At 49.6% G+C, this 57,671-nt stretch carries 51 protein-coding genes (1 of these 51 running past the window's edge); 38 read left to right on the plus strand and 13 right to left on the minus strand.

The features are described 5' to 3' along the window. Nucleotides 1-146 precede the first annotated feature (146 nt). A complete protein-coding gene (locus IC617_RS11300) occupies nt 147-3,620 on the minus strand; it encodes a TonB-dependent receptor (RefSeq protein ID WP_191145105.1) in 3,474 nt (1,157 codons plus the stop codon). Between the two features lie 545 nt (nt 3,621-4,165). Then, complete coding sequence (locus IC617_RS11305) at nt 4,166-7,648, minus strand: TonB-dependent receptor (RefSeq protein WP_224745957.1); 3,483 nt, start codon at nt 7,646-7,648, stop codon at nt 4,166-4,168. Nucleotides 7,649-8,045: 397 nt separating this feature from the next. On the opposite strand from IC617_RS11305, the gene IC617_RS11310 reads away from it, so the two are divergent. Then, nucleotides 8,046-9,179, plus strand: coding sequence for a mandelate racemase/muconate lactonizing enzyme family protein (locus IC617_RS11310; RefSeq protein WP_191145107.1), 1,134 nt, complete (start codon nt 8,046-8,048; stop codon nt 9,177-9,179). A 732-nt stretch (nt 9,180-9,911) separates the two neighbouring features. Here IC617_RS11310 and IC617_RS11315 read toward each other — a convergent pair. The 3 genes from IC617_RS11315 to IC617_RS11325 all read right to left on the minus strand — a co-directional run bounded on the left by IC617_RS11315 (nt 9,912) and on the right by IC617_RS11325 (nt 16,282). Continuing rightward, complete coding sequence (locus IC617_RS11315; RefSeq protein WP_191145108.1) at nt 9,912-11,369, minus strand: sulfatase-like hydrolase/transferase; 1,458 nt, start codon at nt 11,367-11,369, stop codon at nt 9,912-9,914. Between the two features lie 73 nt (nt 11,370-11,442). After that, complete coding sequence (locus IC617_RS11320) at nt 11,443-13,770, minus strand: beta-galactosidase (RefSeq protein ID WP_191145109.1); 2,328 nt, start codon at nt 13,768-13,770, stop codon at nt 11,443-11,445. A gap of 190 nt (nt 13,771-13,960) precedes the next feature. After that, complete coding sequence (locus tag IC617_RS11325) at nt 13,961-16,282, minus strand: beta-galactosidase (protein ID WP_191145110.1); 2,322 nt, start codon at nt 16,280-16,282, stop codon at nt 13,961-13,963. 271 nt (nt 16,283-16,553) lie between these two features. Here IC617_RS11325 and IC617_RS11330 point away from each other — a divergent pair, with 271 nt between their 5' ends. After that, complete coding sequence (locus IC617_RS11330) at nt 16,554-17,159, plus strand: GntR family transcriptional regulator (protein WP_191145111.1); 606 nt, start codon at nt 16,554-16,556, stop codon at nt 17,157-17,159. Between the two features lie 78 nt (nt 17,160-17,237). Here IC617_RS11330 and queG read toward each other — a convergent pair whose 3' ends face one another. Next, complete coding sequence (queG, locus tag IC617_RS11335; RefSeq protein WP_191145112.1) at nt 17,238-18,389, minus strand: tRNA epoxyqueuosine(34) reductase QueG; 1,152 nt, start codon at nt 18,387-18,389, stop codon at nt 17,238-17,240. Nucleotides 18,390-18,395: 6 nt separating this feature from the next. On the opposite strand from queG, the gene IC617_RS11340 reads away from it, so the two are divergent. The 9 genes from IC617_RS11340 (at nt 18,396) to hflC (ending at nt 28,201) form a co-directional block, all read left to right on the plus strand. Then, nucleotides 18,396-19,907 carry an NAD(P)H-hydrate dehydratase gene (locus IC617_RS11340; protein ID WP_191145113.1) on the plus strand — a complete coding sequence of 504 codons (1,512 nt, stop codon included), beginning with the start codon at nt 18,396-18,398 and terminating at the stop codon, nt 19,905-19,907. Then, entirely contained in the window at nt 19,900-20,364 is a 465-nt protein-coding gene (gene tsaE, locus IC617_RS11345; RefSeq protein WP_191145114.1) for a tRNA (adenosine(37)-N6)-threonylcarbamoyltransferase complex ATPase subunit type 1 TsaE, read from the plus strand. The genes IC617_RS11340 and tsaE overlap by 8 nt, the downstream gene beginning before the upstream one ends. Before the next feature lie 20 nt (nt 20,365-20,384). Beyond that, nucleotides 20,385-21,713, plus strand: coding sequence for an N-acetylmuramoyl-L-alanine amidase (locus IC617_RS11350; RefSeq protein ID WP_191145115.1), 1,329 nt, complete (start codon nt 20,385-20,387; stop codon nt 21,711-21,713). After that, nucleotides 21,710-23,482, plus strand: coding sequence for a DNA mismatch repair endonuclease MutL (gene mutL / locus IC617_RS11355; RefSeq protein WP_191145116.1), 1,773 nt, complete (start codon nt 21,710-21,712; stop codon nt 23,480-23,482). The genes IC617_RS11350 and mutL overlap by 4 nt, the downstream gene beginning before the upstream one ends. Before the next feature lie 49 nt (nt 23,483-23,531). Further along, entirely contained in the window at nt 23,532-24,437 is a 906-nt protein-coding gene (gene miaA, locus IC617_RS11360; RefSeq protein WP_191145197.1) for a tRNA (adenosine(37)-N6)-dimethylallyltransferase MiaA, read from the plus strand. 80 nt (nt 24,438-24,517) lie between these two features. Next, entirely contained in the window at nt 24,518-24,784 is a 267-nt protein-coding gene (hfq, locus tag IC617_RS11365; RefSeq protein ID WP_191145117.1) for an RNA chaperone Hfq, read from the plus strand. Nucleotides 24,785-24,810: 26 nt separating this feature from the next. Continuing rightward, nucleotides 24,811-26,100: a ribosome rescue GTPase HflX gene (gene hflX, locus IC617_RS11370; RefSeq protein WP_191145118.1), complete on the plus strand. Its 1,290-nt coding sequence runs from the start codon at nt 24,811-24,813 to the stop codon at nt 26,098-26,100. Nucleotides 26,101-26,155: 55 nt separating this feature from the next. Beyond that, nucleotides 26,156-27,319, plus strand: a complete 1,164-nt coding sequence (gene hflK / locus IC617_RS11375; protein WP_191145198.1) for an FtsH protease activity modulator HflK — start codon at nt 26,156-26,158, stop codon at nt 27,317-27,319. Then, nucleotides 27,320-28,201: a protease modulator HflC gene (gene hflC / locus IC617_RS11380; protein WP_191145119.1), complete on the plus strand. Its 882-nt coding sequence runs from the start codon at nt 27,320-27,322 to the stop codon at nt 28,199-28,201. It abuts the gene before it with no gap. Between the two features lie 63 nt (nt 28,202-28,264). On the opposite strand, the gene IC617_RS11385 is transcribed toward hflC, so the two are convergent. Continuing rightward, nucleotides 28,265-28,522: a GrxA family glutaredoxin gene (locus IC617_RS11385; RefSeq protein WP_191145120.1), complete on the minus strand. Its 258-nt coding sequence runs from the start codon at nt 28,520-28,522 to the stop codon at nt 28,265-28,267. 295 nt (nt 28,523-28,817) lie between these two features. On the opposite strand from IC617_RS11385, the gene IC617_RS11390 reads away from it, so the two are divergent. From IC617_RS11390 to rplQ, 22 genes are all read left to right on the plus strand, one after another. Continuing rightward, nucleotides 28,818-30,116 (plus strand): adenylosuccinate synthase, encoded by a 1,299-nt coding sequence (locus IC617_RS11390; protein ID WP_191145121.1) that lies wholly within the window; start codon nt 28,818-28,820, stop codon nt 30,114-30,116. Nucleotides 30,117-30,388: 272 nt separating this feature from the next. After that, nucleotides 30,389-31,648 (plus strand): beta-barrel domain-containing protein, encoded by a 1,260-nt coding sequence (locus tag IC617_RS11395; RefSeq protein WP_191145122.1) that lies wholly within the window; start codon nt 30,389-30,391, stop codon nt 31,646-31,648. Continuing rightward, nucleotides 31,645-33,795: a peptidase domain-containing ABC transporter gene (locus IC617_RS11400; RefSeq protein WP_191145123.1), complete on the plus strand. Its 2,151-nt coding sequence runs from the start codon at nt 31,645-31,647 to the stop codon at nt 33,793-33,795. The genes IC617_RS11395 and IC617_RS11400 overlap by 4 nt, the downstream gene beginning before the upstream one ends. A 50-nt stretch (nt 33,796-33,845) precedes the next feature. Continuing rightward, a complete protein-coding gene (locus IC617_RS11405; protein ID WP_191145124.1) occupies nt 33,846-34,100 on the plus strand; it encodes a hypothetical protein in 255 nt (84 codons plus the stop codon). A gap of 175 nt (nt 34,101-34,275) precedes the next feature. Beyond that, nucleotides 34,276-34,416 carry a hypothetical protein gene (locus tag IC617_RS11410; RefSeq protein WP_191145125.1) on the plus strand — a complete coding sequence of 47 codons (141 nt, stop codon included), beginning with the start codon at nt 34,276-34,278 and terminating at the stop codon, nt 34,414-34,416. Nucleotides 34,417-34,655: 239 nt separating this feature from the next. Then, the gene (rplN, locus tag IC617_RS11415) at nt 34,656-35,024 is read left to right on the plus strand and encodes a 50S ribosomal protein L14 (protein WP_087507578.1); all 369 of its coding nucleotides are present in this window, start codon (nt 34,656-34,658) and stop codon (nt 35,022-35,024) included. Between the two features lie 12 nt (nt 35,025-35,036). Then, the gene (gene rplX, locus IC617_RS11420) at nt 35,037-35,354 is read left to right on the plus strand and encodes a 50S ribosomal protein L24 (RefSeq protein ID WP_087507577.1); all 318 of its coding nucleotides are present in this window, start codon (nt 35,037-35,039) and stop codon (nt 35,352-35,354) included. Nucleotides 35,355-35,368: 14 nt separating this feature from the next. Beyond that, nucleotides 35,369-35,908: a 50S ribosomal protein L5 gene (gene rplE / locus IC617_RS11425; protein WP_191145126.1), complete on the plus strand. Its 540-nt coding sequence runs from the start codon at nt 35,369-35,371 to the stop codon at nt 35,906-35,908. Nucleotides 35,909-35,918: 10 nt separating this feature from the next. After that, the gene (gene rpsN, locus IC617_RS11430; protein ID WP_191145127.1) at nt 35,919-36,224 is read left to right on the plus strand and encodes a 30S ribosomal protein S14; all 306 of its coding nucleotides are present in this window, start codon (nt 35,919-35,921) and stop codon (nt 36,222-36,224) included. 26 nt (nt 36,225-36,250) lie between these two features. Next, nucleotides 36,251-36,643 carry a 30S ribosomal protein S8 gene (rpsH, locus tag IC617_RS11435; protein WP_191145128.1) on the plus strand — a complete coding sequence of 131 codons (393 nt, stop codon included), beginning with the start codon at nt 36,251-36,253 and terminating at the stop codon, nt 36,641-36,643. Between the two features lie 14 nt (nt 36,644-36,657). After that, nucleotides 36,658-37,191, plus strand: a complete 534-nt coding sequence (gene rplF / locus IC617_RS11440) for a 50S ribosomal protein L6 (RefSeq protein ID WP_191145129.1) — start codon at nt 36,658-36,660, stop codon at nt 37,189-37,191. A gap of 9 nt (nt 37,192-37,200) precedes the next feature. After that, a complete protein-coding gene (gene rplR / locus IC617_RS11445; RefSeq protein ID WP_087507572.1) occupies nt 37,201-37,554 on the plus strand; it encodes a 50S ribosomal protein L18 in 354 nt (117 codons plus the stop codon). Nucleotides 37,555-37,564: 10 nt separating this feature from the next. After that, on the plus strand, nt 37,565-38,065 hold the full coding sequence (gene rpsE, locus IC617_RS11450) for a 30S ribosomal protein S5 (protein WP_087507571.1): 501 nt from the start codon (nt 37,565-37,567) through the stop codon (nt 38,063-38,065). A gap of 6 nt (nt 38,066-38,071) precedes the next feature. After that, the gene (gene rpmD / locus IC617_RS11455) at nt 38,072-38,257 is read left to right on the plus strand and encodes a 50S ribosomal protein L30 (RefSeq protein ID WP_087507570.1); all 186 of its coding nucleotides are present in this window, start codon (nt 38,072-38,074) and stop codon (nt 38,255-38,257) included. Continuing rightward, complete coding sequence (rplO, locus tag IC617_RS11460; protein ID WP_087507569.1) at nt 38,257-38,691, plus strand: 50S ribosomal protein L15; 435 nt, start codon at nt 38,257-38,259, stop codon at nt 38,689-38,691. The genes rpmD and rplO overlap by 1 nt, the downstream gene beginning before the upstream one ends. 6 nt (nt 38,692-38,697) lie before the next feature. Next, complete coding sequence (secY, locus tag IC617_RS11465; RefSeq protein WP_191145130.1) at nt 38,698-40,026, plus strand: preprotein translocase subunit SecY; 1,329 nt, start codon at nt 38,698-38,700, stop codon at nt 40,024-40,026. Between the two features lie 31 nt (nt 40,027-40,057). Continuing rightward, complete coding sequence (gene rpmJ / locus IC617_RS11470) at nt 40,058-40,171, plus strand: 50S ribosomal protein L36 (protein ID WP_087507567.1); 114 nt, start codon at nt 40,058-40,060, stop codon at nt 40,169-40,171. Between the two features lie 117 nt (nt 40,172-40,288). After that, on the plus strand, nt 40,289-40,645 hold the full coding sequence (gene rpsM / locus IC617_RS11475; RefSeq protein WP_087507566.1) for a 30S ribosomal protein S13: 357 nt from the start codon (nt 40,289-40,291) through the stop codon (nt 40,643-40,645). Nucleotides 40,646-40,663: 18 nt separating this feature from the next. Further along, on the plus strand, nt 40,664-41,053 hold the full coding sequence (gene rpsK / locus IC617_RS11480) for a 30S ribosomal protein S11 (RefSeq protein ID WP_087507565.1): 390 nt from the start codon (nt 40,664-40,666) through the stop codon (nt 41,051-41,053). 30 nt (nt 41,054-41,083) lie between these two features. Then, entirely contained in the window at nt 41,084-41,704 is a 621-nt protein-coding gene (gene rpsD / locus IC617_RS11485) for a 30S ribosomal protein S4 (protein WP_087507564.1), read from the plus strand. A 33-nt stretch (nt 41,705-41,737) separates the two neighbouring features. Next, nucleotides 41,738-42,727, plus strand: coding sequence for a DNA-directed RNA polymerase subunit alpha (locus tag IC617_RS11490; RefSeq protein ID WP_087507563.1), 990 nt, complete (start codon nt 41,738-41,740; stop codon nt 42,725-42,727). Nucleotides 42,728-42,765: 38 nt separating this feature from the next. Continuing rightward, entirely contained in the window at nt 42,766-43,167 is a 402-nt protein-coding gene (gene rplQ / locus IC617_RS11495; protein WP_087507562.1) for a 50S ribosomal protein L17, read from the plus strand. Between the two features lie 62 nt (nt 43,168-43,229). On the opposite strand, the gene IC617_RS11500 is transcribed toward rplQ, so the two are convergent. Further along, a complete protein-coding gene (locus tag IC617_RS11500; protein ID WP_191145131.1) occupies nt 43,230-43,991 on the minus strand; it encodes a TIGR04219 family outer membrane beta-barrel protein in 762 nt (253 codons plus the stop codon). Nucleotides 43,992-44,098: 107 nt separating this feature from the next. Further along, nucleotides 44,099-45,238 (minus strand): pectate lyase, encoded by a 1,140-nt coding sequence (pelA, locus tag IC617_RS11505; protein WP_191145132.1) that lies wholly within the window; start codon nt 45,236-45,238, stop codon nt 44,099-44,101. A gap of 278 nt (nt 45,239-45,516) precedes the next feature. Here pelA and IC617_RS11510 point away from each other — a divergent pair, with 278 nt between their 5' ends. Both IC617_RS11510 and chrA read left to right on the plus strand, forming a co-directional pair. After that, nucleotides 45,517-46,176 (plus strand): YitT family protein, encoded by a 660-nt coding sequence (locus IC617_RS11510; RefSeq protein ID WP_191145133.1) that lies wholly within the window; start codon nt 45,517-45,519, stop codon nt 46,174-46,176. A 94-nt stretch (nt 46,177-46,270) separates the two neighbouring features. Further along, nucleotides 46,271-47,416 carry a chromate efflux transporter gene (gene chrA, locus IC617_RS11515; RefSeq protein WP_191145134.1) on the plus strand — a complete coding sequence of 382 codons (1,146 nt, stop codon included), beginning with the start codon at nt 46,271-46,273 and terminating at the stop codon, nt 47,414-47,416. Nucleotides 47,417-47,430: 14 nt separating this feature from the next. Here the strand turns inward: chrA and IC617_RS11520 are convergent, their stop codons facing one another. The 3 genes from IC617_RS11520 to IC617_RS11530 form a co-directional block, all read right to left on the minus strand. Further along, on the minus strand, nt 47,431-49,311 hold the full coding sequence (locus IC617_RS11520) for a GGDEF domain-containing protein (RefSeq protein WP_191145135.1): 1,881 nt from the start codon (nt 49,309-49,311) through the stop codon (nt 47,431-47,433). Between the two features lie 42 nt (nt 49,312-49,353). After that, complete coding sequence (locus IC617_RS11525) at nt 49,354-50,637, minus strand: GGDEF domain-containing protein (protein ID WP_191145136.1); 1,284 nt, start codon at nt 50,635-50,637, stop codon at nt 49,354-49,356. Between the two features lie 152 nt (nt 50,638-50,789). Beyond that, nucleotides 50,790-53,252: a S9 family peptidase gene (locus tag IC617_RS11530; RefSeq protein ID WP_191145137.1), complete on the minus strand. Its 2,463-nt coding sequence runs from the start codon at nt 53,250-53,252 to the stop codon at nt 50,790-50,792. Nucleotides 53,253-53,620: 368 nt separating this feature from the next. Between IC617_RS11530 and IC617_RS11535 the strand changes: the two genes are divergently transcribed. Continuing rightward, complete coding sequence (locus IC617_RS11535) at nt 53,621-55,645, plus strand: hypothetical protein (RefSeq protein WP_191145138.1); 2,025 nt, start codon at nt 53,621-53,623, stop codon at nt 55,643-55,645. 64 nt (nt 55,646-55,709) lie between these two features. On the opposite strand, the gene IC617_RS11540 is transcribed toward IC617_RS11535, so the two are convergent. Then, nucleotides 55,710-55,943: a DUF3624 domain-containing protein gene (locus IC617_RS11540; RefSeq protein WP_191145139.1), complete on the minus strand. Its 234-nt coding sequence runs from the start codon at nt 55,941-55,943 to the stop codon at nt 55,710-55,712. A gap of 172 nt (nt 55,944-56,115) precedes the next feature. Here IC617_RS11540 and dnaB point away from each other — a divergent pair, with 172 nt between their 5' ends. Both dnaB and alr read left to right on the plus strand, forming a co-directional pair. Further along, nucleotides 56,116-57,513: a replicative DNA helicase gene (dnaB, locus tag IC617_RS11545; protein WP_191145140.1), complete on the plus strand. Its 1,398-nt coding sequence runs from the start codon at nt 56,116-56,118 to the stop codon at nt 57,511-57,513. Nucleotides 57,514-57,516: 3 nt separating this feature from the next. Next, nucleotides 57,517-57,671, plus strand: the 5' portion of a protein-coding gene (gene alr / locus IC617_RS11550) for an alanine racemase (RefSeq protein WP_191145141.1). It continues 943 nt past the right edge of the window; the window shows 155 of its 1,098 coding nt (coding positions 1-155); the start codon lies at nt 57,517-57,519; its stop codon lies off the right edge, out of view.

The following is a 57,671-nucleotide window of genomic DNA, read 5'->3' on the forward strand; positions in this document are numbered from 1 at the left end:
AGTGCTGTGGCAAGGATGGCTCAAATTACAAGCCATCCTTGAAGGGTACGAATTAGCCAAGTCTCTTGAACTCTAAGATGTGATCAAGAGACAGGCCCCGAGGGACTGGCTAAACGTTTCACACACAAATGTCGGTTGAGGACTTATTAGAAGAAGTTCACCCGAATACCGGCACGGTAAGTGGTACCTGTGTGGTACTTACGAACGGTACGTGTTGACGGGCCGCTGTCGCCTTCATCCAATACTGTGCCACCCAAGTCGAGGAAGCGGCTGGTAAAGTATTGGCGAACTGGCTCATCAGTCAGGTTCACCGCCTGCAAGGTAAACAGGATGTGTTCGTTAAACTGATAAGAGGCTGAGAAGTCGAGTGTATTGCGGCCGTCTTCCCACAGTGTGCCTTGTTCCCAAGAACGCTGCACCAGCTGGTCATCAGTACCTTGGTAAGCTAAACGCACCTGATGGCCATTCATTTCCCAGAAACCAGTGAAGTTGTATGAGTTCTCTGGGGTATAAGCCACTGGTAGCTCTGGCAAGGTGACGCTGTCATCAATTGACGACACTTCCTGATCATAAGAACTATCCTGATAGGTGTAGTTGGCTTGCACACCTAAACCTGCCATCCAGCCAGGCAGCTCATCAAAGGTCTGCATGTATTGCAGTTCTAAACCTTTAATGTCAGCACCTTTACCATTGCGGATACGGGTTGTTTTGAAGACTGCACAAGTGTCTTCCAAGTTATCGGAATACCACCAGTCTTCATACAGCTCGTTGGCCATCTGGGCACGCTTCGGCATACAGCCTTCAAGGCTGTCGACACCGGCTACTTTAACCAGATCGTTGACATCATAAGCTGGCGCATCTGGGTCTAGACCCACGCCACGCAAGTCATCCATGTAGGTATTGACGGTTTCTGACTCTTCGAAGTTGGACATGTCTTTGTAGAACACGGTCGCAGTAACCATACCCGCTTCGTTGAAGTACCATTCGAAGGACAAGTCGAGGTTGTTCGACTCGAGTGGATCCAACTTGGTATTGGTCAGGGTGATGGTGTTGTTACGGTCATTACCACCCCAAACTGTCTCAACCACTTTGAAGCCTGGACGCAGTGAGTCAATTTGCGGACGCGACATGGTCTTCGATGCGGCGAAACGGGCAATCATTTCATCATTAATGATGTAGTTGAGGTTCAAGCTTGGCAGCCAGATGTCGTAGTCGTGCTCATCTTCTACGCCAAATGAACGCTTGCTGCGGTCTTCGGTCGGCAGCAGGTTGCCATTGTCATCGTAACGACGCTCATCACCGTAGACATAGTAGGCTTCGGTTGAGACATCAGAGTGACGCCATAGCCACCAGGTGCCGCCTTCTGGCGAATCACGTTCGGCACGGGCGTCATAACAGGCGCCGGCATCTGGGATCTTGACGTCATCACGCTTGTCATTGGTGCCAAGGGTGTCGTAACCCAGACCGTCGACGCGAGACCAGCGGGTTTCTTCGTTCCAGTTGGTGCCGTAGAAAATAATGTCAGGACATGCTGGGTTGGCAGAATTACGCACTTCGGCCATGTGGTGCGGATCGAATACTCGGCCCAAGTTACCTGGGTCAGAGTGGAATGTCACACCTGAGTAGCCTTTGGTATCAACATCGGTTTTCACATAGCGCACACCAACATCACCGGTAAGTTGACCGTCGAGCAGCTCAAAGTCGGTTTTGAAGTAAGCCGCGATGGTATCGAGCTCAGCCCAGCGAGTGGCTGAGTCGTCAATTTTCATTTCAACTTCGGCACTACCAAGGGCAACTTCAAAAGCTTTTTCTGGATCGAAGTGATTCCAACCACGGGTAAACATATCGCGCTTGTAGCCTAGGCCCGACATGAATCCGCTGGCAGGGAATTTACCGTCGGCAGCGTACATATCGCCGGTCAAATCTTTCAAACCAACCTGGAAGGTCACCGGCTCACCGGTATCAGGGTTGGTGACAACCACACCTTCACCAACAGATGAGAAGTTAGACACCTGATCATCGACATATTTGTCGCGGTTAGACCATTTAGCACCCACTTCAATTTTAGTGAGCGGGCCAAATTCAACGTCCCAATCGACGTCAAAGTGAACGTTTTTCTGCTCATCTTCTACCGCGCGCAAGGTCCGAGCTAGGTAGCCCAAGTGCTGTGCTTCCAGTTCTTGTGGGTTAAAGCCCGTGGTTGAACGGTTATCCCAAACGGCATTTGGATCGCCAAAGTCGTTGTTTTCACCGTAATCGATGTAGCCTTCACCACCGACCAGAGAACATTTTTTACCGCTCTTGTTACATTGGTAACCCACAGGCTCCAAATCTTCTGGCAAGGTGTGGAACAAGGTCCACGAGTTCATGTTGGCGAAGTTCTGGGTGTTGGTGTAAATCGCGTTACCTGGATCTTGCTCTGCTTTGGAATAGCCCGCACCAAATTGAATGTTGACCGTTTCGGTTAACTGATGATCAACCTTGAATGAGGCTACTTTGTTGATGTTTTCCAGATCATTTGAGGCCGCTTCCAAATCACCTAAACCGAAACGGTTTAACCATTTCGTCCACATCATGGTGTCAGTATTCAGGGTGTGCCAGTCGGCTTCTGGGTCAGTGTATTCCGGCACCATATTGGGATCGAAATCAGTTGGTTGGCCTGCAACCAAGTTGCCCCAGTTGGAGCCTCGGGCAATGACTGCCTGCATGTCGCTGGTCAATTCTTGCTTGGAGTAGTTGAGGTTGACATCAATGTTGGTGTCTTCATCTGGTTGCCATTGCAAGCTCAAATCAACACCCATACGGTCACGATCTTCCTCGTAGTACTGGTATTTTGAGCGGAATGGCGTGATGCCCCAAACGTCTTCTAATAGGTTGCCGTCTTGATCGCGGGCAACAGGAGAGTGCTGTGCTTGCCAGTCTGTTGCTTCAAATTGATCGCGGCGGAACGTATTGGTTTCTTTGTACGCGGTGATCAGAAATGCGAACGTCTCATCAAAAAATTTCTCAGAGAATGAGCCAGAGATTTTGTAATCATGCTCTTCGGACAAGTCGTTGTAACGGCTTTGGCCGGTCAGAGTGCGAACCTTATAGTTCAGATCCAATGGCTTGGCTGAGGTCAGGTTAATGTTAGCACCGAGCGAGCCTTCATCGTGGTCAGCACTTGGTGTTTTAACAACTTCAATTTTTGACAGGATGTCAGATGAAAATTGAGATAAGTCAACGCCTTGGCTGAAATCGGTACTACCCAAGGTCACACCGTTGAGGCTAATGTTGTTTTGTTGCGAGTTGGTACCACGCACGGAGATCTGAGTACCTTCACCACCTTCGGTGCGGACAGATACACCGGTCACGCGGCCTAACGCCTCGGCGATGTTTTGGTCAGTTGACTTACCAATGTCTTCAGCATTGATAGAGTCAACGATTTGTTGCGCAAAGCGCTTGTCGTTAATTGACTTTTTGATACTGCCACGTAAGCCGGTGACTTCAATTACTTCAACTTCTTCGGCACTGGCTTCTGCCGTTTCTTCTGCTTCCGCTGCGAAGACACTGGCGCTCATCACAGAAGCAACTGCCAAACAGACAGCGCTCAAGCGAAAGGGTGTGTGTTTTGTGTTCATGTTTCCTCCCCCGAGGTACTTATAGTTCGATTCTAACGGTTGTCGCTGGTGGAAATCGATCCAATCAGTTAACCATTAGTTGCGAACCTAACACTGCCGTAACATTCTGATCAATGTGAATTGTTAACAATTGTCGTGTGTTTGTTGACCGATTTTCAAAAGTGTGACTGCCTTCTTAATTGTTGATGCGGGTAAATTTATTTTTTCAATCAAATAAATTTGGTTGATTGTTAACCATGGTTTTGCTGGTTTTTATGCGTTTATGGTTTTTGTGAAAACGATTAATGTCACAAAAATTAAGGTTTTTAAGTGGGTTTGGTTTAGTCTTGAATGAATCCGGCTGCGTTAGGTTGTTGGCGGTTTTTTAACTGGATTGATTGCTCATAAGGTGAGGGCTGGCGGCTAGCGAAACCGCACTTTTGTTGGTTACCAGTGGTTATATTGGTTGACCTTTGTCGTTATTTAGAGCCGTTTTACTTTGCGCAAGGCATAAAAAAACCAGCTCGGAAGAGCTGGTTTTATTGGCGTTTTAGGCTGCTAATCTATTAGAAGAAGTTAACCCGAACACCTAAGCGGTAGTTGGTACCAGTGCGGTAGTCGCGAACGGTACGTGACTTAGTAGCACCATCGTCCATTGGACTACCTTCGTCTAGGACTTCACCGTTCAGCTCTAAGAAACGGCTGGTGTAGTATTGACGCACACCTTCATCGGTCAGGTTAACCGCCTGGAAGGTAAAGGCAACGTGCTCATTGAGCTGATAGGTTGCCGATAAATCCAAGGTGCGGCGACCTTCTTCCCACAGTGAACCGTTTTCCCAAGAGCGTTGTGCCAATTGATCGGTGGTGCCCTGATACGACAAGCGTACCTGATGGCCATCCATTTCCCAGAAACCGGTGGCGTTGTAGCTGTGCTCAGGGGTGTAAGTCACTGGCAGTGATGGCAGCATGACGCTTTCATCAATTGAAGACACTTCCTGATCGTACTCACTATCTTGGTAGGTATAGTTGGCCTGTAAACCTAAACCGGCTAACCAACCTGGCAGATCATCAAAGGTTTGCATGTATTGCAGTTCCACACCTTTGATGCTGGCGCCTTTACCATTCTTAATGCGCGTGGTTTTGAACTGAGCGCACATTTGCTCCAGCTCGCCAGAGTGAACCCAATCCGACTCAAAGTCGCTATCGAGCATGAAGCGTTTCGGCATGCATTGCTCAAGGCTATCGACACCGGCGATTAGTACCAAATCGTTGACGTCATATTGCGGCGCATCTGGGTCAAGACCGATATCACGCAGATCATCCATGTAGGTGACAATGGTTTCAGACTCTTCAAAGTTAGTCATGTCTTTGTAGAACAGACCCATGGCCAACATGCCTGATTCATTGAAGTACCACTCATACGATAGATCCAAGTTATTTGATTCAAGTGGATCAAGCTTGGTATTGGTCAGGGTGATGGTGTTGTTGCGATTATCGCCGCCCCAAATGGTTTCAGTGACTTTAAAGCCCGGACGTAACGAGTCGATTTGTGGCCGAGACATGGTTTTAGAAACCGCGAAACGAGCAATCATGTCGTCGTTAATGACGTAGTTCAGGTTCAGGCTCGGCAAGAACAAGTCGTAGTCGTGAGTGTCTTTAACGGCGAAGGAGCGCTTGGAGCGATCTTCGGTCGCCACTAAGTTGCCGTTGTCATCAAACTGGCGCTCACCATACACATAGTGTTTCTCAGTCGAGATATCCGAATGACGCCACAGCCACCACCAGGTATTTTCGCCACTGCCCAGCAGAGTGCGCGGATCGTGACACGCGCCAGCATCGGCCAAGCGAGTGTCATCGCGGAAGTCACTGGTGCCTTTGGTATCGTAGCCGAGGCCATCCACGCGAGACCAACGCGACTCCGCGCTCCAGTCATTGCCGTACCAAGAGATTTCTGGGCATAGCGGGTTGCTGGTGTTGCGCAACTGTTGCAGCTTGAATGGGTCTTGCACACGACCCATGTTCGCTGGATCGTAGAAGAAGTTGACGCCCGAGTAGCCATTGGCAGTGACATCGGTTGAGACATAACGGACACCAACATCACCGGTGAGTTGACCGTCTAACAAATCAAACTTGGTTTTTAAATAGACTGCAAAGTTATCCAGCTCGGTTTCACGAGTGTTGGTTTTATCGGGAATGATGCCGATTTTTGGATCGCCTTGAACCGCTTCAAAAGCTTTCTCCGCTGAGAAGGTGGTCCAGCCGTCGGTAATGTTATCGCGGCCATAACCCAAGCTGCCCATGAAGTCACTGACTGGGAACGGCTCGTTGGTGGCAAACAGCGCCGTGTCGATGTCTTTCAAGCCTGGTGTGATCACAGCAGGCTGGCCCGTGTCTGGGTTGGTCACCACCACACCTTCGCCAATGGAGTTATAGCTGGTGGTTTGGGCGTCAACGAACTTATTACGATTGGAGAATTTGGCACCAAACTCAATTTGAGTGAGCGGCCCTAGCTCCACATCCCAGTCCACATCGATGTAAGCCGATTTTTGCTCGTCTTCAACGTTGTTCATGGTACGACCCATGTATGACAAGTGCTGGGCATCTAAGTCATCGGGGTTGAAGCCGGTGGTGGTGCGGTTGTCCCACACAGCCGTTGGATCGCCCCAGGTGTTGTTTTCGCCGTAGTCGATAACACCAGTACCTGAAGACAACACGCAGCGGCCACCCTTAGTGCAGTCGTAACCTACCGGCTCAATGTCTTCTGGTGAAGTGTGAGTCAATACGGTTGGATTGACATTGCCCCAGTTTTGCAGAACCACATATAGGTTGTTGTCTGGCACTTGCTCTGCCTTCGAGTAACCTAAACCGGTGCGGACATTGATGTCGTCAGTCAATTGGTGCTCGATGTTAAACGAAGCAATTTTGTTGATGTTGTCGAACTTGCCAATTGACTGAACCAGATCGCCCAGACCGAAGCGATTTTCCCACTTAGTAAAAGTATTGGTCTTGGTGTTGATGGTGTGCCAGTCAGCAGTTGGGTCCGTGTAGTCGCCAATAATATCTGGGTTGAAATCAGTCGCTTCACCTTCAACCATGTTGGCATAGTCTGAGCCGCGCGTCCGAATGCCGTGCATGGTTGAGTCCAGCTCTTGCTTTGAGTAGTTGAAGCTGAAATCCATGCTAGTGTCTTCCGTTGGCGCCCACTGCATGACAAGGTCAACACCATAACGATCGCGATCTTGGAGGTGTGCTTGATACTCATTGTTGTAGCTCGACAAGCCATAAGCATCTTCAACTAAATTGCCGTTTTGATCGGTCGCCAGTGGTGAATGGCGCACACGCCAGTCATTGGCAAAGAACTCGTCGCGGCGCACTGTGTTGGTCTCGGTGTACGCCGTGATTAAGACACCAAAGGTTTCATCAAGAAACTTGTGAGAGTAACCGCCCGACAGTTTGTAATCGTACTCTTCTGCAAGATCGTTATAGCGAGCCTGATAGGTCAGGTTGCGCACTAAATAGTTCATATCCAGCGGTTTGGCTGAACTTAAGCTGATGTTGGCACCCAGTGAGCCTTCTTCATGGTCGGCACTTGGCGTTTTCACCACTTCAATTTTTGACAGGATATCGGCGGAGAATTGCGACAGGTCAACGCCCTGACTGAAGTCGGTACTACCGAGTTGAACACCGTTTAAGCTGATGTTGTTTTGCTGTGAGTTGGCACCACGAACGGTAATGTTGGCACCTTCGCCACCTTCACTACGAACCGATACACCAGTGACGCGAGACAGCGCGTCGGCAATGTTCTGGTCGGTGGTTTTACCGATATCTTCAGAGTTGATGGAGTCAGAAATAGTCTCAGCAAAGCGTTTGTCGTTGATACTTTTCTTCAGGCTGGCTTTGAGGCCGGTAACCTGAATGACTTCAACACCCTCATTTGGGTCTTTCTGATCTTGTTCTGGGCCAGTGGCATCCTGCGCGTGAACGCTGGTGCTGAGTACTGCAAGCACTGCCATACAGACATTGCTGAGGCGAAAAGCAGAAGGTTTCATCGCCATAGTTTCCCCCAAGGAAAGTTGTTATGAATCGAAAAAATAAATGAAGTGGCTAACGCAAGTTTGTTACTGGCGTGTTTCCTTGCCTGAAAATTGATGTGAAAAATACCACCGCAAGAGGCTGTCGATCAATGAATATTGTTAACAATAAACCATTAACCGTAATCAATATTATAAAAGTGTGAAGCGGATCTTCATTTTCATTTGAAACTGCTGAGGCTTGATACTACGCGGCTTTGAGAGAATGGCTTTGTTTGATTATGGACTGATTGTTTGACGAGTAGATCACAGAATAGCAATGCTAGATCAAGAAAATATTGAGTTTATGTTTAATGTATATCGTTAACAATATATAGTTTGGTTAATGAAATTTTAGCTAGGGAAGTCGAACTCAATGACAGCTATCAGTCGACTCGAAACAGCGGCCTTGCACACTGCAATTGAATCCGTTGGCGTAGAGTACTATCAGATCCCATTGGCCGAAGTGCTATCTGACGCCAAACATGGTGACCACTACCACTTCGAATTAGTGGTATGCCGCATTCGCACCGCCGACGGTTTTGAAGGTTGCGGTTATACCTACACCGGCGGCAAGGGCGGCCGAGCGATTTACTCGCTGCTGAATGATGAATTGAAACCTTGGTTACAAGGGCTCGATTCAGCTCGCATCGAGCATCTTTGGGAAGGCATGCAATATCATTTGCATTATGTTGGCCGCGGCGGTTTGCTGAGCTTTGCTATCTCAGCTGTTGATATCGCTTTGTGGGATATCAAATGTAAACGTTTGAACTTGCCGCTTTGGAAAGTTGCCGGTGGCGCCAGCAATAAGACGCCTTGTTACGCTGGTGGCATTGACTTGAACTTCTCCCAAGACAAGCTGCTGGATAATATTCAGGGCTACCTCAATAACGGTTTTAAAGCGGTCAAAATTAAAGTCGGTAAAGCAGACTACCGAGAAGATGTGGCTCGGGTAAAAGCGGTTCGGGAGCTGATTGGCCCGGATCTGGAGTTTATGGTTGATGCCAACTATTCGTTGACGGTTGAAAAGGCGATCCGTTTTGGTCGCGCCATTGACCAGTACAATATTGGCTGGTTTGAAGAGCCAACAATTCCTGATGATTATCAAGGCTATGCACGCATTGCTGAGGCAATCAACATTCCGCTAGCAATGGGCGAAAATCTCCACACCATTTATGAATTCAACTATGCGGCGCAGCAAGCCAAAGTAGGCTTCTTGCAGCCGGATGCATCCAACATTGGTGGTGTTACCGGTTGGCTGAAAGCCGCGCAACTTGCTTATGCTTACAACTTGCCGGTGTGCAGCCATGGCATGCAAGAGTTGCATGTGTCGCTGATGTCGTCACAAGCAAACTGCGGCATGATGGAAGTGCACTCTTTCCCTATTGATCAATACACCAAGCGTCCGCTGGTGATTGATGAGAAAGGCTTAGCAGTGGCGCCAGACACTCCGGGTACTGGTGTTGAGTTTGATCTGCAACTTCTGCGCCCCCACCAGAAGATGCTGTAACTGATTCGCTGATTTTTGAGTTGGTACTCAAGTCCACCGTGTGGCCGGTGGCAACACTTTCGCCCTCACATTGTTGAGGGCTTTTTTGTACTTTGCAAAGCTGTGGCGGTAACGGTACTTGGGAAGAGGGGCGAAAGTTCCTGCAGCAAGCTTCTGCCGCAAGGAAGCGGCAGTAGAGCCATCAAGGGACAAATTAATTAATTTGTCGCGAAGGCAGGAGGCCGAAGAGGGACTTTGCCAAGGGCAGGAGCCCGGCAGCAAAGATTTTACGGCGTCTTGCTAAAGGAATTTTCGTTCCTCTGACAATCGCAGAGGGGGTAGCTTTCGAATCACTTCGTGCAAGCCCTTTACAAAGTTATTGCCAGCGAGGAGCGAAAGTAATCAGCAACTAAGTAGTGACGCTCAAGTCCATCCATGGAGCGCTCTACAACAAGCTTCCTTGCTTGTTGAAGCACGACTTAGTTACTGCTCACTATCGCTTTGACGTTCTGTGGACTTTTTGTTTTAGCGTCTTGCTAAAGGAATTTTCGTTCCTCTGACAATCGCAAAGGCAGAAGCTTTTGCAAGCCCTTACGGAGACATTGCCAGCGAGGAGCGTCACTACTTAGCTGCTGGTTGCCGTCACTACTCGCTAATGGGAGCTGCCATAGATCAAGCCCTGATTTGGCCTCCTGCAGCATCTCTTCGGCAAAAGCTTGCGAGGTTCAAGTCCTTTCGTCAGTTTGGCAAAGGTTACTTCACCACGTAGTTTTGCCGCTCTTGAGCCTGCTTCACTCGTTGTTGATAGTGCTGATCATAAAACTCAGTGATGCTCTTTTTGTAAGGCCCAGCTTGCTCCAATACATTTTGCTGGTTTTTACTGTTCCACTGATTCCACAACTCCGCTAACTGAGCTTGCTGCTCTGGGCGCTGGCCGTAAAGGTTGTTTTGCTCGGCTGGGTCAACGGCCATATCAAAGAAACCTGGGCCATCGACGCCCTTAAACAACTGACGCATGTATTTGGCATTTTCCGTCCGAACCGCCCAGATGTGATCGGCTTCTTCCAAGCGCCAAAACAACGCATGGTGGGGCGAGCCTGTTTTGCGGCCATCAAGATATGGGATCAGGTTTTTACCGTCCAACTCAAGTCCGCTCGTATCCGCGCCTGCAAGAGCCAGTGATGTAGCGGCAATATCGAGTGACGACACCAAGCCGGTGAATGCCTGACCTTTGCCGATTTTGGCCGGCCAGTGGGCAATGAATGGCACGTGAATGCCACCTTCAAACAACGACACCTTACCGCGGCGGAACGGCGAGTTATCCGACCAATCAAAGTTCGGCTGCCAGTACTCTGGGTAGACGCCGCCGTTGTCTGATAGGAAGAAAATCAAGGTGTTGTCGAAGGTATTGGTCTGCTTCAGCGTGTCGACTAACAGGCCAATGCCTTGATCCATGGAATCAATCATGGCGGCATAAATGGCCCGATTGGGATTATCCAGGTGCTGGTATTTAGCAATCAGTTCAGCAGGGGCCTCCAGCGGTGTGTGCGGTGCGTTGTAGGACACATACAGCATGAATGGCTGTTCGGCATTGCGCTCAATAAACTGGGCAGCGTCTTTGCTCAGGGCCGTGGTCATGTATTCATCAAACTCGGCTGGCTTACCGTTGCGCACCATCGGCATCCAATATTCGTCGGTATGACCAACGGCAACGTCGTCAGGGTGGTAGTTATGGCCGCCACCTAAAAAGCCATAGAAGTAATCAAAGCCACGGTTTTGAGGTTGGAAGTGCAACGCCCCGCCCAAATGCCACTTACCCACCATGCCTGTCTTGTAGCCCGCTTGTTGCAGTCGCTTGGGGAACATGGTTTGGTCGAGTGGCAGCCCCATATGGCGATCATAAGGCGCGTATGTGACATTGTTTTCCATGCCAAAACGCGCTTGATAGCGTCCTGTTAGCAGTGCTGCGCGGGATGGACCACAGTAAGGGTGAGTAACGTATGCATTGTCGAAGCGAACGCCATCTGCGGCTAATTGGTCAAGATTGGGCGTCTGAATCGGTGTATCACCGGTAAAACCGACGTCGTTGTAACCCAAATCATCGGCCAGAATAATGACGATGTTGGGACGTTGTTGTGCCGCCTGTAACTGAGTAATGAGCAGCAGCGGCAGGGCTAACGCGGCTAGTATTTTTCGGCAGTGATTGATCATTTCCAATACCTGAGTGTTGTCTTCAGAAAGTCAAAAGCCACTCCGGAGAGTGGCTTGAGTCAGTTGATTTGAACTAGTTGCTGTTAAAGCGATTTGGATACATTTGGCTGTGTAATGCCCGAGCAGCCTCAACCATCGGACGATACGGCGTGTCGGTGACATTGACGAAACCAACGTTGTAGTTCTCGCCATCATAGGCTCGGCCGGTAATTGGCGAGTCCATGTATTGGAACCAGTGAGCACCAACAAAGTACGGATTTTCAATCACCGACTCCATGTACTCGGTGTACATGTCGGCGCGATCATGTTGATCTGCCGCGTGAATCAAACCCGGGTGGAACAAGCCGTTGTCGTTGGCGCCGACATGGAATTCACCGATGATGCTTGGCATATCAATGTCAGCTAAGAAGCCCCACGTTTCTGGGTGCAAGCCTTCTTTGTAGATGTTGTAGCTCACTACATCGACGTGCTTAGCAGCGGCTTTGACAATCTCAATTGGCATACCCCAGTCAGGGAAGCGAGAGCCCAAGTACATGTGATTTGGCAGATATTTCTTAATTGCCGCGCTGACAATCGAGAAGTATTTGTCACCGTAGGCATGAAGCAGATCAGCGTAATCTTTCAGTTGAGTCTCATTGGTAAGCGACGAATCGATGCCTTTATCAAAGGCCTGCCATGACGCAATGTTTTTATCCCAAGCTTTGTTCAAGGCTTCGATGGTGCCGTACTTGGCTTTCATCAAGCGAGTGAACTCGGCTTTGGTGGGCACATCAGCGCCGTCGCGGCCTAACGTGTTAATTACAATACCGTAGTGCAGGTCATTGTTTTCACCGCGGCCGAAGCTCTTCTCGTTGTCGATAAACACGCCCATACACCAAGGCGAGTCATTGACTTCGGCTGCCACTTTTTTCACGGTTTTGATCGCCGCTTGTTCGAACACAGGGTCAAATACATCTGGCATTGGTGCCCAGAAGTCAAAGTTGCTGGAGACGGTTTTGTAATCGCCATTGATCCAACCATTGGCGACATAAGGAATTTTGCCGTTGTCGTAGAAGATTGGATCGGCCCAGTTGCCCAGTGAAGTAAAGCCCCAACTCAGCATCCGATTGATCGAGACTTCTTTCCAAGCGCCGAGCGGATCGGCATCGCCATATTTGCGTTGCAAGTTAGCACCGTAGAAGCTGAAGCTTTCGCCTTTCTTCAATGCGCCAGAGTGGGCGTAAGGGCGATAGCCATACCAGCGGCCCAATTTGTCTTCAAAGCGAGGTAGCCAGCGGTACATCCGTGCGCGGGTGTCGGAAGCCACATAGCGTGAACGCTGAGCGCGTTTATTGATGCGCTGATCGGCAGTGCGGTGCTCTGGGCTGATACCGTTACGCTCTTCTGGTTTCATTTTCGCCTGATCGTAATCGAAGCCGGTCATGGTGGCGGTATTGTTCAACCGGACAATATCCAAACCAGTGGAAAAATAGAGGTAGCCTTCAGGATCGACCAACGACCATTTGCCGTTGTATTTTGCGGTGCGGAAAAAGCCAGTAGCTTCGAGTTTCGGGCCATCAGCCCAACCGCCAAACTTGCTGTAGCCAGGCATGACTTGGCCAGTCAGCTCGGGGGTTTCTTGTTCGCGGGCTTTGTCTAAATCAGCTTGGGAATACACTTTGCCTTCAAAATGAACCAATGCATTCTGACCATATTGATCGACGATATGATCTAAGAAGTTCTCATTGAATGGCGGGTTTTGGCGCAAACGAACATTGCTCAGGGTGATCTCTTTGTCATAGAGCGAGCTTTGTACGCTGATAATGATTTTGCTGATCCCCTTGAGATTCAGGTTTTTCTTGCCCCACATGGAAACGAACATGGTTTCGTCGGATTCCCATGTCGGCGGGTTGCTGCGAAGTCCTGATTTGAAGTTCAGTTCCTGATGTTCCTCGCCATCTGGCGTACCTAAATCGTGGCCGCTCATTTTGGCGTAGTAGGTTTTACTGTCACCCACTGGTACGGCAACGGTGCGGGTGTAGTTGCCGCCGTCGATATCGGTCATATCCAGATAAATTTGGACCGAGCGCTCGCCGGCGTTGGCTATATCCATGGCAAGGTTGAAGTCTTGCAGATCGCTCCAATCAAATGGTGTTTCTGGTTCAATCATGACCGAAGCGTATTTGTGCTTAGCGGTGTCAAATTCAACATGCAGACCTTGACCGGCCAGCATTTCGCCGCTGGCGTTATAGAATTTGACCGCTGCGGGAATGGTCGCTTGGGTTAAATCCAGTAGTGGTGCAATTTCTTGTTGGGGGTGCGCTGCCGCATTAATGGTTTTATTTTCAGTGGCATTATCGGCTTGGCAGCCTGCTAGCAATGCCAGCATTAAAGGGGCGATGAGAAATGATGATGATTTCATCGGGCCGAGCTCCCTAATGGTTATGATCGTAGTGGGCTTTGGGTATTTAGGGGTTAGCTTATTTCCTTTGTAGATTGTTAACAATTGATTATTGTGGCGGTTTTGTCATTGATCACATTTCGTTAACTAAAACGGACGCCGAAGCGTCCGTTTTGTGCTGTTGCGACAGTTAGGCCGCTGCGAGTTAGTGTTATTTGCCAAAGCGGCGCTGATACATGCTGCTATTAACGCGCCGTGCCGCTTCAACCATTGGTCGATACGGTGTATCGGCGACATTGACGAATCCAACGTTGTAGTTTTCGCCGTCAAACGCGCGTCCCGTGATCGGTGAATCCATGTATTGGAACCAATGGGCACCAACGAAGTTAGGATTATCAATCACCGAATGCAGGTACTCTTCGAACATTCGGGCGCGGTCGTTCTGATCAGCAGCATGAATTAGCCCAGGGTGGAACAAGCCGTTGTCCATGGCGCCGATGTGGAACTCACCGATAATGCTAGGCATATCGATGTCATCGAGGAAGCCCCATTTCTGCGGGTGTAAGCCCTCTTTGTAGATGTTGTAGCTGACCACGTCGACGTGTTTGGCGGCGGCCTCAATGATTTCTTTTGGCATGCCCCAGTCAGGGAAGCGGGCGCCAAGGTATAGGTGGTTTGGCAGATAGTGGTCAATCGCTTTATTAACGGTTTCAAAGTATTTGGCACCGTACGCGTGCAGCAGGATCGCGTAGTCAGCGAGCTGAGCGTCGGTATTTAGAGTCGAGTCGGCGCCTTGGTTAAACTCATCCCACGAGCCGAAGGACTTGTCCCAAGCTTGGTTTAGCGCATCGATGGTTTGATACTTATCCTTCATGATGTTGGTGAAGGCTGCTTTAGTTGGCACTTCGGCACCATCGCGGCGTAGGGTGTGGAAGACAATGCCATAGTGGCCTTCAGGGTGAGCACCACGGCCAAAGCTTTTCTCGTTATCAACAAAAATACCGACACACCAAGGCGAGTTTTTGACCTGCTGGGCCACTACTTCAATGGTAATAAATGCGCGGCGTTCAAACTCTGGATCGAATACGTCGGGCAGCGGCGCCCAGAAATCATTGCCGCTGGAAACGGTTTTGAAGTCGCCAATAATCCAGCCATTGGCAAAGAAAGGCACTTTGTTGTTGTCATAGAAGCTTGGATCGGTCCAGTTACCCAGCGAGGTAAAACCCCAGCTCATCATTCGTTTCACGGTCACTTCGCGCCAAGCATCGATGGGGGCTTGCTCACCGTACTTGCGTTCCAAGTTGGCGCCGTAAAAACTAAAGGTTTCGCCCTTCGTCATGGCGCCTGAGTGCGCTGACGGCCGATAGCCATACCATTTCGCTAGTGGTTCATCGTGCGATGGTAGCCAGGTGAACATCTTGTTGCGCATCTCCGACACCAAGTGGCGAGTTGGCAATGCGGCTTGGTTGATGGCGGCAGGGCCTTTGGAATCATCAGGGGTGACGCCATCGTCGTAGACATCATCAATCAGGGTGTTGTCGTAATCGTAGCCGGTCATGGTGGATGAGTTGGCTAGGCGCAAAATATCCAAACCGGTGGCGAAATAGAGGTAGCCTTCTGGGTCAACCAAGCTCCACTTGCCTTGATACTTCTCGGTGCGGAAGTAGCCGGTGGCATCGAGTTTCGGGCCGTTTTTCCAGCCGCCAAATTTGCTGAATTCTGGCATCAACTGGCCGGTTAGCTCTTTTGCTTCATTGATCCGCGCTTGTTGAAGTTCTTCTAGGCTGTGGATTTTGCCGGGGAAATCGACATTGGCATTCTGACCAAATTGATCGACGATGTCGGTGAGGAATTTGTCATTAAACGCTGGGTTTTTACGCAATCTGAGGTTAGTAATTTCTAATTCTTTATCGAACAGGTTGTGCTGCACGCTAATGCGGATTTCGGTAATGCCTTTGATATTGAGATTTTTCTGGCCCCACATGGAGATAAACTGGGTATCGTCCGATTGCCAAGTGTCTGGATTGGATCGCAGCCCAGATAAGAAATTCAGTTCGACGTTTTCTTCGCCGTCGGGAGTGGCCAGATCATGGCCATGAATTTTGGCATAGTAGGTTTTGCTTGGCCCCATTGGGATCGCAACCGAGCGGGTGTAATTGGCGCCGTCAATATCCTGAATGTCGAGAAAGATCTGTACCGAGTGATCGCCGGGGTTGGCAATGTCCATCGCCAGATGGAAGTCTTCCAAGTCGCTCCAATCCCATGGTTGCTCGGGTCGCAGTATGACCGCTGAATAGAGGTGACTCTTACCGGCAAACAAGACTTGTAAACGTTGTTGATCGCCTTCTTTTAAAACCGAGCCTGAGGCATTTTCAAATTCGATATTGAGTGGATTGCTCGCCGTACTCAACGGCATCAAAGCATCGTTGGCAACGGAAGTAAGGGCTACAGGAGGCTGCGAAGACTGACCAGAATCACAGCCGAATAATAAAGCGGATATGATTGCGGCAGTACTAATTGAACGAGATGTCATGACTATTTCTCTAGCGTTATTCTGGCGGTAAACAAGCCCTCAATATATAGCAGAGGTCTTTATGTGTTAATTGTTAACAGTGTAAAGTATTCAAATTTAGATTGTTGTCACATTTGCACGGTTTTTTATCGTTGCGTTAACAAATTTGTGACTAATATGCACGTGACAAATGGGCCGTTTTCTGGACTTTGCCAGCGATGGAAAGATACAATCGCTGGCAGAAAACAAGTTAACAATTGATTTTAGAAAACAAGCAATCGTGGGATTAGGGATGAGAGCAAAAAAAATTATTTCAGTTCGAGAACAAATTGCTGACGCACTGCGCTCTGACATTATTTCTGGCGACTTAGCTCCTAATACCAAATTAAATGAGCACCAGTTGGCCGAACGCTTTGGCGTGTCGCGCGGCCCAGTCCGCGATGTCATTCTCAAATTGACCAAAGAAGGCTTGTTGGTGAGTAAGGATAATGTTGGCTCATCGGTGAATAGCCCGCTAACGCCAGACATGCAAAAGCTCAGCATTGCCTTGCGCAAAAAAATCGAAGAATTTGCCGCCAAGCAATTAATTGACACCATTACTGATCAAGAGCTGGAACACTTGGAAAGCCTGATCACCAAAATGGAAGAATTGTTTGAAGCCGGCGAATTTACCGAGCTGACCAAAACCGACATTGCTTTTCACCAGTATTATGTCGAACTCGGCGGTGGCGACAGCTTGCTCAATATCTGGTATCCGATCGTGATCCGCATGCGAATGAACTATCACCGGATTAAAAATGCCGACAAGCTGGTCGACGAGCACACAGATATCGTCAACGCTTTTCGTGCTCGTGATTACAAAGCGGCGGTTGAAGCGATTCGCAAGAACATTAAGTAATCATCACTCTTTCAAAGAGTTAAAAAAACGCTGCCCTGGTTCAGGTGCAGCGTTTTTTATTGCCCAAATCAGTCCGTTTTAATCGGCATCACGCGGCAAACCGGTGCGAATGGCACGCACGAGGCGGGCTGTTTTCCGTGATGGCGCCGGTGGCTGCTGTAGTTGCGCGAGCGCCCAATCAATATGTTCATCGACCAGTTCGCTAACATGCCCGCGTTGTTGCTTGAGTATCGCTAGTGCCGCTTCGCTGCTCGGGCCGTTACCCAGAGCAATGGCGATATTACGCTGCCAGCGTTCATAACCAATGCGCCGAATCGGCGAGCCAGCGGTGTTATTGAGAAAAGTGGTTTCATCCCAGCTCATCAAGGTGACTAAGTCATGGTGCTGCCACACTGGCCGATGCTGGTAGTCGGGCTCATCGGTCGGTTCCGCTTGACGATTCCACGGACAGATCAATTGGCAATCATCACAGCCATAAATACGATTACCGATCAGCGGCCGTAGCTCCTGATCAATAGCGCCATCATGTTCAATGGTGAGATAGGAGATGCAGCGATTGGCATCAACCACGTAAGGTTTAACAATGGCGTTGGTGGGGCAGATCTTGAGGCAGGCCACACAGTCGCCACATTGGTTGACTGCCCGTATTTCATTGACTGGCAGAGGCAGGTTAATCATTAATTCGCCGAGAAAAAACCAACTGCCAGCATCGTTATTGAGTAGTAGTGAGTGCTTGCCAACCCAGCCGAGCCCTGCTTTTTCAGCCACTGGGCGTTCGAGCACTGGCGCCGAATCCACAAAAGGGCGGCCATCGCTCGGTTCGCCAAAGTGGTCGCCACAATAGTGTTGAATTTTATCGGCCAGTTGCTTGAGGCGTTTGCGCATCACCTTGTGATAATCGCGACCAACGGCATAGCGCGAAATATACGCCTGAGCGGGATCATCTAGGTCACTGGCAAAGCGGGCATCATGGGGTAAGTAGTCCATCCGCACGGAAATAATGCTGACCGTATTGGGGTGCAGTAACTCGGGCTGGAAGCGTAACTCGCCGTTGCGTTCCAAAAAGCTCATGGTGCCGTGGTAACCCGCTTCGAGCCATTGCTCAAAGGCTGGCTTATGATGAGCGAGCTGCAAATCACTAAAGCCAACATCGGCGAAACCTAGCGATTTACTCCACTGCCTGATAAGGTTGGTCAGTTCACTCAACTCTGTTTCACTCGGTGCCGACATAAGCTCATGACTGAATTTGACGTTTCTCCGGCGAGTTTACCATATAAGCTCTATACGCCCGAACAAGTCCGCAAATACGAACCCGTGGCAGCACAAATGGCTGGCGCGACCCTCGCTGCGCTCATGGAGCGTGCAGGCGAAGCGTGCTTTAACGCCATTAAGCGGCGCTGGCTCAATAAACAACGATTACTGATCTTGTGTGGCCGCGGTAATAATGGTGGCGACGGTTACGTGGTGGCCCGCTTGGCGCGTCAGCATAGTTTTGGGGTGCAGCTGATTCAGGTCGGCGATCCGGCGACCTTGACTGGCGAGGCGGCGCAAGCTCGGGATAAATGGCTGCAAAGCGGTGGTCAAATCTTGCCGTTTGATGAAGCCAACCTCGAACAAGCCGACATTATTGTCGATGCGCTGTTGGGCACCGGCCTCAATCGTCCGGTAGAAGCGCCGTTCGACTACATGATTGAAGTCATTAATCAGCTTGGTAAACCGGTATGCGCGGTTGATATTCCTTCTGGCTTATGTGGCACAACCGGCAAGGTGTTGGGTTCGGCGGTTAAAGCTGAAATGACGGTGTCATTTGTTGCCCGCAAGCAGGGCATGTATACCGGTCGAGCGCCTGATTTTGTTGGTGATATCGAATTTGATGAGCTAGGAATTCGGCAAGCTTTTCAGGCCCAAATTGATAGTCACGTCGAGCAAGTTCGCTACGCCAACTTCAAGCACTTTTTGCGTGCTCGCCAACGCACGTATCACAAAGGGATGTGCGGCAAGGTATACGTGGTGGGTGGTGATTTAGGTATGCCCGGAGCCATTCGTCTGGCGGCTGAAGCCTGTCAGCGCGCCGGCGCCGCGATTGTAACGGTGATCAGTCGCCCTGAGCACATTGGGCCGATTTTATCCCATCGCCCAGAATTAATTGTCTCTGGTGCCCAAACTGCCAGCCCGACATTGCGCCAAACCATTGCTGATGTCGCCAAAGTGATTGTGGTGGGCCCAGGCATGGGCACTGAAAATTGGGGACAGTCCATGTTCTCCATGGTGCTCGAAACCGATGTGCCCTTGGTCGTTGATGCCGACGCTTTGAATATTTTGGCCGATAATCCGTCCTATCGAGATAATTGGATCCTCACTCCTCATCCGGGAGAAGCGGCGCGATTGCTCGATATGACCATCGAAGAGGTTGAACTCGACCGCTTTGCTGCGGCTTCCGCATTGCAGAAAAAGTACGGCGGTATTGTCATTCTCAAAGGTGCAGGCACCTTAGTGACCGATGGTCAATACATGCGGGTATGCCGAGTTGGTAACCCAGGTATGGCTAGCGGTGGGATGGGCGATATCTTGAGTGGTATCATTGGCAGCTTGCTGGCGCAGGGTATTCCGCCATTTGAAGCGGCCTGTCTGGCGGTTTGTATTCATGGTGATGCGGCCGATTTAGCGGCTGAATTTGGCGAGCGCGGCATGCTGGCCAGTGATTTGTATCCACACGTAAGACGATTAGTAAATCCGAGTAATGACTGAGTTGTTGTATCCGTTGGCTGATGAAGCGGCCACAGAAGCCTTAGGTAAAGCATTAGCCCGTCACCAAGAATTACCTGCAGTGGTGTTTTTACATGGTGATCTTGGTGCTGGTAAAACAACCCTGAGCCGCGGTGTAATGCGAGGCTATGGCCATCAAGGGGCGGTTAAAAGTCCCACTTATACCTTGGTTGAACCCTATCAATTTGATCGTCATGAGGTTTACCACTTCGATTTGTATCGGCTTGCCGATCCGGAAGAATTGGAATTCATGGGGATCCGCGAATATTTTGATGGTCATGCACTTTGTCTGATTGAATGGCCAGAATGTGGCCAAGGCATATTGCCTGCGCCTGATCTGGAGATTACATTGAGCTATGAGGGGCAGGGCCGAATGGCACGACTGGTAGCTCACAGTGATTTGGCAAAACGCACGCTAGAGGCGTTATCGGCAAACTAAAAACGATGGTGTTGAGTGTCATGGAGCGCGCAAGGGGACTAATCAATTTATTGGTCGGCATAGTGATTTTGCTGACTTGCTCGGCTGCGGCCTATGCCAATGACCTCAATGGGGTGCGTGTATGGCCGTCGCCTGATTCGACGCGGGTGGTGTTGGATCTCTCCGAACAACCTTCTTACAAGTATTTCAGCCTCACCAATCCGCATCGCTTAGTGGTCGATTTGAAGCAAACGGCTAACCAAGTCGACCTCAGTAAAATCAAGCTCGACAGCAAGTTAGTCAAGAAAATCCGGACCTCTAAGCCACCAGAAAAAGGCACCCTGCGCTTGGTGTTAGAGCTCTCCCGTCCGGTCAAACCGGTACTTTTCCCGCTATCGCCAACTAAACCTTATGGCGATCGCTTAGTCATTGATGCGTTTGACACGCGCGAGCCAGCTAAAGCCATCAATGCCAGTGAAAAAGTCAGTCAGGACCGCGATGTCATTATTGCCATCGACGCCGGTCATGGTGGCGAAGATCCCGGCTCCATTGGTCCCGGCAAACGGTTTGAGAAGCGTATTACGCTGCAGATTGCGAAGCGGTTAGCCAATTACATCAATCAGCAAAAAGGCATGAAAGCGACCATGGTTCGCACCGGTGACTACTATGTGAACCTCAATCGACGCTCGGAAATCGCCCGCAAACGGCAAGCTGATTTGCTGATTTCGGTTCACGCCGATGCGTTTACTTCGCCGCAGCCGCGCGGTGCGTCAGTGTGGGTGCTGTCGCAGGGCCGAGCCAATTCAGAGATTGGTCGTTGGATGGAGCAAACCGAGAAGCATTCTGAACTGCTCGGTGGTGCTGCCGAGGTCATTGAAAACACCAGCAGTGAAAAATATGTCGCCCGAGCGCTGCTTGATATGTCGATGGACCGCTCCATGGTGGAGAGTCAGGAAGTGGCCGCCCGCATTGTTAAAGAGATGGGCAAAGTCACCAAATTGCATAAGAAAAAGCCGGTAGCAGCCAGTTTAGCGGTACTCAAATCCCCCGACATTCCCTCGATTTTGGTGGAAACGGGTTTTATTTCCAACCCGACTGAAGCCAAGTTGTTGTCGACGCCAAGCCATCAAGACAAACTGGCGCTGGCAATATTCCGCGGCACCCGAGACTACTTTAAACAATACCCGCCCCATGGCTCCTATCTGGCGAGAAATAAGAGTCGTCAGCATGTGGTGCAGCGTGGCGAATCGCTGTCGTTGATTGCTTCGCGCTACAACACGTCGGTCAGCAAGTTGAAAAAAGAAAACAAGTTAAAGTCTGATGTCGTTCGAATCGGCCAGGTACTTCGTATTCCCGGCAGCTCATCATGACGATTGAAATCTTACCGCCCCGTCTAGCGAACCAAATCGCGGCGGGTGAAGTGGTGGAAAGGCCCGCTTCGGTTGTCAAAGAGTTAGTCGAAAACAGTCTTGATGCCGAGGCCACTCATATTGAAGTGCAAGTGGAGCGCGGTGGTCAGAAGAAACTGCTGATCCGCGATAACGGTGGTGGCATCGACAAAGACCAGCTGGTCCTCGCTTTGAGCCGTCACGCTACCAGTAAAGTCCATTCGCTTGATGATATTGAATCCATTGCGACGTTGGGCTTTCGCGGCGAAGCCCTCGCCAGTATCAGCTCAGTGTCGCGGCTGACGTTAACCTCAAAACCTGCAGAGCAAGCCGAAGCCTGGCTTGCCTATGCCGAAGGTCGTGACATGCAAGTGCAGCTTAGGCCAGCGGCGCATCCGATTGGCACCACGGTTGAAGTGGCCGACTTATTTTTTAACACGCCAGCGCGACGCAAATTTTTACGAGCGGATAAAACCGAATTCCATCATATCGATGAATTGATCAAGCGCTTAGCCTTGTCGCGCTTTGATGTTGGTTTTGCGCTCAGCCATAACGGCAAATCCATTCGTAACCTGCCGCGTTGTCATACCGATGCGGCGAAGCTGAAGCGTTTACAGATGATTTGTGGGGCAGGATTTTGTCGTGAGCTGATTCAGATTGAGCAGGATGCGGGCACTTTAAAATTGTCTGGTTGGTTGCTCAAGCCGATGGCTTGTCAGGTACAAAATCCATCGCAATACACCTTTATTAATGGCCGGATGATCCGCGATAAAGTGGTTACCCACGCCATTAAGCAGGCTTATTCCAATGTCATTGCCGATACCAGTTTGGCCGGTTATGTGCTGTACCTTGATTTACCGTTTGACCAAGTAGACGTCAATGTTCACCCGACCAAGCATGAAGTGCGTTTTATTGAAACCAGATTGGTACACGACTTTGTGGTGCAGGCGGTTGAACAGGCGTTGCAGCAAACCCAGCTTAATGTTGATGATGGGCCACACAGTCAGCAAGCTGACGAGTACATTGACCACGACACTGGCGAGATTCTAGCGGCGCCTCCCGCTCAGTCGACGCCGTCACCGGCACCGCCGAACTATGCCAACAGCCCTCGGCCAAACAAGCCGCATTGGGTCGCTGAGCGCTCACCTTCGAAAACTGCGGTTGATACCTATCAGGCGCTGATTGCTCCGGTTGCTGCGCCAGCCAATCCATCACCGACGATTGCCGTTGAATCCCAAGCACCACAGGCAGCAGCTGATCACGCTTATGTTTTGCTGGAGCCGAATTTTGTGTTGCTCTTCGAGCAACAGCAACCTTGGTTGCTTGATCTGCGATTGGCGATCTCAGAGTTGGCACTTACTTTAATACCACTGCCGTGGCAGTCGCAGCCTTTGCTGTTGCCTATGGCCGTTTCCATTGCGCCAGAACAACATCAACGCTGGCAAAAGTGCCTAGACTACGCGGCGCAATTTGGCATTGAAATCGCGTTGCCTCGCCCCAATAAACTAATCGTCCGTAGTTTGCCGGCGATGCTGCGTCATACTGATTTAGCAAAACAACTTGATGAGTTGCTACAAACGCTTGAATCCAATGAGCAAACAACAACCGCGGCAAGACTGCTGACGATGGATTTTTCGACATCGCATTGGCAATCACGATTGCCGCAAGTGCTGTTGTCAGCAACGAAAAATATGTCGGCGCCTTATTGGCGCAAAGTGCCTGCCGATTTGTTGGCAACTTTATTTAACTGAGTAGAGCAACGTGTCCGAAGCCGAACGATGGCCATTGGCGATCACTCTGATGGGGCCTACCGCGTCTGGGAAGACCGATTTAGCGATAACCCTAGCAGAGCAATATAACTGCGAGATCATCAGCGTCGATTCGGCATTGGTGTATCGCGGTATGGACATTGGTACGGCTAAGCCTACCGCCGCAGAGTTAAGTCGTGCACCGCATCGGCTGATTAACATCATCGATCCTGCTCAAGCTTATTCTGCTGCAGACTTTCGCCGAGATGCGTTAGCCCATATGGCTGAGATCACCGCTGCTGGCAAAACGCCTTTGTTGGTTGGCGGCACCATGCTTTATTTCAAAGCATTGCTTGACGGGCTGTCATCGTTGCCGAGTGCCGATCAGCAGATACGTCAGCAAATTGCAGCGGAAGCAGAGCAACAGGGTTGGGAAGCGTTACATCAGCAATTGGCGCAGTTCGACCCAGTTGCGGCGCAGCGGATTCACCCGAATGATCCGCAACGGTTAAGTCGGGCCATCGAAGTGTTTCGAATCTCAGGCAAGTCATTGACCGAGCTGCAAGCGAAACAAGAACAAAGTAAAGCGCCGTATCGCTTTATACAATTTGCTATTGCCCCTGCAGATCGCGCAGTATTGCACGAGCGGATTGCGCTTCGTTTTGAGCAAATGCTGGCCGCAGGCTTTGAGGCAGAAGTTCAGCAATTATTTGAACGACAAGATTTAAATCCGGAACTCCCATCTATTCGGAGTGTCGGATATAGGCAGATGTGGTCCTATCTGGCGGGTGAAATCGACTATGATGAAATGGTCTATCGAGGCATTGTTGCAACCCGCCAGTTAGCCAAGCGTCAGATGACTTGGCTACGGGGTTGGCCAGAAGTGAACTGGCTCGATACACATTCAGCAACGAATTTGCAGCAAGTTATTGCATTAACAGGGCTTCGCCAGTCCTGATGATGTGAGTTATACTTGCCGCACTTAGAAAATGTTTAAACGATCTAATTACAAAATTTTAATAAAAAGGAACTATTTCCATGGCTAAAGGGCAATCTTTACAAGACCCGTTTTTGAATGCGCTGCGCAGAGAGCGTATTCCTGTTTCAATTTATTTGGTAAATGGCATCAAACTTCAGGGCCAAGTTGAATCTTTTGACCAGTTTGTCATTCTGCTAAAAAACACTGTCAACCAAATGGTTTATAAGCACGCGATTTCAACCGTGGTGCCAGCTCGTCCAGTGCAGCATGTGACTCAACAGCACTCAGGACCAGGTAAATCTGATTCTGACAGTGGTGCTGAATAATCGCGTGATGCGAAGGAGTCGATTGGTTGTTTGATCGTTATCAAGCCGGTGAGCAGGCTGTATTAGTTCACATTGACTTCTCGGATGAACACGAGCGCGAGGATTTGCGCGAACTGGAAATGTTGGTTGAATCGGCTGGTGTCGAGGTAAAAGGGGTGGTGCGCGGTTCCCGCAAGGCGCCACACCCAAAATATTTTGTCGGCGGTGGTAAAGCCGAGGAAATTGCTCAGGCCGTTAAGCTGTATGAAGCCAACATCATCATTTTCAATCACGCCTTATCGCCAGCTCAAGAGCGTAATCTGGAAAAACTATGCGAGTGTAGAGTGTTGCCCCGCACTGGTTTGATTCTGGATATTTTTGCTCAGCGGGCTCGGACCCACGAAGGTAAATTGCAAGTCGAGCTTGCGCAACTCCGCCACCTTTCGACCCGCTTGGTTCGGGGCTGGACTCACCTTGAGCGCCAAAAAGGTGGTATTGGTATGCGCGGCCCGGGTGAAACCCAGTTGGAAACGGACCGCCGGTTAATCCGCGGACGCATTGACCACATTCTTAAGCGGTTGGATAAAGTCGCCAAGCAGCGCGAACAGGGGCGTCGTTCCCGTAAACGTGCTGAGGTACCAACGGTCTCGTTAGTCGGTTATACCAATGCCGGTAAATCTACTTTATTTAATCGCGTGACCGAAGCTGGCGTGTACGCTGCCGATCAGCTATTTGCGACACTTGATCCGACCTTGCGGAAAATCGAAGTTGCCGATGTCGGACCAACAATTTTAGCCGATACCGTGGGCTTTATTCGTCATTTGCCTCATGACCTTGTGGCAGCCTTTAAAGCGACGCTGCAAGAAACCCAAGAAGCGGATTTGCTGCTTCATGTCTATGATGGCGCTGATGACCGCTTTGCCGACAATATTGATCAGGTCAATATCGTGTTAGATGAGATCGATGCGGGCGAAGTGCCCGTACTTATGATCTGTAACAAAATTGATTTGCTCGAAGGCGCCGTCCCGCGTATTGATCGGGATGAAAACGGCTTGCCGTGGCGGGTTTGGGTTTCGGCCCAGCAAGGCTTGGGCATGGACTTGCTGTTCCAAGCATTGCAAGAACGGCTTGGCCGGACCATGGTTGAATTTACCTTGCGTATTCCACCTGCTCAGGGCAAGTTGCGGGGTATGCTCTATCAACGCCATGTCGTGCAAAAAGAGCAGTATACCGAGCAAGGCGAATCGGAATTGCTGATTCGCATGCCGAAAAATGATTGGCGGGCATTAGTCAAACGTGACTGCCCGCAAGCGGAAGATTACATTATTTCTGAATAACCCTTGGATCTGGAAATGTCGGAGAGACATTAATATAACTATGAAAAAATCCATGATGGCCTGGCACGAACCGGGCGGTAAAAAACCGAATGACCCCTGGAAGGGGAAACAATCGGGAAATCAGGGGCCACCAGATTTAGACGAGGTGCTCAGCAACTTGTCGAAAAAGTTGGGTGGCAAGTTTGGCGGCGGTCGCCGTGGCGGCGGCAATGATTCCGAAGTGATGAAGTTTGGTGGCGGTCTTGCCGTCATTATCGCGCTATTAGTGTGGGGCTTTAGCGGCCTTTACACCGTTCGCGAAGCAGAATTAGGCGTTAAGCTGCGCTTCGGTGAATTTGCCGAGAATGTCCAGCCTGGCCTGCACTGGAAACCAACCTTCATTGATGAAGTGACGCCAGTTGATGTGCGCTCGGTTAGCTCAATGCCAACCAGCGGCTTTATGCTGACCAAAGACGAAAACGTGGTTCGCATTGAAATGGACGTTCAGTATCGGATTAGCGACCCATTCCTCTACCTATATAGCGTGATGAACCCTGAAGACACGCTGCTTCAGGCGATGGATAGCGCGCTGCGCTATGTGGTTGGCCACAATACCATGGACAACGTGTTGACCAGTGGTCGGGAACAAGTTCGTGCCGAGACTTGGGAAGAGCTATCGAACATTATCGAGCCGTATCAAACCGGCTTGGAAATCATCGACCTCAACGTGCAGCTAGCACGCCCGCCGGAAGAAGTGAAAGACGCATTTGACGATGCCATTGCGGCGCAAGAGGATGAAGAGCGCTTCGTCCGTGAAGCCGAAGCATATGCGCGTGAAGTTGAGCCGCAAGCTCGTGGTCGGGTGAAGCGTATTCTTGAAGACGCGAACGCCTACAAGCAAAAGAAAGTGTTGGATGCACAGGGTGATGTAGCCCGCTTCAACCAAATTTTGCCTGAGTATAAAGCGCAGCCAGAAGTCACTCGCAAGCGCTTATACCTAGAAACAATCGAAGAGGTTTATGGCAACAGCAACAAAGTATTGGTTGATGTCGAAAGCGGCAACAACTTGATGTACTTGCCGTTAGACCGGATGACCAAAGGTGTTCCGCAAACCTCGACTGGCAACTCGTTTATTGAGCCAAGCTCTCATTCGAACCAGCGTAGCCCTGTTGGCGTTGGCTCGAGCCCAAATAGTTCACGTGAGCGTTCTGATCGTTTTAGCTCTGGAGGGAGAAACTAAATGAGACCTATATTACTGGTTGCATTAGCAGCATTAATTTTGGCCGGTTTCTCGTCTCTGTTTGTGGTCGAAGAAGGCGAGCGCGCCATTACCATTCGATTCGGTAAAGTTCAGCGTATTGATGGCACCGGGGATACCGTTGTTCACGAACCTGGCTTGCACGTTAAGTTTCCGTTCATCGATACGGTTCGTTTTCTCGACGCCCGTACCCAAACGCTTGATGACCGTGCCGACCGTTTTGTTACCTCTGAGAAAAAAGATCTGATTGTTGATTCTTATGTGAAGTGGCGGATCAGTGATTTTTCGAAGTTTTATTTGTCGACTCGTGGTGATTTCTTCCGCGCCGAATCGCTGCTCAAGCGCCGTATTAGTAACGGCCTGCGCACCGAGTTTGGTAGTCGCACTATCCGTGAAATTGTTTCTGGTACGCGTAGTGAGTTGATGGAAAGCGCGCTGGCTCAGGTTGCCGAAGGTGCCCGTGAATTGGGTATTGAAGTGATCGATGTGCGGGTTAAGCAAATCAACCTGCCATCGGAAGTCAGTAACTCGATTTTCCAGCGGATGCGCGCTGAGCGTACTGCGGTTGCTAGAGAGCACCGCTCACAAGGTCGCGAGAAAGCAGAAGCGATTCGCGCCGATGTTGATGCGCGAGTGACGGTGATGCTGGCAGATGCCGACCGCCGAGCTTTAGAGTTACGAGGCGCTGGTGATGCCGAAGCGGCAGCCATATACGCCGAATCGTACGGTCAAGACCCTGAGTTCTATGCATTCTTCCGCAGCTTGCAGGCGTATCAGAAGAGCTTCGGCCAAGGCGGCGACATGATGGTGATTGAGCCAGATAGTGAATTCTTCAAATACATGAAGGACCCGACGGGTAAGTAGCCAATACGCCAACGTAAAAAAAGATGCCCTCGGGCATCTTTTTTGTTTTAACGCTAGCTGGTTTTAGACCCAGCTGTTATCTCGCACCAGTTGCTCAAAGTCGGTGCAGCCACCAATGTGCTTTTCATCCAAAAAGATTTGCGGCACAGTCTCGACTTCGTGACCTACTGTTTTAGACAAATCTGCTTTGCTAATGCCTTCTGCATGAATGTCAACGTAGCGAAATTTGAAATCATCACGCGCTTCGGTAAGTTGCTCTGCCAGTTGTTTGGCGCGAACACAATATGGGCAGCCAGGGCGGCCAAAAATTACAGCGAACATAAGAAAGTCCTCAGAACAAAAGATGGCTAAAGCATAACGGCTTCGGCGAGCTTGGTAAAATTGGTTGTTTCCATATCCTTGATAGCTTTTATCGATTAAAACCAATCACTGGCCTATGGTGATGGCTCTTTTAAGCGCCGCCGAATATAGGCTAAACCCCAGCTAGATAAGGCACCTACCTTAAACCGCAACTGCTCATACCATGTGAGATCACAAATAAGGTGAACAAGCGGGTTATTTTCTGCTAAAATCCGGCCCTTTCCTGCGTTTAACCGACCAAATCAAGAGTTCAAGCATGAGCAATAATGTTGTGGTTCTCGGCACCCAATGGGGTGATGAGGGCAAAGGCAAGATCGTTGACTTACTGACCGATCAAGCAAGTTATGTGGTTCGCTATCAGGGTGGCCACAATGCGGGCCACACACTGGTAATCGACGGCGAGAAAACCGTCCTCCACCTAATCCCATCTGGCATCTTACGTGACAACGTCAAGTGTATTATCGGTAATGGGGTCGTGCTGTCACCTGACGCTTTGTTCACCGAAATCGCAATGCTCGAAGAGCGTGGCGTACCGGCCAAAGATCGCCTGTTTATCAGCGAAGCTTGTCCTTTGATTCTGCCTTTCCATATCGCAATTGACGCTGCGCGCGAAAAAGCACTGGGCAAAAAGGCGATTGGCACTACTGGTCGTGGTATTGGCCCAGCATATGAGGACAAAGTATCTCGTCGTGGCCTTCGTGTGGGTGACCTGTTCAACAAAGAAAGATTCGCCGAGAAATTGAAGGTTGTGATGGAGTATCACAACTTTGCGCTGCGTGAGTTGTATAAAGCGCCAGAAGTTAGCTACGACGAAGTCCTCGAAGGCGCATTGGCGGTTGCCGATACGTTGAAGGCCATGACTGTTGACGTGATTGACGTACTCGACAAAGCGCGTAAAAACGGTGACAAGATCATGTTTGAGGGTGCTCAAGGCACTCTACTTGATATTGACCATGGTACTTATCCGTTTGTCACCAGCTCAAATACTACCGCTGGTGGCGTAGCGACAGGCGCTGGTTTTGGCCCGTGTCATTTAGATTATGTTTTGGGTATCGTTAAAGCTTACACCACGCGCGTTGGTGGAGGCCCATTCCCAACTGAACTGGAATGTGAAGTGGGGCAGCATCTTGGCGAGAAAGGCCATGAATTTGGTGCAACCACCGGTCGTCAGCGTCGTTGTGGCTGGTTTGATGCCGTTGTCATGCGTCGTGCAATTCAAATTAACAGTTTGACTGGCCTTTGCTTGACCAAGCTCGATGTCCTTGACGGCTTGAAAGAAGTCAAAATTTGTACCGGCTACAAAATGGCTGATGGTTCGGTTGTTGATGTGCCGCCGCTGGCTGCTGAAGGCTACGAAGAAGCGATGCCAGTTTACGAAAGTATGCCTGGCTGGGATGACAACACTTTTGGTGTCAAATCATTGGAGCAATTGCCTCAAGCAGCGTTGGACTACATCAACCGCTTGGAAGAGTTGTTGGAAATTCCAATTGATATCGTTTCAACTGGTCCTGATCGCGTTGAAACCATTATCCGCAAACATCCTTTCGAAGCTTAATTCAACGCTTCAGCATCGAGTCACTAAAGCAAGGCTAAAGCCTTGCTTTTTTTGTGGTTTTTATTCAATAAACCGCGCAAATTGATGTCAACAGATAGTCGAATATGAGCAAAAATGTGATCTCGATTTATTTGTATAAAAAATATGCAATAAAAAATTTGACGGGCAATAGATCCATGATCTTCTCTTAATAACAAGCTGACCTTCATCAGGAAGATGAGGTTGTAGTCAGGCTTTTGTATCCCCTATGACAGCACGTACAAGGATGTATAATGCCCGAGTTACAGTCTAAAAGTCTGTTTAGAAAACAGGCGCTTGCCCACCAGAAAGATCGTTTGACCGGCGATGTTATCGTCAGTCAGCCGTTATCCTTTTCCGCGTTGACTTTATTCATCTTGCTACTGCTAGCCATCAGTGTGGTGTTTCTGGCACTTGGTGAATACACCCGCAAAGAAGTTGTCAAAGGCTATCTAGTACCGGATATGGGCGTGCTGAAAACTTATGCGCCGCGAATGGGAAAAGTTACCAAGCTTCATGTCAATGAAGGCGATCGTGTCCGCAAAGGGGATCCTTTGATTACTTTGGTGTCGGAACAATCGTTGCTGACCGGCGATGATGCTGGCCAAGAGCGGCTTGGTCAAATTATGCAACAGATTGCGGTGCTCGAGTTACAACAGCAGGAATTACATGCGCTTCATGGCGAACAACTGGATGAGTTGACCGCAACCAAAGCTTTTCTGCAGCAAGAATTGGTCGAGCTGAAACAGCAACAGACCGCGCTCGAAGCAAGAGAAACATTGTTTCGAAGCCAACTGGACGACATTGAGCGGGTCTTTCGTGCGGGACATGTCACCAAAAGTGATTTTGTCCAACACAAGCAACGCGTACTAGCCGCGCAGCAAGAATCCCAACAACTCAGAGCGCTAGTGGTAAAAAGCCGCCTTGCGCTGAAGAAAATCGACTACAAACTGCTGCAAGCGCCATTCGAATTCAACAACCGTCAGCTTGAATTACAACGTCAAATCGCGGCTCTAAAACATCAATCGCTAACTGAAGAGACCAATCATCGTCTGGTACTAAGAGCTGCGGCTAACGGCACCGTTTCTTCCATTCAGGTTAAAGAAGGCGAATCGCTTGTCGCCACCATGCCACTCATCTCGGTATTACCAGATGATGCAACATTGCATGCTGAGTTATGGCTACCAACAAGAGCGGCTGGCTTTGTTGGGGAAGGGCAAGCGGCACGAATTCGCTTTGATGCTTTTCCCCATCAGCGTTTTGGCGTTGCGAGCGGTGAGTTGGCGGTGATCTCGAAATCAATCGTTAGCCCAGAAGAAGCAAAGCTGCCGGTAAGATTGCAAGAGCCAGTCTATCGGGTGATTGTCGAGCTTGATGAGCAGTACATCGTGGGCTACGGCAAGAGCTTACCGTTGCAAGCGGGGATGATGCTCGAGGCGGATATTGTGCTCGATACGCGGAATTTGCTCGATTGGCTACTTGATCCGCTCTACAGCTTGCGGGGGCGGGTATGACAACTACAACACTGAACAATGCTGATAAATTAGTCAAATTTTCAGGTTGGCGGACATTACCCCTAATCCAGCAAACCGAAGTATCTGAATGTGGTTTAGCGTGTGTGGCAATGATTGCTGGGTACTATGGCCGGGAAGAAAGTCTATCGAGTTTGCGCAAGCGGTCGGGAGGGGCACAGCGAGGCTTAAACTTGCAACAGTTGATTCAGTTAGCAAGTGATTTGGGTCTATCTGGCAGAGCATTACAGCTTGATATGGACCATCTGAAAAAACTGCAAACGCCGTGCGTGCTGCATTGGGATATGAATCACTTTGTGGTGTTAAAGAAAGTCACACGCGACGCTATTGTGATACACGATCCTGCTGCTGGTGAGCGGCGTCTAACCATGACTGATGTCAGTAAGCACTTCACAGGGATCGCTCTTGAATTAGCGCCAACGAGCGACTTTCAAAAATGCAGTGTCAAAGAGCGGCTGAAGCTGTCGCAGCTGTGGAGCAACATTGTTGGCTTCAAATCAAGTTTGCTGCGGCTGGTTGTGTTGTCGGTGGTGTTGCAAGCCCTCGCTCTGGCGTCGCCTTACTATTCGCAGCTTGTTGTCGATGATGTATTACTCAGTCACGATAAAGACCTGTTGCTAGTGCTGGCGCTAGGCTTTGGCTTGGTGATGCTGTCGAGTATGGCAACCAATTTACTGCGAGGCGTGGTGGTGCTGCATTTTAGTGCAATGCTCAATATCCAAATTGCCGCCAACCTCTTTCGCCATTTGGTTCGCCTACCGATTAACTATTTTCAGAATCGTCATATTGGCGATGTCATCTCCCGCTTTGGCTCCCTGCAGCAAGTCAAAGAATTACTCACAACGGGAGTTGTCGAGGCGCTTATCGATGGCGTCATGGCGCTAACTGTGCTGGTGATGTTGTTTGTCTATAGCGTCAAATTAGCATTCGTAGTGGTCATTGCCGTGGCGCTATTTACCATGATTAGACTGGTGTTGTTCAAACCCCTTCGACAGAAAAATGAAGAGGCTATTTCCCATCAGGCGAAAGAAAGTAGTCATTTCATTGAAACGGTCCGCGCAATTCAAACGGTTAAATTATTTGGTGCCGAGAATCAGCGCCAATCCTTGTGGCAGAACCGCCTTGCCGACACCCTCAATGCCAATATTCGAATTGGTCAGCTGGATCTTGGCTTTATTAGCGCCAACAAACTGTTGTTTGGATTAGAGCATGTCATTGTGATTTATCTGGCGGCATTGTTGGTGATGGACGGCCAATTTTCCGTGGGTATGTTGTTTGCTTTTATCGCTTACAAGCAGCAGTTCACCGAACGAGTCGCCAACCTGATTGAAAAGCTGATCCAATTCAAAATGCTCGGCCTGCATTTAGAGCGCTTGGCCGATATTGCGTTAACACCAAAAGAAGCGGTCAATCAGTCAGGGCTCAAACCTGAGCTGAACGGCCGCATTGAATTCAAAAGCGTTGGCTTTCGATATCAAGACGGTGCGCCTTATTTGTTTAATAACGCGACATTTGATGTCGCTGCAGGCGAATCCGTTGCGCTGATAGGGCCGTCTGGCGCCGGTAAATCGACGCTTATTAAAACGCTATTAGGTTTGTTACCGATAAATAAAGGGGAAATATTGGTCGATGGTCATGAGTTACCCCACTTATGTATGACCCATTATCGCCAGCAAGTTGCTTCGGTGATGCAAGATGATCAGCTGTTATCTGGCTCGATTGCCGACAACATTACCTTTTTTAGTGATGAGCTTGATATGGAGCGAATCGCTAATTGCGCCAAGATGGCAGCCGTTCATGACGACATTATGGCGATGCCAATGAACTACAACAGTCTCATTGGCGATATGGGCAGCAGTCTATCGGGTGGCCAGAAGCAACGCATCTTACTGGCAAGAGCTTTATATCAGCAGCCTAAAATTTTACTACTTGATGAAGCGACTAGTCATCTGGATCTGAATGCCGAGCGGTTGGTCAACCACGCTATCGCTGAGCTGAATATCACTAGGGTCATTATTGCCCATCGGCCAGAAACCATGATCTCAGCCGATCGGATCTTGCACTTAACACGAGATGGCGTTGAAGACGTCACTCAACAAATTAAACAACAGCTGGGAGCTGTTGCATGAATTCCCGCATTCGGCGGGGATATTAACTGTAACTACAAAAGGAAATTGTTATGAAAGAACTTGATTACTCGGAAATAGAAATCGTCAACGGCGGAATATGGTACAACGTAGGTAGAGGAATTGTGGGGGCTGCGTCCGGCATGAGTGCCTATAGCATGGCCGGTGGGGCTGCAGGAGACTTGAATGGTTGCGGATTCTTCGGCGCTGGAGTAGGTGGTTTTGTTGGGGGGGCTACAGGGTGGACCGGAGGAGGCTTTACTGCCGGCGGTGCAGCCTATTCACTGTGCCAATATTTCTATGACTAACAAATTTAAAGTACGTTGGTTTTAGAAAAGAGTGAAAAGCTAGGGCGCGTAAAGCGAAATCTTATTGGTAGTACGTGCCCATATTCAATAATCGTAAGGTTGGAGAGCTCTTATGACTAATGGTCAGATAAACTTCTTAGGGTTTGTATTAACCACTCTAATATCGAGTGCGATAATGTCATTATATTTACTTGTTGCCAAAGCCATTGGCGATATTGATATTGGATTGGTCGTAGTTTTGACATCGATGTTGTCGTTTGGTGTGTGCTGCAAGACCATGAAATACCTTGAACGTCGCACTACAGTGCGGCAGTAGTTTTGCTGTTTAGTGGAGAGGATAGCTTTGAAAACCTGACTTGCTAGATACTAAGCTGGATGCATCCAACACAGGTAAAAGTTTTGATCTTTACTCATTTCTACTGCGGTTAAATTTCCACTACCCATCTCACAAATCCGGTGGTATACTTCGGCGCCCTTGTAAAAAGGCAGCCACGATCCGAGCTCGAACGGGCCCGGATCTTTTGTTTTACGTAAAGTAAATAGCGGAGCACTGAAATGATCCAAATGCAGACCCTGCTGGACGTAGCTGACAATAGCGGCGCTCGCAGCGTGATGTGTATTAAGGTTCTCGGTGGATCACACCGCCGCTATGCCGGTATTGGTGACATCATTAAAGTTTCTGTGAAGGAAGCAATTCCTCGCGGTAAAGTTAAAAAAGGTGATGTTCTGAATGCCGTTGTAGTGCGAACCAGAAAGGGTGTTCGTCGCCAAGACGGTTCTCTGATTAAATTCGATCGTAACGCGGCCGTTCTGTTGAACGCCAACCATGCGCCGATCGGTACTCGTATCTTCGGTCCAGTGACGCGTGAACTTCGCTCTGAAAAGTTCATGAAAATCGTCTCTCTGGCGCCAGAAGTGCTGTAAGGAGAATCAATCATGGCAGCGAAAATCCATAAAGGCGATGAAGTTATCGTTTTGGCCGGTAAAGACAAAGGCAAGCGCGGCGAAGTCGAGCAAGTCTTAGTTGAAGCGGGCAAAGTCCTTGTTAAAGGCGTTAACATCGTCAAGAAGCATCAGAAGCCAAACCCATACCTACAGGTTGAGGGCGGCATCATTGAAAAAGAAGCGGCAATTGACGTTTCTAATGTAGCGATCTACAACGCCGAAACTGGCAAAGCAGATCGTGTAGGTTTCCGAGTTGAAGACGGCAAAAAAGTTCGTTTCTTCAAGTCGACTAATCAAGTAATCAGCTAATTCGGAGTATTACGATGGCGAAACTGCATGAGTACTACAACGAGACTGTTGCACCAGCTCTTCTTAAAGAGTTCGGTTACAGCAGTATCATGCAAGTCCCTCGGGTTGAAAAAATCACCCTGAACATGGGTGTTGGTGAAGCTCTAGCTGACAAGAAAGTTTTGGAAAACGCGGTGAATGACATGGCAACTATTGCTGGTCAAAAACCTGTTGTGACCAAAGCTCGCAAGTCAGTTGCCGGCTTCAAAATCCGTGAAGGCTACCCAATTGGATGTAAAGTCACCCTGCGCGGCGAGCGCATGTGGGAATTCTTGGAGCGCCTGATTTGCATCGCTCTACCTCGTGTCCGCGATTTCCGCGGCGTTAGCGCTAAGTCTTTTGACGGCCGCGGTAACTACAGCATGGGCGTACGTGAGCAAATCATCTTCCCAGAAATCGACTACGACAAAGTAGACAAGATTCGTGGTATGGACATTACCATTACTACGACTGCCGGTTCTGACGAAGAAGGCCGTGCTCTGTTGGCTGCTTTTAACTTCCCATTCCGCAAGTAAGGACAGGGTTATGGCTAAACAATCCATGAAGGCACGCGAAGCAAAGCGCGCCAAACTAGTTGCTAAATACGCTGAAAAGCGTCAGGCACTGAAAGCTGCTATCGCAAGCCCAGCGACTTCTGAAGAAGAGCGTTGGGACGCAGTCTTGAAACTTCAAGGCTTGCCACGTGACAGCAGCCCATCACGCCAGCGTAACCGCTGTAACGTGACTGGCCGTCCACACGCATTCTTGCGTAAGTTCGGCTTGAGCCGCATCAAACTGCGTGAAGCAGCGATGCGTGGTGAAGTTCCTGGCCTGCGTAAGGCTTCTTGGTAATCTGTCGTTCACGGGAGTAAATACATATGAGTATGCAAGATCCGATTGCGGACATGTTCACTCGCATCCGTAACGGCCAGGCGGCCAAGAAAGTTGCGGTAAAAATGCCGTCTTCAAAGCTGAAAGTTGCGATTGCAAAACTGCTTAAAGAAGAAGGCTACATCACTGATTATTCAGTGGCTGGCGATGCGAAGCCAGAATTGGAAGTCGTACTGAAGTACTTCCAGGGTAAAGAAGTTATCGAAACTATCCAGCGCGTAAGCCGTCCTGGTCTTCGTATTTATAAGAAGAAAGGCGACTTACCTAAAGTACTGGCTGGTTTGGGTGTTTCTATCGTGTCCACTTCTAAAGGCGTGATGTCTGACCGTGCTGCGCGTAAAGCGGGCATGGGCGGTGAGATCATCGGCTACGTAGCGTAATTGAGGGGTAGAGGATGTCTCGAGTAGCAAAAGCTCCTGTTCAGATCCCTGCCGGCGTTGAAGTTACGTTGAAAGGTCAAGATCTGACTATTAAGGGTGGTCAAGGCACATTGTCTCGCACTATCCACGAAGCAGTTGAAGTTAAGCAAGAAGACAATGCTTTGACTTTCGCTGGTCGTGAAGGCGTTGACGGTGCTTGGGCACAAGCTGGTACAGCTCGTGCGTTGGTAAACAACATGGTAACAGGCGTGAGCGAAGGTTTCGTTCGCAAACTGCTGTTGAACGGTGTTGGTTATCGTGCGCAGGTTAAAGGCAAGGTTGTAAACCTAGCTTTGGGCTTGTCTCACCCAGTCGATCACGAGTTGCCTGAAGGTGTTACAGCTGAATGTCCTTCTCAAACTGAAATCGTGCTGAAAGGCGTTGATAAGCAGTTGGTTGGTCAAGTTGCTGCAAACATTCGAGCTTACCGTAAGCCCGAACCTTATAAAGGCAAAGGTATTCGTTACGATGACGAGCACGTTCGTCGTAAAGAAGCTAAGAAGAAGTAAGGTATCGCGATGGATAAGAAAGTATCTCGTTTGCGCCGCGCTACACGCGCCCGCGCAAAAATCAGCGAGTTGGGTGCAACGCGCTTGGTGGTACACCGTACCCCACGCCACATCTATGCTCAGTTGATCGCGCCAAACGGCTCAGAAGTCCTCGCTGCTGCCTCTACTGTAGAGAAAGCACTAAGCGAAGGCCTGAAGTCTACCGGTAACGTTGAAGCGGCCAAAGCTGTGGGTAAAGCCATTGCTGAGCGCGCTTTAGCGAAAGAAGTTACTACCGTAGCCTTTGATCGTTCTGGCTTTAAGTATCACGGTCGTGTAGCAGCGCTTGCAGAAGCCGCTCGCGAAGCCGGCCTGCAGTTCTAAGGAGTCGATGATGGCAAAAGCTGAATTGCAACAAGGCGAGTTTCTGGAGAAATTGATTGCCGTTAACCGTGTCGCAAAGACGGTTAAAGGTGGTCGTATCTTCAGCTTCACCGCCCTGACAGTTGTTGGTGACGGCAAAGGTCGTGTTGGCTTTGGATATGGTAAAGCCCGCGAAGTACCTGCTGCGATCCAAAAAGCGATGGAAAAAGCCCGTCGCAACATGCAAAAAGTTGAGTTGAACGGCAACACTTTGTGGCACCCGGTTAAGGGCCGTCACACTGGTTCGCGCGTTTACATGCAGCCTGCATCTGAAGGTACCGGTATTATCGCCGGTGGTGCAATGCGTGCTGTGTTGGAAGTAGCTGGCGTACAGAACGTTCTGTCTAAAGCCTATGGCTCTACCAACCCAATCAACATTGTGCGTGCAACAATCGATGCACTGGTGAACATGAACTCACCAGAGCAAGTCGCCGCGAAACGTGGCCTATCTGTAGAAGAAATTCTGGGGTAAGGCATCATGGCGAAGAAAACATTGAAAGTGACTCAGGTAAAAAGCTCTATCGGCCGCTTGCCTAAGCACAAAGCAACCCTGACTGGTCTGGGTCTGCGTCGCATTGGTCACACTGTTGAACTGGAAGATACTCCTTCGGTTCGCGGCATGATCAACAAGGTTTACTACATGGTACAGGTGGAGGGCGAATAATGCGTTTGAATACTCTATCTCCAGCTGAAGGTTCAAAGCCTACTGGTAAACGCGTTGGTCGTGGTATCGGTTCTGGTCTTGGTAAGACCGGCGGTCGTGGTCATAAAGGCCAAAAATCACGTTCAGGCGGCGGCGTTCGCGCCGGTTTCGAAGGCGGTCAAATGCCTCTGAAACAACGTCTGCCTAAATTCGGTTTCACTTCTCGCAAGCAATTGGCTCGCGAAGAGATTCGTACTCACGAATTGAACAAAGTGGAAGCCGAAGTGGTTGACATGAATGCACTGCGCGCAGCCAACCTGATTAAAGGTACAACTAAGTACGTTAAAGTTGTGCTTTCAGGTGAGGTGACCAAAGCGGTGAACCTGAAAGGTATCGCTGTAACTAAAGGTGCACAGGCTGCAATTGAAGCAGCTGGTGGCAAAGTCGAGGAATAAGGATCAATGGCTACACCAGGATTGGACTTGAATAGTGCGAAAGGTGGTTTGAGCGAATTACGTTCTCGCCTCCTCTTTGTGTTGGGCGCGATTCTCGTGTTCCGGGCGGGCTCATTTGTACCCATCCCTGGTATTGATGCCTCGGTTCTTGCTGACTTGTTCGATCAGCAGCGCGGTACCATCGTTGAGATGTTTAACATGTTCTCCGGTGGTGCTCTTGAGCGTGCCTCCGTCTTCGCATTGGGAATCATGCCGTATATTTCGGCTTCGATTATCATGCAGTTGTTGACGGTTGTGCACCCGCCATTTGCTGAATTGAAGAAAGAAGGTGAAGCTGGCCGTCGTAAGATCAGCCAGTACACCCGCTACTTCACATTGGTACTTGGTACCTTCCAGGCCGTTGGTATTGCCACCGGCCTGCCAAACCTGATGCCAGGTTTGGTGGTTGACCCAGGTTTTGGCTTCTACTTCACAGCAGTCGTCAGCTTGGTCACCGGTACTATGTTCCTGATGTGGCTTGGTGAGCAGATCACTGAGCGTGGTATTGGTAACGGTATTTCGATTCTGATTTTCACCGGTATTGTTGCAGGCTTGCCTTCAGCTATCGGTCAGACCATCGAGCAGGCTCGTCAAGGTGAAATGAACGCTATTGTGTTGCTACTGATTGCAGCAATCGTGTTCGTTGTAACCTTCTTCGTGGTGTTCGTTGAGCGTGGTCAGCGTCGTATCGTTGTTAACTATGCCAAGCGTCAGCAAGGACGCCAGGTGTTTGCACAACAAAGCACTCACTTACCACTGAAAGTGAACATGGCTGGTGTGATTCCACCAATCTTCGCTTCCAGTATCATTCTGTTCCCAGCCACAGCGGCAAGCTGGTTTGGCCAAGGTGATAGCATGATCGCGGAAATCCTGCAGCAAGTGTCGTTGACACTGCAACCAGGTCAACCGCTGTATGTGATGTTGTATGCAGCTGCGATTATCTTCTTCTGCTTCTTCTACACGGCGTTGGTTTTCAACCCGCGTGAAACTGCAGATAATTTGAAGAAGTCCGGCGCGTTTATTCCTGGGATTCGTCCTGGTGAGCAAACATCTCGCTACATCGACAAGGTAATGACTCGTCTTACTTTGGCCGGTGCACTGTATATTACATTAGTTTGTCTGGTTCCTGAGTTCATGCTCATCACGATGAACGTGCAGTTCTACTTCGGTGGTACCTCACTTCTCATCATCGTGGTTGTGATTATGGATTTCATGGCCCAGGTGCAGACTCATATGATGTCAAGTCAGTATGAATCTGTACTTCGCAAAGCCAACCTTAAAAACTACGGCCGCTAAGGTCGGGTTGGTTAATTAACGGAGTTTAAGAATGAAAGTTCGCGCATCCGTCAAGAAAATGTGCCGTAACTGTAAAGTCATCAAGCGCCGCGGCGTTGTTCGAGTGATTTGCAGCGAGCCGAAGCATAAACAGCGCCAAGGCTAATCGGACCAAAAGTGGGCAAGCCAATAAAACGGCTTGCCTGATTTGCAAACAGGTTATTGGTTGAGTATCCTTACGGGCTTTTCAAATCAATGACCCATAAATAGAGGAGTGCTGTTAATGGCCCGTATAGCCGGCATTAACGTCCCTGACAATAAACACGCTGTAATTGCATTGACTGCAATTTACGGTATTGGCCGCACCCGCGCACAAGATATCTGTGCTGCGACAGGTGTTGCCGAAGACGCCAAAATCGGTCAGTTGGATGAAGCAACTATCGATAAGCTGCGTGACGAAGTTGGTAAGTACGCCGTTGAAGGTGACCTCCGTCGTGAAGTTACGCTGAACATCAAACGCCTGATGGACTTGGGTTGCTACCGTGGTATTCGCCACCGTCGTAGCCTGCCTGTGCGTGGTCAGCGTTCGAAGACTAACGCCCGTACCCGTAAGGGTCCGCGCAAGCCGATCAAAAAGTAATCGGGAAGAGGTTTTAAAATGGCTAAACAACCAACTCGTACGCGTAAACGCGTCAAAAAGCAGATTCCTGACGGCATGGCTCACATCCATGCGTCTTTCAACAACACCATCGTGACTATCACTGATCGTCAAGGTAATGCGTTGTCGTGGGCAACTGCAGGTGGCTCTGGCTTCCGCGGTTCTCGTAAATCGACTCCGTTCGCAGCCCAGGTTGCTGCTGAGCGTGCAGGTACTGCAGCGCAAGAATATGGCGTGAAGAATTTGGAAGTATTCGTGAAAGGTCCAGGTCCAGGCCGTGAGTCTGCGATCCGCGCTTTGAACGCTACTGGCTACCGCATCACCAACATTGTTGATGTTACGCCGATTCCTCACAATGGTTGTCGTCCGCCTAAAAAGCGCCGCGTATAACGCCCCGCTTCCGGATATTGGAGAAAGAACATGGCAAGATATTTGGGTCCTAAACTCAAACTTAGCCGTCGTGAAGGCACAGATCTGTTTCTGAAAAGTGGTGTTCGTGCAATCGACACCAAGTGCAAGATCGACAATGCACCAGGTCAACACGGTGCGCGTAAACCGCGTCTGTCTGACTACGGTGTACAGTTGCGTGAAAAGCAAAAAGTTCGTCGTATGTATGGCGTACTCGAAAAGCAATTCCGCAACTACTATAAAGAAGCTGCCCGCATTACTGGCAACACAGGTGAAAACCTGCTTGTTTTGCTGGAAGGTCGCCTAGATAACGTTGTTTATCGTATGGGCTATGCAGCGACACGTGCAGAAGCGCGTCAGCTAGTTAGCCACAAAGGTATTGTGGTAAACGGCAAAGTAGTCAACATCCCATCTTTCAAGGTTCGTCCTGAAGATGTAGTTGCTGTTCGCGAAAAAGCTAAGAACCAAGCACGTATTAAAGCTGCTCTGGAACTGGCTGAGCAACGTGAAAAGCCAACTTGGCTAGAAGTTGAAGCAAGCAAAATGGAAGGCGTATTCAAGCGTAATCCTGAGCGTGCTGACTTGTCTGCCGATATTAACGAACAGCTGATCGTCGAGCTGTACTCTAAGTAAAGCTTAAACGCTTAATTTAAAGAGAGGACACAAATGCAGGGGTCTGTTACAGAGTTTCTCAAACCTAGGTTGGTTGACATCGAGCAGGTATCTACCACTCGTGCAAAAGTCACCCTGGAGCCACTTGAGCGTGGTTTTGGTCATACCTTGGGTAACGCTCTTCGTCGTATTCTGCTGTCATCTATGCCCGGTGTGGCGGTGACTGAAGTAGAAATTGATGGTGTACAACACGAGTACAGCACTAAAGAAGGTGTACTTGAAGACATCATCGAAATCCTGCTGAACCTTAAAGGCTTGGCCGTTAAGTTGTCTGGTAAAGACAAAGCAGTATTAACCCTGACTAAGAGTGGTGCAGGCTCGGTTGTAGCAGGCGACATCACCCACGACGGTGATGTTGAAATCGCAAACCCAGAACATGTCATCTGCACCTTGACTGGTGAAGGTGAAATCAGCATGCGTATCGTTGTTGAGCGTGGCCGTGGCTATGTGCCAGTATCGGCTCGCGGCGATAACGAAGAAGACGAGCGTCCAATTGGTCGCTTGTTGGTTGACGCATCATACAGTCCAGTTCGCCGCATTGCTTACAATGTGGAAGCCGCTCGTGTTGAGCAGCGCACTAACTTGGACAAGCTGGTTATCGATATGGAAACCAACGGTACTTTGGATCCTGAAGAAGCGATCCGCCGTTCGGCAACCATTCTGGCTGAACAACTTGAAGCATTCGTCGAGCTGCGTGATATCAGCGAGCCGGAGCAGAAAGAAGAGAAACCAGAATTCGATCCGATTCTATTGCGTCCTGTCGACGATCTCGAGCTCACCGTTCGCTCTGCTAACTGTCTGAAAGCAGAAGCGATTCACTACATTGGTGATCTGGTACAACGCACTGAAGTTGAGTTGCTGAAAACCCCTAACTTGGGTAAGAAGTCACTCACAGAAATCAAAGATGTCTTGGCATCACGTGGCTTGTCTCTGGGCATGCGCCTAGAAAACTGGCCACCTGCCAGCATTGCTGACGGTGAATAACCAGATACCGAAGTAAACTGAGTTAGAAGGAAAAGATCATGCGCCATCGTAAGAGTGGTCGTCAACTGAACCGTAACAGCAGCCATCGCCAAGCTATGTTCCGTAACATGGCCAGCTCGCTGGTACGTCACGAAGTGATCAAGACAACATTGCCTAAGGCCAAAGAGCTGCGCCGAGTGATCGAACCATTGATCACACTGTCTAAATCAGACAGCGTTGCTAACCGTCGTTTAGCTTTTGCTCGCACCCGCGATCAAGAAGTTGTCGGTAAACTGTTTAATGAATTAGGTCCTCGTTACCAAGAGCGTCCAGGTGGATACACTCGCATTTTGAAGTGTGGCTTCCGCGCTGGTGACAACGCACCTATGGCTTACATTGAATTGGTAGATCGTCCTGAAGTTGCTGAAGAAGAAGCAACTGAAGCCGCTACTGAAGAGTAAGCAAACATCACTTTGAAAAAGCCGGGTTCGCTCGGCTTTTTTGTGTCTGCGTGTTGACTACTTTAGAAGTGGACTTGCAAGCCTGCGTACACGCCGTCAAATTCAGCATCAATGGTCAAGTCGTCGACATCATCCAGATCCAACTTCACTTTGCGATAACCAAGTTGAATTGCCGCTTCAACGGCTAAGTTGTCGACTAGTAGATATTGCGTACCGATTTGGACGTCGTAGGCATTGTAGTCGTCATAGCCAATCCAATTCGCTTCACCATAAATTGAAAAGCCTGTGCCTGGAATAACCAACTCTGTGGCGCCATAAAGCATGGGGATCACGCCTTTGTAGCTTTCCTCTGATGACTCTTTGATGGTGGAATCACCGACCTCAACCTCGCCAACCACAGATACTTTGTAATCGCCATATTTGAGGTTTAAACCGATATCCAGATTGGTTAATGGATTATCGAAAATCTCGTAATACATAATGATGTCGGTGTGGTCTAACTCGGCATCAATGGTCGACTCGCCATTGTAGATGATGTCACCAAACTCAAAGTCCTCGACATCGGCAAAGCCATCAGTATCCATTTGGTTATAGCGAAGCTTGAGGTTAGGTAGTAATGGCACTGGATGCTCAACAGCAAGCCAAATGGAGGCTTTGCCTTCATCGTTTAAGCCATATTGCTGAGTGGTGTTGCCGGTGCCAAATTCGCCTTCGGCGTCCATGTCCCAGTACTGTACGCCAGCATAAATGCCAGCAAAGGTATCTGCCTGAGCAAGTGCTGGCAGAGCCGCCAATACTGCGGCTGCGAGTAGTCTATTTTTCATGATTTTAAGTTTCGGATGAGTGTGAAGCGAAAGCTAACATGCTCGCAGAATGAATAACAGCGTAATGGCTACTCTATGGCACCGCCTAAGCGGTACGCCTGCCCATGTTAGTTGTTGTGTCGGCTAAGCCGTTGCTGCCACTCTGGATACCGTTTGCTAAGTAAATCTGCCGGCCAGTCACCATACCAACTGTAACCAGTACGCCGATCGCGCTTGACCTCAGCTAGTGATTGAACTCGACTACCATCGCGATTGGCAAAAAAAGGCTGGTTGTTTTGTAAGTCGTAAAATCTTGCCCATATTGGCGCAGCCTGTGGGTCTTCGATCACACGCAAGTCGTAGGTGCTAGTGTGATAGGCAAAACGTACCGGTGGCGTATCGAACCGCTCAATCCGAATGCGTTGAAGCTTGACTTTGTCCATCCAAGCTATCGCACTATTAATCGCCCTGATCACTTGTGGGCTTGGCTGTGGAATCGACATCAAGTAATCAACGACCGCAACGCTCTCCCAAGACTGCAATCCCGCCAGTTCATAACTGCGTCCTGCCACAGGCTTGAGTGTGCTGCGATCATACTGACCGGCCCATACCGTCAATTGCTGCCCTTGTCTGACTTGTAAGTCGAGGATCAGCTGGTCCCCTTTCGCCAGTGCTTCGCTGCAGAGAGCGCGGGTTGATGCCGGTATAAAGTCAAAATCCGGATGGAGCTGGTGAATATCGCGCAATAAATGCAGCACGCCGGGCATGACTTCATCGGCAAAAGTAATGTGGCCATAATAGCGATCGGTTCGCGGAGGTGAATGAGCCCAGCCACCGTTGTCATACTGATTTGTCAGTATGTATTCCAAGCCCGCTAGTGCGGCATGGCGATAGCGTGGATCGCCAGTTTGACCGTATGCCGCAGCCAAATAACGTATTTGCGGATAGGTATTGCGGTTATCGAGACTAGCGTCATTGTTAGCGGAATCGGCTAACACTTGTTCACGCTCGGTACGACTAAGTTTTCTGAGCGGATCTTTGTTGGTTGGCCAGCCGCCATTGCTGCGCTGATAAAGCAACATGGTATCGGCAATACCAACGACTTCACCTGGGCTGAAATAATCACTTTGATCGTCGTCGTTTTGGTCGTGCCAATGCTTAATTACGTCTTCAAAAAGCGCCAGAGAAATGGGTTGTTGTGGGGTCGCTAGGCAGGTCGAAATCAGGCAGATAGTCGTTGTTAGAAAGAGCAATAATTGAAGTCTCATGACGGCAATAACGCGAGCTGTTTGGAGGTAGTTTTGATTCTATTGCTACCGGTAGCATTTGGTCAAATTATCGTTTGCGGCGAAGTGGTTAGTGAACAGAGCCGTCGCACCTTGCGGCTAGGCATTGCAACTAGGCATTGGCACCTGAGTGTAAACAATTCATAACAGATTTCTGTACAGGCTCGCCCCAGCAATTATGTGACTTGGGCCGCTATTTCTTAGGTGTTTTTAGCGTCTAGCCCTACAATGCCGCCCGTGTTTATCAATGGTGATGTTTTATGAAACAGATAGCCCTGAGTTGGTATGCCCAGGTTGAAGGCTGTTTTCTGGTCTCGCTAGGAGTGTGCTTCTTAGCTGCTAGCGGTTTGTTGGTTGGTGGCACAGCAGGCTTAGCCTTTATTGCCAACAAAGCCCTGCCAATGACATTTGGCTTTTGGTTCTTCACGATTAATTTGCCCTTCTTCTATCTGGCTATTCGACAAATGGGTAAGGCGTTTGCACTGCGCAGTTTGCTCTGCATTGTTGCGGTCTCATTGATGTCGGATGTACTGAATTACTATGTCCACTTCGACAATCTGCCACCTCTATTGGGCGCTGTGATTGCCGGTGGTCTTATCGGTATTGGGCTGATTTTGCTGTTCCGTTACCGTTCATCATTGGGTGGCGTCAACATTCTGGGTCTATATCTAGAAGAGCGTTTTGGTATTCACTCAGGTAAGGTCTTGCTGGGGTCCGACTTGATTGTTGCTGCTTTTGCTCTGGCATTGTATGACTGGGATAAAGTGGCTTATTCGCTGCTTGGCTTTGTGGTGTTGAGTTCCGTGTTGGGGCGTTATCACAAGAAAGCGCCGATCCAGCAGCAATCGGATATTCATTTGCAGCCGGCTAGTGACGACGAAGGAGCCGACTCACAGGCCGCAGCGAACACCTCAAGTTAACTTGATATAAGCGGCAGTAAAAACCTAGGCAAATCTTCAATCGCGCCTGAAATCTGTCATATTAGTGTCATCTTAGTTACATAAGGTGGCGCCTATGTGGCAGATATTCAAACATTTCTTTTCTTTAGGCTGGGTCAGTTTTGGTGGGCCGGCAGCCCACCTTGGCTATTTTCAACGACATTTCGTGCAAAAGCTCGGTTGGCTGGAGCAGCAGCGCTATGCTCAGTTGATTGCGCTATCACAGTTCTTGCCCGGCCCAGGCTCGTCCCAAGTGGGTTTTGCTATTGGCTATCAGCGCGCTGGACTACTTGGTGGTTTGACCGCTTTTGTGGCCTTCACCGCTCCCTCATTTGCGATTATGCTTGGCATCGCCATATTAAACACTAGCCTGACGGAAAACCTGTTTTACCAGAGCGTAGTGCATGCGCTGAAGTTGTTCGCTGTAGTGATCGTCGCCGATGCCGTGCTGACTATGTCAAAGCAGTTTTGGCAGCGCCAACTCGGCGTGATGGTTGGTTTGTGCAGTACCGTGATCATGCTGCTTTATCCTGGAATTAGCAGTCAGTTATTGGTGCTCGCGGCGGCAGCTGTAATTGGTTGTTTGCAGCCAGTAACCGACTCTAAAGCAACGGCGTCAAATCATGGCTTGCAACCCCGATGGTGGGCGCTGGCTGCGTTTGCTTTGTTGTTTATTGGCTTGCCGCTAATTGCTACTAGCTCGCCGTTGCTTGGTTTGTTTAGTGAGTTTTTTCAAGCCGGAGCGTTGGTGTTTGGTGGTGGTCACGTGGTGCTGCCTTTGTTGCAGGAAACCCTAGCAGGACAGGTCACAAACGATAGTTTTCTACTGGGTTATGCCTCCGCGCAGGCTATACCGGGGCCGATGTTTACCCTGGCTACGTTTCTTGGTGCCGATTTGCTCCCCGAATCTCCAATTGTTGGGGCGCTCGTCGCCACGTTAGCTATTTTCACGCCGGGTTTTTTGTTAATGGTGGGATTTCTGAGTAGTTGGCATGGCTTAATGGCCAAGCCAAGGTTGGCAGCGGCGGTCGGAGCCGTCAATGCAGCAGTGGTCGGGCTTTTATTAACTGCTTGGTACAGTCCTATCTTTATCAGTTCCGTTGGCTCGGCAACTGACTTCGCTGCGGTTGTTGTGGCTTTTGTGATGGTGCGTCAACTTCATGTGCCGGTCACTTATGTTGTCGCTGGTTTTTGCTTGTTTGGGCTGTTATCTGCGTTTTAACTCATCTGTCGCCGTCATTGTGCGGCGACAATCACTCGGTTCCGGCCTTGTTCTTTAGCTTGATATAAAGCCTTATCTGCTCTGGCAGTCAGTTCATTGAGGGTTTCTGTTTTGCCGGTGTGTTGAGCGATACCAATGCTTGTCGTTACCGATAACTCTGCGACTAAATGGCTCAGATCGAGGTGCTCAATGCTGCGTCGAATGCGCTCGGCAATTAGCTCGGCTTGGTTACTGCCTGTGGCTGGTAACAACACCAGAAACTCCTCGCCGCCGGTGCGGCCAAGTATATCTTGAGTGCGAATCGCTGCTTGTGACGTTTGTGCCAGGGCTTTGAGCACTCGATCGCCAATCTCATGGCCGTAACTGTCGTTGATGGCTTTAAAGTGGTCGATATCCATAATCAATAGCGAGCAGTTTTGGCGGTTGGCATCAGCTTGTTTCAACATCTGGATGCCCGCTTCTTCAATATGTCGGCGATTGGGGAGCATGGTGAGTGGATCGGTCAGTGCAAGATGCTGCATTCGGCGAGCGTGAACAAACAATCGAAAGCCAGCAATGATGATGATCACTAGTAGCGTTGCGGCGAGCGCTACTGTCATCAGTTGCCATCGTGATGCTTCGTTCAGTGCTTTTAACTCGGCATTTTTGAGTGCCTGTTGTTGTTTGAGGTGGAAGTTTTCATTTTGGGTGCGCTCAAGGTTGTATTCGATGCGCAGCCGAGCAGAGTGCTGTTCATCTTGTTTTTCGGTCAGTTCAATTAAGCTCTCGGTGTAGCGCTGTTGCTCATCAAAGGCATCTTGCCAGCGGTGTTGTTTGGCGTAGAGCAAGGCTTTTTCTTTGTACAGTAATGACAAATAGCGGAGGTTCTTTTCTCGTTCAAATGAAGCTTGGGCTTGGGCCAAAGCCTCGGTTGCAAGTTCAAATTGATTGAGGCCGCTGAGCGCCTGACCGAGGTAGAATTGATTCAACAGCGGATCGAGATCTGGCTCTTTGCTGAGTTCGATCGATTGTCGGATGTACGCCAGCCCCGACTCATAATCGCCCATATCATTATGAATGCTCGCCAGATAGGTTGCGGCCATTGAGACGCCGTCTTGGTTGTCATTTTGCTGATAGAAATCGTAGACCGTTTTGGCAATGTTATTAGCTTGTTCTAACTCCCCTTTATCTTGATAGATCATCGATTGATATAACTGAATTTCAAGAAAACCATCGCGATTGACGGCCTTGGAATAGAGTTTGGAGAGTCGGTCGTAATGCTCTAGCGCATCATCATAAGCACGCATGCGCCGATACGTGTTGGCGATGACCGAGAGGTTATAGGCACTGTAATAGGGTAACTCTAGGGCGTCATAGGCGGTTTGAGCCAGCAGCAAATCCTGCAAGGCAATGGCAAGATCGCCGCGATATGAATTGATTTCGCCACGAGCGGCCAGCATGTCAGCGATGAGCCGTTGATCGCCGGCTTGCTCGGCAATTGCCAAAGCCAGCTCGATTTTGCTCAAAGCGGCGTCGATATCGCCGTAGTAGAAGTCATAGGATGCCTGGCAATTGATAAAGTCAGCCTCGGCCAACTCGTCTTTGGCTTGTTGAGCGAGATTGATTTGCTGCTCAGTAAAGGCTTTTACTTGCTGTGGTTCGAGGTGATAGAGATACCAGCATTTAACCCTGTTGAGTAACCGCTGTGCCGCGTCGCTAAAACGCGGAGCCTGTTGTTCAAGGAAGGCGAGCTGCTCTAAATCAGCTTCGATGGTGGTGTCAGAGCCATCATTCAGCACCTGCACGGCAGTGAGAAACTCTTGTTCAGTTAGCTCCTCGCCCGATTGAGCCAGCACCGGATTGGCCGAAATCAGGCTGAGGCTCACGAACAACAGTAGCAGGGGAGATCTGAACATCGGCAATAGTCACCTTCAGTAACGTACTGTTATTGTACCTGTCTATGGGGCTAAAGCGACTCTGTTTCTGCCTTGGTGCTTGGCCAGATATAGAGACTCATCAGCGCGCTTAAACCAAGGCTCAATATGGTTAGAATTCAATTGCGCGACGCCAAATGATGCGGTGACTTGCGCTTGCTCTGAGATATGACTCGCTTCAATCACAGCCCTCAGATTCTCCGCGAGTGTTAGCGCGCCTGCGGTCGAGGTTTGTTCACAAACAATAGCAAATTCTTCGCCTCCCCAGCGCACCAGATGGTCATTATCACGGATATGTTGCCGTAATAGGGTGGCCAGAGCGACGAGAACGCGATCGCCCTCATCGTGGCCAAAATTGTCGTTAAGCTGTTTGAAGTGATCAATGTCTAATAAAATCAATGCAGTAGCGCTTTGTCCTGATTCGTACTGACTGATTGCTCGCTCCAGAATATCAATCAGACCATTGCGGTTCAGGCAGCCGGTGAGCGAATCCTGTTTTGCCAGCGTTTCAAACTTATCGCGTTCAATTTTAAGAAAACTATTAATTTCGTTAAGGCGCTTCGCTTCACGTTGGGTGTATAAGTATTTGAATCGAAAGCGACGGGCGATCACCACAATTTGCAGCACTGCGGCAATAGCCCAAACCATCAGCAGGTAGAAGTACAGATCAGCTGCGCGAATCCATTTTCCGTCGAAGTGGAAATCGAGGATTTGAATCTGGACATCGCGGGCGCTTCGGTGATCGCCGGTTGAGATTTGAATGTTTTGTACGTTGTCGAGTTGGGACGCTGTCGAAATCTTGGCTTCGGTTCGAGAGAAAACCCACCATGATGGCACATGAAATTGGGATAACGGCAAGGTGTAATGCTGAATGCCTGCAGAGGGAACCAGCACTTGCACGTTGGCTCGAATGATGTCGTTATTATTGATGCGCTCGCCGTTATTGAGATAGACCAGCAAGGTATCCCGCTCGCTGGCTTCATAGCCGAGTGTCAGGGTCAATGAGTCAAAGCGGCGAAGATCGATGCCGTTACCATCATCATCAGCCAGCGGCAGTAGCATGCTGCAAAACGCAAAGCTTTGAGACAGTACGATTTCGCAGTTGAGAGTTGGTTTGCCGTCGACAAATGACAGTTGCCCGCGCGATCGGCCCCCGTTGATGTCGTCATTGCTGAGAGTTATTGGTACTGCTCTGGAGAGTTCATAGCTGTAGCTGACATTCATTCCGAAATGTTGCCAAGCGACCAGACCCAAGGTCAGGAGGAGTAAAATAAGGTAGCCAAATTCGGTTTTGATCAGGATCTTCATGGGCGCGACAACAATGGGTTAACTGGCTGTTTGGAATGCGAATCTTGAGACGTCCGCTTATTTTGGAGTATTGATGTTGCGCTCAATCGAAGCAAGCGCGGTGGTCACAAAAAGGCAAGCCGGATGGGCTCCGGCTTGCCAAATCAGTGTGCTTATTGCTGAGGTTTGAGGTGGGTCTCAAAAAGCTTGTGAATGCGCTTGTATTCATCGAGCCAGCTTGATGGCTCTTTAAAACCATGGGGCTCGACCGGGAAAATGGCGGTTTCAAAGTCGTCTTTTTCCAGCTCAATCAAGCGTTGCACCAATCGCACCACATCTTGGAAGAACACATTGTTATCAAGCATTGGCGCGTTGATTAACAAGGGTTTGTTGAGGCCCTCGGCATGATAAATCGGTGAACTGACCCGATAAGCTTGAGGATCGATTTGTGGTGTGTTGAGAATATTACTGGTGTATGGCGCGTTGTAGTGCGCCCAGTCCGTGACCGGCCGCAGCGCAGCGCCCGCGGCGAACAAATCAGGCTCTCTGAACAAGGCCATAAAGGTTAAAAAGCCACCATAAGAGCCGCCATAAACACCGACTCGCTTGCCATCGACATTGGCGTTCTGCGCCAACCATTCGACCCCAGTGGCCATGTCTTCGACTTCCGGATGGCCCATATTACGATAGATGGCAGTCCGCACATCGCGACCATAGCCTTGCGAGCCGCGATAATCGATATCCATCACCACATAGCCTTGCTCTGCCAGTAAGTTATGGAACATGTACTCGCGGAAGTAGCCTGACCAACCGGCATGGACATTTTGCAAGTAACCCGCACCGTGAACAAACATCACTGCTGGGTATTGGGTTGCGTTGTTGGCGTCATAACCTTGTGGGTAGAAGATCTTGGCGTACACCGGTTGAGCATCATGGGCCGAAGGCATGGCGACAATTTCAGGTTGTTGCCAGTCGATTGCTTGGAACTCGGCCTTGACGGTGTTGCTTAATTGTTTTACTTGGCCTTTGCCATCAGCGGCGGTGACAAACAATTCAGGCGGCTGAGTCATGGTTGAATGAGTCAGCAGCAGCTGTTCGCCATTGGGACTAAGTTGATAAGCGGTCATGCCTTTGAGATCGGTGAGTTGAGTGATCTTGCCACTATCGGTCGCCACTCGATAAACATCATAGATGCCCGGATGCGAGGGGTTGGAGACATAGTAGATATAGGCGCCATCTGGGCTCACCGTGAGCGATTGCACTTCTTGATTGCCGCCGACTAAGCGGCGGGTTTTGCCTTTGAGCGATTTGACATACAAGTTGCTGTAGCCCATTTGCTCTGACAAGTAATAAACCTGATCGCCGAGCCAGCCAAACTCATTAAAGTCGTAGTTGACCCAGGCATCATCATGCAATCGATGTTGTGGCTGAACCAGCCCTGAGCTATCAACTGAAGCAATCCAGCGATCTTTATTGTCGACCGCTTCAACCATCAACAGCGCCGTATCTTGCTGCGGATGCCAGATGATCGATGGGTGGCTGAGCCCCCAATCTTCCATCAGTTGCAGCTTACGATCTTGCTGCTCTGGGGCCTCATAGGCACTGCCGTAGGCTTGCCGATTTGCTGCTCGCACTGCTTTAAAGACATCATCTTCGATGCCAGGCAATACCGACATATCTAGAATCGTCATGGCACCCGTTTGATTATCAACCAGCATCAGTTGCAGTGGAGCAGGATCTTCATCGCCGACCCGCGGGCGCACCGATTGTGTTTCAATGGTGCCATCGGTGGTGATGTAATTGGGCATGATGTCGCTGTCGGAACCACTATCGCGCTCTTCGGCATAGGCCAACAGTAAATAACGGCCAGAAGCAGACAGCCGAGCCGCTAACAGCTCGTGATCGTCACCCAGATAAATCGGCTCAGGCGCTGCCGATGGGTCTTGTTGTTGCCACTCTTGTTTATTGTCAAAACGTTGTTCGGCGCGTTTGTGGTTGTCGGCAACCCATTGAATCAACTTGTGTTGCTCTTGTGCGACAAAGCCCTCTGGCTGCGCTGGCGGTTTCGGACTGTCTTCGAGCCGTACATCTGCCAATTGCATTCGTTCACCAGAATGAAGATTCAGTGCGAAAAACTGGTTGCCTTGGCGATAGCTAATGCGGCCATCGGCCATAAAGCGAGGCTGGCTGACGTCATCGCTATTGCGAGTCAGTTGTTTGACATCGCCACTGCTCATGTTCGCCAGCATTAAGTTGCCGCGGAAAATATAAGCGCGCCATTTGCCATCAGCTGAAGTCACTCCCTCTTCCATGTCGGTGAGGTAGCGCTGCTCGATGGGTACAATGTCGGTATTGCCCTGTAAATCCAGCTTCACGCGCTGGTAGTAGACTTGATCTTTGACCTTTTGGTCGTAGTAAACCGCACTGCCATCCCAGTGCCAATGGCTGGCATAGGGTTGATATCCAATCCACTCGGGATCGGCCATGATTTGTTGCAGTGTTAACCCTTGAGGCTGACTTGGAACAGTAGCGGTAAGAACGGTGGTTGCCGTTGGTGCCGTGGTCGCAACATCAGTCGATGTTTGCGCACATGCGGTGAGCATCACAAGCGATGCGACGATGGAATATCGGATCATGCCGAGAACCTGTTTTATTGTTGTGTCGGATAGAACTGTCGGGCTCGCTATTCGGAGCGGCGATAGTATACACGAATGGCAGCAGCGACCGCGAACAGCCGCGGGTAATGGCGGCGCAATTTGTTGATTTGAATAATAGGAATCTCGTCTCAGTTTTGGCAAACTAGCAGCGTCTCTCTGGACTGAGGCTGTTCTTCACGAACTCGTTGGAAACATGGAACGTTTGGGCGAATCGACTTCGACGTAATTTCTCCTATCGTGTTTTATTGGCTTGTACTCTGTACTTCGCCGATGCCGTTTTTCGTTATGACATGCCTGTGATTCCAGATAGTGATTTTTAACTTCACTGAAGGATATGAATAATGATCATGAAACGTCGAATGGTTAAGCATGTCGGGTTACTGGCTCTAGTGTTGCCTCTCACTGCATGCTTGGATGATGATAATGACAACAAGGATGTGGTTGCGGCTTTAGAACAGCAAAATGCCCTGCTAGAAGAGCAAATAAAGAATGAGAAAGAACAAAACGAACAGCAAGCGCCAGTTATCGTAAATTCTGTCACTCTGTATACAAGCGTTGTTGATGCGGCAGATTATGCTGATGCTGGCCCTGTAATTGTTCACTTTAAAGAAGGGCCAATGTGGCGTGAGGCCATCGAGTTTGATACTGGTGAGATTCTCATCACAGATATCAAACCGATGTCAGATTACGAAATGGTGATTTCTAGCCCAACAGATGCCTTTATGCGTCGAGCCGTTTTTGGCAAAACCCAAGATTCTTCAACCGAAAACAGCTACCAGCAACTGGATGCGGTGATGGTTTCTCCGCCAGTTCAAAAAAGCATCAAAATTATCAATGTGAATAGCGACAAAGCCATTGATGATTTACAACTCAAAGCTTACAGCAATATCGGTGAAGGAGGCTTATCCGCTGAGACCTATGCCCACCCCGCTATTTATGATGCCGCCACCGAAAGTTACAATTTCATCCTACCTCAAGACTTAGATGTCATTGTCTATGGTTCACTCGATCCTGACGGTGATGGCGAGGCAAATTATGAAATCGAGTATGGAGCATATGATAGCTACCGACACGAGTTTCATTTCTATGCATCGTCGATGCAACCTGATGCTGAAATAGGTGTTCGATCGTTGCAAGATGACGAGCCAGTTACATACACTGAGCTACAAGTTCGACTCTCCGTGCTCGACGAAAATGGCAATGCCGTCAATGCTGCTGAAGTGGCCATTAGTGATGAGTTGAATGGTGAGCTGGCAGCGCAGTTTGATGCCGAGCAGCAACAGTATGTCTTGGATAGCAAATTGAATAGCTCGCTATCGGTTAATATCTCTGCGTTTGAAAGTGATGGGGTGTTTTATGGTAGTTCGAGCGTTTATATCTACCCGAGAGACAACGGCAGTTTTGACATTACCACCTCCGGTAACCGCTACGAGTATCGCTATACCAGTTATGCCACTGATGGGGCGATCGATCTCATTATTGGCCCGAATCAGTCGAGCCCAACTAGTGCGCTCGAGGTAACCGCTGTTGCTGATGTCTCCGGTGCTAATTATCAGGCAAGCATCTACTATAGTTCGCCGATTGCTCTGCTTGAGGGCTCAACATCGCTGGTTCAACAAGATGTTTGGCAAGTCACTTACGGAAATAGTGATGACAATGATCTCATTTTACCGGGAACCACTGCTTATCGGATCGTTGACGTAGAAGTACCGCATTCCGCTGAGCTCATGTTGAATAACACGCGCTTGGTACTGAGCTCAGACTTATCACTCGCCGAGGGTTATGAATATAGCTATCAGGTGAACGAAATTGAAGACTCCGTCGCGACAGTACGGAAAAATCTTTATGATGACCATGTCGACTTTTACTCGCCAGTGACCTCCGAATTTTCCATCGATGATATTGTTTTGGACAACCGAAACTATTGGTCCAATGGCAGTGAGTTGGTACCTGTCAACACTGCGGGTATTGCTGCTAATGCCTACGAAAGACGGGATAGCGCCTACTTGCACTTTCCTGAATCAATTGCTTCGTTGAAAAACTTTACGCTGTCCAAAGTGATAATTGTTGAAGATGGTGTCGCAGAGAATTCTTTTTCAAGCTATCAAATTGTCTCAGGCGGCAACATATGGATTAGCTCGGCGCTGGCGTTGCCAATAGCCGCCAATGAAAATTTAGTTCGGGATGGCAACAACTACATGGCAACTATTCGAGGTACCACGTTGCCAGAGGGGCGTTGGTACTATGTGGGGGTTAGTAGTTATATCAATGACGATAAAGAGTCATCTGAGAACTCCATTACTTTCGATTACTCGTTTGAAACGATGGACGGAGAAATCAAAACAGGCACTATCACTTTGTCAGTCATGTAAACCATAAGATTTATCATTATGCTAACGCCAGCCTTAACACCGCTGGCGTTTTTTTTGATGCGGACTAGCCAGCCAGTCTTCGATAAATCCACACCACGCCATGCAGCAGCAATAACCCTGTGAAGCTACAACAAAAGAACAACAGAGCTATCGATTCAACGGCTTTTGGAGTGCTGGCGTAGAGCCAATACCATAACGGCCAGCACAGTCCAGAAAGTATAATTAGCTGCCAAGCGCAGGTCTTGCAGCGACCAAGTTTGCGCTTAAATGCGGTACTGAGGCAGTCGTCACAGGCCAAAACTGGTTTCCTTGCAGGTAAAGGATGATTCTTGCGTCATCTTAGCGGCCAAAGCTGAGGGCGACTAGCTATCGCTGAATGATCGTCTGCCAGTTCACGCTTGTTGCATGAAATCGGGTGACAGTGATGTTGGTTTTGCTGATAATAATGGGCCGAATTTGATAGGTGTCCCATGGCCAGTACTCCGCAAAAACAGCGTTCTCAAGATCGTCAGGTCGAATCTCTGAAAGTCCCGCCGCATTCACTTGAGGCCGAGCAGTCGGTGCTTGGTGGCTTGATGTTGGATAACGAAGCTTGGGACCGCGTGGCGGAAAAAGTTGTCGCCCAAGACTTCTATCGTCGTCCTCACCAGCTGTTATTTGAAACCATGGGGCGGCTGGCCGAATCAGGCAGCCCAATTGATTTGGTGACATTGGCTGAGGCGCTGGAAAATGAAGGTGCCTTGGATGATGTCGGTGGCTTTGCTTACATTGCCGAAATCGCTAAAAACACGCCAAGTGCATCGAACGTCGCAGCTTATGCGGAAATTGTTCGTGAACGTGCAGTCACCCGTGAAATGATTGCGGTGGCCAATGATATCGCCGAAGCTGGCTTTGATCCGCAAGGCCGCAAGGCGGCGGAATTGCTCGATATGGCTGAGAGCAAGGTGTTTAAAATTGCTGAAAGCCGGACCAATTCCAATGAAGGCCCGCAAAACCTCAATACGGTTCTGACCGCGACGGTTGAAAAAATCGAGCAGTTGTTCAATAACCCTCATGATGGCGTTACAGGTGTCGATACTGGCTATGCTGACCTCAATAAAATGACCGCCGGCCTGCAGCCTTCGGATTTGATTATTGTGGCGGCTCGACCCTCGATGGGTAAAACCACCTTCGCCATGAATTTGTGTGAACACGCAGCGCTGACCGCCGATAAGCCGGTGGTGATTTTCTCGCTGGAGATGCCGTCTGATCAAATCATGATGCGGATGTTAGCCTCGTTAAGTCGCGTCGATCAGACCCGCATCCGGACTGGCCAGCTCGATGATGAAGATTGGGCGCGGATCTCTGGCACCATGGGAATGATGGTCGAGCGCGGTAAACTCTACATTGATGACTCTTCCGGCCTAACCCCTACCGAAGTGCGTTCGCGATCGCGCCGAATTGCCCGAGAGCACGGCGGCGTTAGCATGATCATGGTCGACTATTTGCAGCTCATGCAGGTGCCCGGATTGAGCGAAAACCGGACCTTAGAAATTGCCGAAATTTCACGATCGCTCAAGGCCTTGGCAAAGGAATTAGAATGCCCAGTGGTGGCTTTGTCACAGCTTAACCGCTCATTGGAGCAGCGCGCCGATAAGCGACCGGTGAACTCGGATTTGCGTGAATCGGGCTCGATCGAGCAGGACGCGGATTTAATCATGTTTATTTATCGTGATGAGGTGTATCACGACGACAGCCCCGATAAAGGTACGGCCGAAATCATTATCGGTAAGCAGCGGAACGGCCCGATTGGCCGTGTTCGACTGACGTTCCAAGGCCAATTCTCACGGTTCGATAATTATGCCGGTGGCGGCATGATGGAGGAATAGCGCTTGGAAGTCGCTGTTGCCACGATCCACACCGCAGCACTGGCTCACAACCTTGAGCGAGTGAAAAACTATGCGCCGGGCCATCCGGTGATGGTCATGTTAAAGGCCAACGCATATGGTCATGGTTTAATCGAAAGTGCCCATGCGCTCAGTGCCGC

This window comes from Neiella litorisoli, from assembly GCF_014773395.1.
Lineage (GTDB): Bacteria > Pseudomonadota > Gammaproteobacteria > Enterobacterales > Neiellaceae > Neiella > Neiella litorisoli.

Bases quoted from the DNA above. Each gene is read 5' to 3' on its own strand.
- rplR (WP_087507572.1), top strand. From the start codon at position 37,201: ATGGATAAGAAAGTATCTCGTTTGCGCCGCGCTACACGCGCCCGCGCA.
- IC617_RS11300 (WP_191145105.1), bottom strand. From the start codon at position 3,620: ATGAACACAAAACACACACCCTTTCGCTTGAGCGCTGTCTGTTTGGCA.
- rpsN (WP_191145127.1), top strand. From the start codon at position 35,919: ATGGCTAAACAATCCATGAAGGCACGCGAAGCAAAGCGCGCCAAACTA.
- rplN (WP_087507578.1), top strand. From the start codon at position 34,656: ATGATCCAAATGCAGACCCTGCTGGACGTAGCTGACAATAGCGGCGCT.
- rplQ (WP_087507562.1), top strand. From the start codon at position 42,766: ATGCGCCATCGTAAGAGTGGTCGTCAACTGAACCGTAACAGCAGCCAT.
- IC617_RS11315 (WP_191145108.1), bottom strand. From the start codon at position 11,369: ATGATCAATCACTGCCGAAAAATACTAGCCGCGTTAGCCCTGCCGCTG.
- rpsM (WP_087507566.1), top strand. From the start codon at position 40,289: ATGGCCCGTATAGCCGGCATTAACGTCCCTGACAATAAACACGCTGTA.
- dnaB (WP_191145140.1), top strand. From the start codon at position 56,116: ATGGCCAGTACTCCGCAAAAACAGCGTTCTCAAGATCGTCAGGTCGAA.
- rpsH (WP_191145128.1), top strand. From the start codon at position 36,251: ATGAGTATGCAAGATCCGATTGCGGACATGTTCACTCGCATCCGTAAC.
- IC617_RS11535 (WP_191145138.1), top strand. From the start codon at position 53,621: ATGAAACGTCGAATGGTTAAGCATGTCGGGTTACTGGCTCTAGTGTTG.
- IC617_RS11490 (WP_087507563.1), top strand. From the start codon at position 41,738: ATGCAGGGGTCTGTTACAGAGTTTCTCAAACCTAGGTTGGTTGACATC.
- IC617_RS11525 (WP_191145136.1), bottom strand. From the start codon at position 50,637: ATGAAGATCCTGATCAAAACCGAATTTGGCTACCTTATTTTACTCCTC.
- IC617_RS11500 (WP_191145131.1), bottom strand. From the start codon at position 43,991: ATGAAAAATAGACTACTCGCAGCCGCAGTATTGGCGGCTCTGCCAGCA.
- IC617_RS11385 (WP_191145120.1), bottom strand. From the start codon at position 28,522: ATGTTCGCTGTAATTTTTGGCCGCCCTGGCTGCCCATATTGTGTTCGC.
- IC617_RS11410 (WP_191145125.1), top strand. From the start codon at position 34,276: ATGTCATTATATTTACTTGTTGCCAAAGCCATTGGCGATATTGATATT.
- IC617_RS11305 (WP_224745957.1), bottom strand. From the start codon at position 7,648: ATGAAACCTTCTGCTTTTCGCCTCAGCAATGTCTGTATGGCAGTGCTT.
- IC617_RS11330 (WP_191145111.1), top strand. From the start codon at position 16,554: ATGAGAGCAAAAAAAATTATTTCAGTTCGAGAACAAATTGCTGACGCA.
- IC617_RS11390 (WP_191145121.1), top strand. From the start codon at position 28,818: ATGAGCAATAATGTTGTGGTTCTCGGCACCCAATGGGGTGATGAGGGC.
- IC617_RS11400 (WP_191145123.1), top strand. From the start codon at position 31,645: ATGACAACTACAACACTGAACAATGCTGATAAATTAGTCAAATTTTCA.
- chrA (WP_191145134.1), top strand. From the start codon at position 46,271: ATGTGGCAGATATTCAAACATTTCTTTTCTTTAGGCTGGGTCAGTTTT.
- rpsD (WP_087507564.1), top strand. From the start codon at position 41,084: ATGGCAAGATATTTGGGTCCTAAACTCAAACTTAGCCGTCGTGAAGGC.
- hflC (WP_191145119.1), top strand. From the start codon at position 27,320: ATGAGACCTATATTACTGGTTGCATTAGCAGCATTAATTTTGGCCGGT.
- IC617_RS11325 (WP_191145110.1), bottom strand. From the start codon at position 16,282: ATGACATCTCGTTCAATTAGTACTGCCGCAATCATATCCGCTTTATTA.
- rplE (WP_191145126.1), top strand. From the start codon at position 35,369: ATGGCGAAACTGCATGAGTACTACAACGAGACTGTTGCACCAGCTCTT.
- IC617_RS11340 (WP_191145113.1), top strand. From the start codon at position 18,396: ATGACTGAATTTGACGTTTCTCCGGCGAGTTTACCATATAAGCTCTAT.
- rplX (WP_087507577.1), top strand. From the start codon at position 35,037: ATGGCAGCGAAAATCCATAAAGGCGATGAAGTTATCGTTTTGGCCGGT.
- rpsE (WP_087507571.1), top strand. From the start codon at position 37,565: ATGGCAAAAGCTGAATTGCAACAAGGCGAGTTTCTGGAGAAATTGATT.
- IC617_RS11350 (WP_191145115.1), top strand. From the start codon at position 20,385: ATGGAGCGCGCAAGGGGACTAATCAATTTATTGGTCGGCATAGTGATT.
- rplF (WP_191145129.1), top strand. From the start codon at position 36,658: ATGTCTCGAGTAGCAAAAGCTCCTGTTCAGATCCCTGCCGGCGTTGAA.
- miaA (WP_191145197.1), top strand. From the start codon at position 23,532: ATGGGGCCTACCGCGTCTGGGAAGACCGATTTAGCGATAACCCTAGCA.
- IC617_RS11395 (WP_191145122.1), top strand. From the start codon at position 30,389: ATGCCCGAGTTACAGTCTAAAAGTCTGTTTAGAAAACAGGCGCTTGCC.
- IC617_RS11310 (WP_191145107.1), top strand. From the start codon at position 8,046: ATGACAGCTATCAGTCGACTCGAAACAGCGGCCTTGCACACTGCAATT.
- IC617_RS11320 (WP_191145109.1), bottom strand. From the start codon at position 13,770: ATGAAATCATCATCATTTCTCATCGCCCCTTTAATGCTGGCATTGCTA.
- mutL (WP_191145116.1), top strand. From the start codon at position 21,710: ATGACGATTGAAATCTTACCGCCCCGTCTAGCGAACCAAATCGCGGCG.
- rplO (WP_087507569.1), top strand. From the start codon at position 38,257: ATGCGTTTGAATACTCTATCTCCAGCTGAAGGTTCAAAGCCTACTGGT.
- IC617_RS11530 (WP_191145137.1), bottom strand. From the start codon at position 53,252: ATGATCCGATATTCCATCGTCGCATCGCTTGTGATGCTCACCGCATGT.
- IC617_RS11405 (WP_191145124.1), top strand. From the start codon at position 33,846: ATGAAAGAACTTGATTACTCGGAAATAGAAATCGTCAACGGCGGAATA.
- secY (WP_191145130.1), top strand. From the start codon at position 38,698: ATGGCTACACCAGGATTGGACTTGAATAGTGCGAAAGGTGGTTTGAGC.
- IC617_RS11510 (WP_191145133.1), top strand. From the start codon at position 45,517: ATGAAACAGATAGCCCTGAGTTGGTATGCCCAGGTTGAAGGCTGTTTT.
- tsaE (WP_191145114.1), top strand. From the start codon at position 19,900: ATGACTGAGTTGTTGTATCCGTTGGCTGATGAAGCGGCCACAGAAGCC.
- rpmJ (WP_087507567.1), top strand. From the start codon at position 40,058: ATGAAAGTTCGCGCATCCGTCAAGAAAATGTGCCGTAACTGTAAAGTC.
- pelA (WP_191145132.1), bottom strand. From the start codon at position 45,238: ATGAGACTTCAATTATTGCTCTTTCTAACAACGACTATCTGCCTGATT.
- queG (WP_191145112.1), bottom strand. From the start codon at position 18,389: ATGTCGGCACCGAGTGAAACAGAGTTGAGTGAACTGACCAACCTTATC.
- rpmD (WP_087507570.1), top strand. From the start codon at position 38,072: ATGGCGAAGAAAACATTGAAAGTGACTCAGGTAAAAAGCTCTATCGGC.
- hflK (WP_191145198.1), top strand. From the start codon at position 26,156: ATGGCCTGGCACGAACCGGGCGGTAAAAAACCGAATGACCCCTGGAAG.
- hfq (WP_191145117.1), top strand. From the start codon at position 24,518: ATGGCTAAAGGGCAATCTTTACAAGACCCGTTTTTGAATGCGCTGCGC.
- IC617_RS11520 (WP_191145135.1), bottom strand. From the start codon at position 49,311: ATGTTCAGATCTCCCCTGCTACTGTTGTTCGTGAGCCTCAGCCTGATT.
- rpsK (WP_087507565.1), top strand. From the start codon at position 40,664: ATGGCTAAACAACCAACTCGTACGCGTAAACGCGTCAAAAAGCAGATT.